The sequence below is a fragment of the Leptospiraceae bacterium genome (assembly GCA_015075105.1).
Lineage (GTDB): Bacteria > Spirochaetota > Leptospiria > Leptospirales > Leptospiraceae > JABWCC01.
The window spans coordinates 173,014-215,000 of sequence record JABTUZ010000002.1; the positions used below are offsets into that span (position 1 = coordinate 173,014).

The window sequence follows — 41,987 nt, forward strand, 5'->3', positions numbered from 1 at the left end:
AAAAGAAACTTTTTGAAGAAGTGTATATAATTCGGGAAGGAATTGTTTCGGTAGAAAACGAAAACCACAAATACGAGGATTTAACCAAGGGCGATTTTGTAGGTGAAATTTATAACTTTACAAAGAAAATTTCTTCTACCTACACATTTATTGCAAAGACTGACTTACAGGTTTATTCTATTTCACAGGAAGACCTGACAAATTATATCAAAAAGAATCCGGGTGTTTATATGAGAATGAACACTGCCTATTCCTGATAGTTTGCGAATATTAGTTTATGGGAAAGAATACGAAGAAAGAATCCGTGAAGGACTTTCCGGGTATTTGAGTAATTTTGTTTCTGATATAAAAGAGTTAGAGTCCATGCTCCAAAAAGAAAATTTTGATCTAATTGTGTTGAAATACAATGCAGCAACTCTAGACTTTCTTGACTCACTAAAAAAAAATTACGAAAAAATTCAATTTCCATTAATTCTTTCTATCTCCCAAAATAAGGAAAACAATTTAGATCGAATAGATGATTTCTTAACTGAAGATTTTACAGCAAAGGAGCTATCAAAAAGGCTTTCTATATTAGAAGAAAAAAGCAGTTACTTTCGTTTTCTTTCTGAATATAAAAATTCGAGTTTAGAAGAAATAGAAAAATTTTTAATTCTTAGTACTGTAGAAAAAGAGAAAGGTTCAAAGTCCAAAGCAGCTAAAATTCTTGGGATTAGCACAAGAACGATAGAGTTAAAATTCCACAAGTGGGGGATTACGTCAAGAGAAGACAAAGTTTAAGTGAGGTGAAAAACAATAAACAGTTCAATGTTTTATTTGACCTGAATAAATAGTTTCAAAATCTATTCTTTTAAAGAGGGACAAATGGAAAGAATCATTCAATTTACGGAAGAGCACAAGCAATTTAGAGAAATGGCGAGAAAATTTTTTGAAACAGAGGTGGCTCCTTTTCATGAACAGTGGGAAAAAGACGGAATTGTTCCGAGGAGTATTTGGAAAAAAGCCGGTGATAGTGGTTTACTCTGTCCCGATTTTCCGGAAGAATATGGAGGGAGTGGTGCTGACTTCCTTTACAATGTGATTGTAAACGAGGAATCGGCAAGAGTTGGGAATAGCGGATTTTTTATCTCACTGCATAACGATGTAATTGCACCCTATATTTCAGAATACGCAAATGGAGAGCAAAAGAAACGATGGATGCCTGGTTGTGCTTCGGGAGATAAGATATTGGCTGTGGCTATGACCGAACCAAACGCCGGATCTGATTTGAAAAGCATTCGAACTACTGCAGAAGAGAAGGGAGATTATTTTATTGTAAATGGTTCTAAAACTTTTATTAGCAATGGACAGCTTGCGGACTATGTAATTACAGCGGTGAAAACTTCTACTGATTCGATTAGCCTTGTAATGATAGAAGAAGGGATGAAGGGATTTGAGAGAGGAAGAAGATTAGAGAAAATCGGGCTGAAAGCACAAGATACATCTGAATTGCATTTCACTGATGTAAAAGTACCTAAGGAGAATTTAATCGGTAAAAAGGGACAGGGCTTTCGATACCTTATGACTAAACTCGCAAAGGAAAGATTGGTCGTGGCCATTAGTGCAGTAGAGGGAACTCAATTAGTTCAAAACTTAACTTTAAAATATATAAAAGAGCGTGAAGCCTTTGGAAAACAGATAGGTACTTTTCAGCATATCAAATTTAAAATGGCAGAAATGGCGACTGAGCTTGCAATGTGTAGAACATTTATTGATCAGACTATTCTTGCAATGATGAAGGGAGAATCTTTGACGACCGAAGCCTCTATGTGCAAGTGGTACTCTACAGAAATGCAGAAAAGACACACGGATGAGTGTTTGCAATTCTTTGGCGGTTATGGGTATATGTTGGAGTACCCTATCGCAAGAGCATTTTTAGATTCCAGAATCCAAACGATTTATGCAGGTACTACGGAGATTATGAAAGAAATCATCGGTAGAAGTTTGGGTCTTTAAAATTATTCTCCACGGGAAGGGTCAATCCCTTCCCAGTCTTCGGGCACGCCTTTTTCATCAAATAAAACAGATCTTTTTAAATAGTACTCGGCAGTCTTATCGTTTGAGTCTATATGCAAGACTTCATGGAAATTTAACTTAGCATTTTCAAAATCTTTTTTCATATAGAATTCTACTCCTGCTTCAAACTTGTCTTTAGTTTTTAGTTTTGTTTCCATGATTCTCTGCGATATACCATTGAGTACTTCATAAATTACTACTGGTTGGTTTTTGCCTTTGACTTTTACTCTACCAGAAATTCTAAACTGAAAATTATTTTTATTTTGAATTTTCTCATAAAAATCTTCACTAACAAGGATAGACACTCCAAATACTTTGGTCAGTCCTTCAATTCTGGACGCAAGATTTACCGCATCTGATATAACCGTAAAATCGTATCTTTTCTCTTCTCCTATTACACCCACCATTAGATTACCGGAATGGATTCCAATACCAATTCTCACGGACGGAAAACCTTTTGCCTTTCTTCTTTCATTGAAACTAAAGAGCTCGTTCATGGTTTCTACAGCAGCATGCAGAGCACCATCCGGGTCGTCAGGGAATAAAGCCATAATCCCGTCACCGATATATTTATCTATGTACCCTCCGTACTTTCGTATAATAGGCCCTGAAAATTTCAGATACGAATTGATAAAGTCAAAATTTTCTTTTGGAGACATGGATTCCGAGATTGTAGTAAAAGATCGAATGTCAGAAAAATAAACAGTCATTGTTTTTAAAGTTTGGTCACCGAGCCTAACGTCTGTTATGGCTTCTTTTTTTAGAATACTCAAAAATTCTTTTGGCACAAACTTACTGTTTGCCTCGTTTGTAAGTTTTAAATTTTCAGAAAGATTCTGAACCGCTTTGTATGCCTTAGAGAAAATCAAAGAAAGAATAAAGGACTGACTGAATTGAAAAATAAATAGTCCGATAGGAGCCAGATAAACAGTTTTTATGATCTCTTGAGTATTTAGTATATCGTTTATCACAGTAACGGACAAGACTAAGGCACCTGTCAGTACGGATAGAGCACCATCTCTGTTATGAATAATAGCCCTAACAATCGAAAACAATAAATAGATAATCATGAAAAGAATAAAGACTTCGTAATAAAATAAATAGTAAGTAAAATACGGCTTTGGAGAAACTATGTTTGCAAGAGCAAAAAGTAATCCTAATACGAGATTTAACAGGATTACTTTCAGATTTATTTCATTTGGGTAGAGAGTTCTTAGAAAACCACCAAATATCGGGACACTCAAATAGAAAGTCAGATAATCAATCCTGACTTGCCAGTCCCATGGAAAATTTGGATAGATCTGAGTGATCCAATTTTCTCCAGAAAACATGAGGCGAACTGCAATGATCAAACAATAGACTCCAAAAAAAACTGCTGCCTTGTCGTCTCTTCTCAACATAAACAAACCGAAATGATAAATCGCCATAATCAAAAGACTGCCAAAAAGAAAGCTGTCATAAAAAACGTCTATGTCTCTCAATTTTTGAATTTGATCGTATTTTCCGAGAATTATTTTTTCCCAGAATCCCCCGAGTCGATGAGAGTAGTTTGATATTTGAAAAATAAATTCAAGATTTCCGTCAGGTGGAATTTCAAAATTTATTATTTGAGTCAGGTATTGTGGTTTTGAGGAATCTTTAGAATCGCCTACTTTTCCGTTTGTGGCAACTAACTTTCCGTTTATCCAGAAATTGTATGACGTAGCTTGATGGGGAATTTTTAAGCCAAATAGCTGAGAAGAATATTTTGGATGGAAGTGAAGTTTTACCCTGTATGTTCCAAAACCGTCTCTACCGATTTTCTCTCCACCAATTTCAAAATCATTCCATGCCGAAGGAATAAGAGCGTAGTAAGGCTCAAGAGTATTTTTTTTAAAATCTTCCGGGTTTATTAATTTTTTCCAATAGAATTCAAAATCTCCCTCAATCTTATAATTCCCTTTTTCTGTAAAATTCCAGTTGGTAAGGTCAAGTAACCCTTTTTCTGCTTTTAGGTTTTCAGAGTATAAATTGAAAGAAAAAAAAAGTATAAAAATAAGCAATAGTCGCTTCATAATGGTTTACAGTGGATAATGAAATAAATTTAACAAGTAGTTTTTTTAATTTTGATTTTAAAAAAAGGGGGAAAATTTTACTTAGATAAAAGACTAAAAATTATGGCAATTCTCAGAGCTTTTAAGGGACTACGCCCGCCTAAAGAAATTATATTGCAATTGGTTTCTAAACCTTATGACGTTTTGAATTCCGAAGAAGCTCGTTTGGAAGCTCAAGGAAACGAGAAATCTCTTTATCATATCATCAAACCGGAGATAGATTTTCCGTCTGGAAAAGATGAGCACGATTTGGATGTTTACGACAAAGCAAAAGAAAACTTTGAAAAGTTTCGTAAATCAGGTTGGCTTGTTCAAGATAAAAAAGACCACCTCTATATTTATTCCCAGACTATGAATGGGAAAACCCAATATGGAATCGTTGGATGCGCCGGAGTTGAAGACTACCTGAATGGAATTATAAAAAAACACGAGCTGACCAGAAAAGATAAAGAAGAAGATCGCATGAATCATGTACGGGTTACGAATGCGAATATGGAGCCTGTGTTTTTTGCTTACCGACAAAATAACGATCTGGATTTGATTGTTGCAAATTTTGTGAAAGCTAATCCTCCGGTTTATGACTTTATTACATATGATGAAATTGGGCATCGATTTTGGGTGATAGAAGATGATACTATTATAAAAAATATTATTGGTTTGTTTGAACGTATTCCTTATACTTATGTTGCCGATGGACACCACAGAACAGCAGCCGCAGCCTTAGTGGGTTTAGAAAAAAGAAAAAACAATCCAAATCATACAGGGGATGAAGAATACAATTTTTTCCTTGCTGTACATTTTCCCGATTCGCAACTTTCCATTATTGATTATAACCGAGTCGTTAAGGATCTAAACGGTTATACTTCAGAACAAATCCTTAGCCTTTTAAAAGAAGATTTTATTGTTGAGAAAATGGGTGAAGAAATATATAAACCGGAAAAGTTCCATGAATTCAGCATGTACTTAGAAAATTTTTGGTATAGATTAATCGCAAAAGAAAATACATACAACGATTCTGACCCGATTCAATCGTTAGATGTAACAATACTTTCAAAATATATTTTAGACAAAGTTTTGGGAATTAAAGATTTACGAAGTGATACTCGGATAGACTTTGTTGGTGGAATACGCGGCTTAGAAGAGTTAAAAAAAAGAGTAGATAGCAAGGAAATGAAAATTGCTTTTGCACTGTATCCTGTGTCTATGCATCAACTTATGAATATTGCAGATTCCAATCAAATTATGCCGCCCAAGTCAACTTGGTTTGAACCTAAACTCCGAAGTGGATTAATTGTACATTTGTTGGAATAGAAAGAAGCGGAGAATTTTTCTCCGCTTTTGAAAAATCTATTTTGAAGTAACTTTAGTTTTTACTTCGTCAACTTTCTTATTCAAATCACCAATTAGGTTTTGAAATCCTTTTACGCCTTCTTCTGCATATTTTCTCAAATTAACCGAAAGTTCTCCATTGTCTTGAGCTCCTTTCGTTGCAAGAGTTTTAAACTCTGATTCAATCTTTGTAATGAGTTTTTCAGCTTCTGATTTTACTGTAGCAATAGCTCCAATTGTAAAGTTTAATGCATCTTTAATTTCTTTTTCCATGCTTGTCCTCGTTTTAATTTATTGTGCGGTGCACAAGACAATATTATGCACTGCACAAATTTTGTCTATTCTTTTTTTATTTTTTTGCAAGTAAAAATTTTTATTTTTCTTCCTTAGGCATTTTTGAGAAAATAAAAAGAGTCAAAAAGATCTATCCAAAAGACCGGAAATAAATGTAGAAACCCTTCAGAACAGAGTAAACTACATGAAAACAAAGCTTAGAAAAGCAAAGTTATGCACTTAATAAAAATTTTTCACGAATAGAAATCATTTCTTCCCAGCTTAAAGCGTCCTTTTTTTCTTCTGAGGCAGTCTTAAAAATTGGTTGAAGAAATTCTGCTTCCTTCTTGTGAATAATAACACCATTCTCCTTAAAAATCTGAATAATTGCAGCCTTCCCGGAGAGGCTTGTAAATTGAATTTTGTCTGTATCTTCTCTGCCAATAAGCCTGAAGTCTATCGCTCTATAAGCACCTTTCTTCATTGTGTTTGTTTTCGCTACTCCGTCTTGATGAATACCGCTTCGATGGCTTGTAATATCTTCTCCAATAATCGGAGCTTTTTCATGGATCGGAATATTCGACATTTTTGAGATAAGTTTAGCGACAGAATAAATTTTATCCATATTTAAACGAATATCCACACCAGAATTGAAAAGTGCACATGCAACTTCATAGGTATTTGTATTTCCTGCACGCTCTCCAAGTCCGTTCAAGGCTGTTTCAAGCTGAACTGCACCTGCAAAATAACTTTCTACAGTTGTAGCAGTAGCCATCCCCAAATCATTATGGGTATGAACAGATACGCGAACATGAGAAGGCATCGCATCCACTGCTTTTTTTACCAAGGATACAAAATCAGAAGGTCTGGTTCTTTCTACCGTGTTCGCCAAGTTTATTATCTCTGCACCTGCTTGGATTGCAGTGTGAAAAGCATCAATAGAAAAATTAAGCTCTGCTTCAGAATCACCAAAATGCTCCCCGGAAAATTGCACCAAAGCCTTGCCCTTGGAAACCTCTTTCGCATAACGCACTGCATTCTCTATATTTTTTAAGACTTCCTTTTCCTCTAATTCAAGAATATACTTTCTTGCAAAAGGACTGATTGGATAAACAATATGTAAGCACGGCTTTTTACAAAAACGAATTGCTTCCCACGATAGTTGAATTTCTTTTTCGAATGCACGAGAGAGACTGGAAATCTGAACTTCCGGTGGAGAGATTTTGGCAAGCGATTTACAAGAATCAAAATCTGTCTGACTTGCAGATGCAAAACCAACCTCCACGCCTTGGCTTCCTAATTCCAGTAGCGAACGAAATACAATTATCTTTTCTTCCTTTTGCCAAGGCTTTTTTAAGGCTTGATTTCCGTCTCGTAGGGTAACGTCCATAAAAAACGGGCTGGGAAATTTGCTCTCTTGTTTCATTCAAAGTCTCCTTCTCCACCCCTCTTCGGGTTTTGGATCAGGGACTCCTGAAAAACAAAAAACCCGCTGGAGGAAGGCGGGTTTTTATTTTACAAAAACATCGCTCTTCTTCTCAAGAAGTGAGAAGAAGGAGTAGATTGCATGCGAATTGATTGCTTTTGCAAATTTTCATATTAGTATGACTCTACAATCGGCAGAAAGGTTTTAGAATCAACCATTTTTTTATTTTTTTAGGATCATTTTTTTTGTACAAGATTGAATATTTTTTGCCCCGGTAAGCACCATCGTATTTTTCAACTCAGTCGAATATTTATTCAATAAAAATTTTACACCCGTCGATCCCCCACCGACTGCATAGATGGCAATCGGGCGACCCACCAGTACTCCATCTGCACCAAGTGCTAACATTTTGAAAGTATCCATTCCGCTCCTTACTCCACCATCTACTAAAACTGGAATTCTGCCGTTTATTACCTCACAAATGGAAGGCAAGACTCTTGCAGTTCCGGGCGTGTCGTCTAAAACTCTTCCACCGTGATTGGAAACTACAATGCAATCAGCTCCGGCATCTAATGCGTGCAAAGCGTCTTCCTTAGATAAAATCCCCTTCAATATAAAAGGGAGCTTGGTCATCTTTCTAATTTTTTCTAATTCGTTTGTGGTTCTCATAGGTGGATTTTGATTTTTCATAAGCATAGTTTTAAAGTTTATTGCATCTATATCCATTCCGACTGCAATTGCTTTTACTCTTTCTGCTTCTGAAAATCTTTCTTTTAAAAGTCCAATGTCTGACCTTGGTTTACAAATTAAAATTCCTTTCCCCTGAAATTTTTCTAAAGCTTTTATCATAATAGTATATTTTTCTAATGAAGCCCCGTCCCCGAGCCATCCAATACTTCCTGATTCAACAGCACCTCTAAGAATAGAGAATGCAAAATCTTCTTCCGTTACCGCAGAATTCATATTTGTAACAGCACCGGTCATTGGAGCAGTCATAATTGGTGATACGCATTTTTCACCAAAAAATTGAAATTCAGTGTCGGCTTCTATTCCTTCGCGAATATAAGTTGGCAGAATAGAATACTCTTTGAGCGCAAAAGAATTATCCTGAAAGGTAAACATATTTCCTATCCCGCCCATACCGGGAACGCCTGACGCACAATCCGTTCCATCGCATACTTTACAAACCCAACAAATTTCCCTTCCAAATCGGTTTCTTGCATTTTGCTGAATTTCTTTTTCTGTTAGAGAAAAGGAATCATCGCTCTCGAAAGATATTATTTCTTTTGCTTTTTGGAAAATCTCTTCTGCACTTTTTAGATCGTTGGCTGAAATAATTATATGCCCTGTCTTTTCAATGTTATTGGTTGGCTCCTTGATAATATCTCCGGGTTTATTCTGGATAAAAATTTCACACACTCCTTCTATCTTTTTTGCTTCTTCCACTCCCTTAATTGCAAGAAGTTTTCCTGAAGGAGCGAGGAGGGATCTTTCGATAGATACCTTTTTTAATACAGGTTCAAGATTATCCGGTGTCTCGCCAAGAGCCACAAGAATAGCAGCGCGATTCAAGTTGACTCCACTCGACAATGGATAAGTAAAAGCAGACATAAACCCTCCGGAAAGTCTTGCAGCAATCTCTCCAACTTTTACTCCTGTTTTTGTAACTTTAATATCTCCTTTTCCTGCACCTAATGTAATTCCAAGTGCTTTCATACCATTTCGCATAACGCTTTCAACTTCTTCTAATATAGAATTCGGAAGAGATGAAGGCATATTGTGTCCCATCTCTATAAAGTAGGGCTCTCTTTCAATGATCCTATCTGCAATTCCTGTCATATAAATATTTCCACCGAAAGAAAGCGCATCCACAGATAGTTCCGGCCCTTCCATATATTCTTCGAGAATCATTTCTCCGGTTGGGCAGAATTTTTTTGCGTGCTTAAAAGCCAATTGCAACTCTTCCCTATTGGTTACTTTGATCACTCCTCTTGCACCCATATTGTCTGCGGGTTTCATTACAAGAGGAAATGAAAGAAAGTCTAACGCATCTCTCGCATCCTGAATACTCCAAATAGGATAAAATCCGGGAATAGGGACGTTATGATCTTTGAGTCGCTTTCGCATTTTTATTTTATTGGAGGCAGCTTCAGCATCCACATAACGTATCCCGGGTAAGTTTAGAGAATTGGCAACTGCGGCAACAGTCATACTTGCATCTGTTCCTGCCGTAATAACTGCATGGATTCCGTGTTTTTCAGAAAATCTTTTTGCCTCACGCACCATTCCTTCTACATCTTTTGTACTCATTATGATCTGATAGTCAGAAATTTTAAACCCTAATGAGTCAGGGTTCATATCTGCGACTACGGTTTTTAAACCCATTGTCTTTGCAGTTTGAATTACAGGAACTTGAAGTAAGCCCCCGCCAATAATAAAAATCATTCTTCCGCGATGTTGAAAGCTCAAAATTCTATACCGATATTAATTTATTTTCTTGAGGGATTTTCTTTGGATTCCTGTCTTTTCAATGGTTCCTCCAAATAATATATAATCGCCCTCTAAAGGAAAGAATACAGCAGACTGTCCGGGAGTCACCCCTTTTACGTTTTCCAAGGGTGTTACACTACAACTATTTTCTTCAAAAGAAACAAGGCATTCTATAGGTTTATGCCTATAACGAATTTGAACTCGGCACCGCAACGAATGGTTTTTCATTTTAGGCTCCATTCCTTGAAAATTTATGGAGCCAACCCTGAAAGATTCAGAATACATTTCGGACTCTTCACCGAGAATTACAGTACCATCGTCTTCAATACTGATTACAAAAAGTGGGGTTGACCAAGATATTCCAAGCCCCTTTCTCTGCCCTATAGTAAAATTTTCTTTTCCAGAATGCTCGCCAATCACTTTCCCGTTGACTAATTTAAAATATCCTGATGTGAATTGTACATCTTTCTTTTTTAGAAATACTCGATAATCATTTTCCGGGATAAAGCAAATTTCTTGGGATTCCAATTTCTCAGCTACCGATAGATTGTACTTTCTTGCAATAGAGCGAACTTCTTCTTTTTGCATATTTCCAAGCGGAAAGATCGTATTTGCAAGATTATCCTGTGAAAGTCCATATAGATAATAGGCTTGGTTTTTTTTGGAATCTGCTCCAAAGGATACCGCATAACGTCCATTAACGGATTTGATTTTTGCATAATGACCTGTCGCAATCTTGGAAATTCCCAAGGCTTTGGCTTTTTGGAATAAAGCTCCAAATTTTACAAAAGTATTGCACTCTACACAGGGGTTTGGTGTCAGTCCGTCTTGGTAGTCATTGATAAATCGATCAATAACTCTTTTTTGGAATACTTCTTCCATCTTAACAATATAGAAAGGTATATTCAATCGCAACCCTACTGATCTCGCATCACTTACATCTTCAGGAGAACAACATGATTTTTTTTTGGGATTGCAAGCACCTGACTCATAGTCCCAAGTACGAATATTTACCCCGATTACCTCATACCCTTCTTCTAATAAAATTCCTGCAGCAACAGAGCTGTCAACGCCACCACTCATGGCAACAACTATCCTTTCTTTGTTTTTTTTAGTCATAGGTGCAGATTTTTTTTTTCTTTTTATAATAGATTTTTTTTTCGGAATAACTTATAACGATTTCATTTTTTTCTAACCAGTTCATACCAATTAGACCGGTTATATTTTCATTTTTTAGAGTGTTTAGATGAAAAGTATTTTTTCCTGTTAGAAATTCCGGGTTATTGAAACAATTCTCTTTTGAAAGGATGCACCCAATTTTAGCAATTCGAGTTTCAGTTGTTGAAATATTGCCCAAGGAATCAAAATATCGAGACCTTCGTCCGCTACGAAACTCCTTTTCTTCTGCTTCATTTTGCACAATGAAGGAAAGACCAGACCCTGTATCCAATAAAAAATTTTTCTTCTTCAACCCATCTATGTATGTATCAACTACAATATAATTTTCTATAAATCGAATGGGAGTTCCATTAAAACCATGATCTGATAAACTTATCAATCGATTCTTTTTTAGAAAATATATAGATTTAGGAAAATTCAAAACTAAATCAAATTCAGAAAGTAAATTATTCCCAATAATTCCATCAAATTGAAAGAACTCAGGAAATTGAGTCGCAATAAATTTTTTATTTTCAAAGATTATGCTTTCTTCTTGAAAAACATCTAAAAATATTTCAGAATATTTTATATCAGAATAAGAGTTTAATGATTTTAATTGCATTTGTAAAACTTGAGACTTTTCTAATTCAGGAAATTTATTTTTATTCAATAGAGATAGATTTGAGCCTGTATCAATTACAAATCGAAGTTTTCTTTTATTGGAATCTTTGAAAGGATGAGTGCCCACTTCGAGCACTATGGTTGGAAGTGAATCAATGGATGATATTGAAAAATAAAATCCATCATAATTTTTGTCTTTAAGAATTGAACTAAATGAAGCTCTACACTGGACTACGCAAATAAGACAAATTATCAAACCAATTTTTTTATACATTTGTGATTAGAACACCGGGTATAATCAATCACGCAATCTTTATATTCGATATTTGTCTTTTTGTCTTTTTCTCTATATTCTATAAAACAAGAATATGGAGCAAAGCTATACTCACCCCTAAATAATGCCCTGTCTTGAATTCTCTCAATAAAACTAACGCTCTGATCTCCGGACCAGTTTGAAATCTTTAATGCAACACTCATAGAAATCTCCCGATATTTTACTAATCGGTATTTCTAAAAATTTCTAAAGACAAACTGTTCTGTTTCTACCTCCGTGTTTTGCTTGATAGAGAGCCTTGTCTGCTCTTTCGATAAGCTCTTTGTTGTTTTTATCATTCGGATGAAACTCTGTAACCCCAACACTGATAGTTACCCTTAAATCTTCACCTGTATTTGGATTTTTGACAACTGTAGATTCTATCGCTTTACGAATTTTCTCTCCCATTTCAAACCCTTCTTCCATAGAGGCACCGGGCATTACTACGCAAAATTCTTCTCCACCGTAACGAGCAGGAATATCATTTTTTCTTGCGGACTCGATTAGTTTTTTTGCTACTTCAATAAGTACAACGTCTCCTGCCTGATGTCCATAGGTATCGTTGAACACCTTGAACTTATCAACGTCTGTGAAAAGTAGTGCTAACTTTGAATTTTTCTTTCTACATCTGTCCATTTCTTCTCTTAACTTGGATTGAAAATAATGGTGGATTTTTAACTGAGTCATCATGTCCACAGTTGCTAGTTCATACAATCTGGAATTTTCTACAGCAATTCCAGCAAGACCGGCTAAGGTTGATAGAAAATCTTTTTCTGATTCTTCAAAGTCACTCATACTCATTTTTTCGCCGAGCACGAGTAAACCATTTACCTTCCCTTTTGCACTAAGAGGAACCATAAGCTCTACACCATGATTCTTGAAATAATCAATTTCCGAGTTTGGGATAGAGTCATTTTCTTCTAATTTATTTAATGTGATCGCCTTGGGCCTTTGCTCAAAAAAATGAATTAAAGGAGAATCAATCATGATCTTTTTACTCTCATCTTCTTTTGAAAACTCAAATCCTTTATGACTTAAATCTAAAGTGAAATGATCTGCGTCCACATCCGGCGCGAGATAAATTGCCGCTTTAAGGGTTTGTAACTGAGCAAGACAAATATTTAAAATAGCGTCTATCAAATACTTATAATCTAATGTAGAATTTAATGCTTTACTTATATCGATAAGCTGCCTTTGATCATAAATTTTCTTCTCATACTGCTCAATTGCTGTTTCAATGCTATCTGATTGTTTCAAGACTTTTTTTCCCATATAAATTACTCCAATTTTTTTATAATATAGAGAAATACAATTAGATTTCTACCTTTTTTTTGTTAATTTAAAAAATGGCACACCTATAAAAAACCATTCTGCAAATACAAATATGCAAAAATTCAGATAAACTTGACTTTTCTAATCAACAAACTCGTCTGTTTTAGGGTTTTTACGCAAAGTTTAAATTTAGAAACATATTGACCTTTTAAGCAATTCTAATATTATGACATTTATATCGCACGGTAGAGCAGCTGGTAGCTCGTTGGGCTCATAACCCAGAGGTCACAGGTTCGAATCCTGTCCGTGCCAGAATTCAAGCCAATTTTCTTTTTTTCAATTTTAAAAATAATCAAACAAAGCCTTTATCTATTCGTTTGAAATGTAAGAAAACAATTTGTTTGACTACAAAACTATTTTACGAAAAATAAACAACATGAAAAAATACTTTTTATTGCAGGTTTGTATTTTTCTTCTTACAATTGTATTTCTAATACCTTCGCTGGACAATACATGGTTTGATAATTCTTTGAGTCTGCACGATTGGGATCAGCATTTTTTCTATCTTGAATCAGTTAGAAAAGCAATTGTAGATTTCAAAGAAATACCTTTTTGGAACCCTTATTATGTCGGTGGGATCCCGATATTAGAAAATCCTCAAGTGAAATTTTTTACACCTACCAATATAATCTCAATTTTTATAGGAAGCATTAAAGCTCTGAAGTTTTCGATAATTCTATACTATATCGTTGGAGCTTTAAGTTCGGTATTTCTATTTTATCGAGTTTGCCGTTTAGGATTTTACGGAACAATGTTTTCCTCTTCTTTGTTTTTATTTTGTGGATGGCACACTCAACATATTTACGCAGGTCACTCCCAATTCCAATCAGTTTTTATTCTACCTTTTATAACAGGAGCCGCTCTACTCTATATAAAAAACTCTGACAAAAAATATTTAGTCTTTGGCGCTTTAGGAATGGCTCTGATGCTGTCCGATGGAAATATTTATTTTTTTCTATTTGCCATTTTTATTTTAACCGTAACGATGGTTGGCACATTCATCCTAAATTTAGAAAGTCAGATTTTTCAAAAGGTTGTGCTTTTCATTGCATTATCTATTTTGTTTGGTGCGTATCGACTTATTCCAGAGACACATTTTTTTTTCAATAACGGTGCTTACTTTATGCCCGATAAAAATTATTTAAAGTTTATAGATATTTTTCAAATTTTTACAGGAGTAAGTCAACATCCATACCTTGCCCGAAATATAGAAAATCAACAATACTCATGGTGGGAGTATGGTGCATACATCGGATTATTCCCATTTATAAGTTTTATTTTGCTTTTAGTGTATTTTAAAAAAAAAGATATTCCAATACTATTTCTTGCTTTGTTTGTGATTTGTCTAATGATTGGAAATTTTCATTTTCTTTCGCCGGGAAACCTATTGTCTTATATTCCCGGTTTTACAAATATTCGATGCTCTGCACGATGGGGTATCGTGTTTATTCTAATATTCTCAATTCTTTGGGGGCAACTTATAAATAGATTTTATAACTATGTTTCAAAAAAAAATCACTATTCTCGATTCACATTTCTTTTATTACATTTATTTCTAATCATTGCATTCGGGTATTTTTATTCAGACTTAACTAAAAAAAATGCCAAAAACTTAAATAAAATTTTTTCGATTCCATGGGAGCAAATATACACAGAAAAGCAAAAAGAATTGACTACAGTTTCTGATCTGAAGTCTTATGGGGCTTCCTCGTCTCTTTTGAAAGGAATTTTTTCTAATCAGTCTATTCGAGACGGGTACGAAAATCTTTTCTCAAATAGAAATCTTCCATCTATAGGAGAAAAAATCTATCGAGGGGAATTTTATCTTTTAAATAAAAATGGAAATCTGAAACTTTTTAATCAAACAATGAACACATTAAAATTTTCGATTGAATTATTTAGTGAGGATACACTTGTCATAAATAGAAATTTTTCATCTCATTGGAAGGTTCACCCTGATCTACAAATTTTAAACTATAACGGTTTGATGAGTGTCAAACTTCCTAAAGGAAAACACTCGCTTGAATTCTATTTTTATAATTACTTCTTTTTATTAGGTCTCATAGTTACTTTTTTTTCGGCTTTTGCGGCTATCGTCCCCCGAATGTCCGAAGTTTGCCGATGGTACGCATTTTTTCGCAAGCAAAAATCGTGACAGAAGACAAATTTCCCGTAGGGCTCTACCCAGCCCTTGCAAGCGAAGCGATGCAAGAGGCTGGGGAAGCGGGAATCTGATGTTATCAGAAGCCCCTGGACTACTACTTAAAGTTTATTATTAATCGTTTTCCAAGAACATCTGCTACTTTTTCAAGAGTTGACAATCTGATACTTTCAGCATGATTTTCAAGTCTTGAAACAGCACTTTTTGTAGTTTTCAATTTAATCGCAAATTCTTCTTGGGTCATACCTTTTTTTGCTCTTAACATTTTGATTTTATTCTACATTCCCAAATATGTGTTCCTGATAATTTTTTAAAATATTTTGATGAAATCATATCGACATCTTCGATTAATTTGAAAACTGCAATAATTTTTTGAGTAATTTTATCATTTAAACTGTCTAAAAATATTTCTACAGGACTTGCATTATCATCTAAGCGTTAAAAAATGATAGTTCGCTTTATTGCTAACAATGTCAATTATAATATTTTTTCATTTTAAAGAATTTTCATGGGTTTCTGATAACGTTTCCGGGAGAAGCGACATTTTGCCATAGCGCAGCGGAGGCATTTAACAGAACAAATTATCTGATAGAGGAAAACAAATTATTTTCATTAGCCTGTTTGAATTTATTCAGCCTATCAGTTGCATTATTATAATAATTTTCATCTAATTCTATGCCAATATAATCTCTTTCAAGAGAAGATGCGGCTATTATTGTCGTACCACTTCCACAAAAAGGATCTAGTACAATTTGGTTTTCTTTAGTTGTCAATTCGATAAGAGCTTGCATAAGTTTTAATGGTTTTTGAGTTGGATGCAAACCAGTATCTGAACCATTTGAACTAATATTAATTATGTTATTGGGATTTATGTTATATTTTAGAAATGCTTTTTCATTATAAGCACCGACTTCATTTTCTAACATGTTGTCAGCTATTGTGCCACCAATTTGATATGGTTTCGTAAACCAAAGTATTGGTTCATAGGTAGGTCTTAAATTTCCAACTTTCCAACCATCCCATTTTTCTGCTGAATCATTATCTCCACGTTTTTCATATACAACGCTTAGTCTCTGTGCTCGGTGAGCAGCTTTTTCTTTTGACCATGCCAGCATATCTTTATAGGTAAAACCGGTATCTTCAAATGCGCAAATGCATCTATGAGCAAGACGCCTACCGGCAAAAACAATAGCTGACCCTCCAGGTTTGAGAACTCGCAACCAATCTCCTACCCAAGTCAGACACCATTCATAATATTGTTTGGGTATTTGTCGATCTGCTTCAGACCAACCATTTAGAGGTTTGCCTCGTTTCTTAAAAATTGCGCCTGCTTTTTCTTGAGCAGGACTCGACCCTAAAAAGGCAGAATTTGTATTATCATGTAAAACATCCCAATCGTCTGCTCCAATACCATAAGGAATATCACTTAATATCAAATGAATACTATCAGATTCGATATTTTTAACTACATTAACACAATTCCCATGGATAATTTTATTTATATAGTTTGAATTTTGATTCATATATTAATCTCTCAAAGTTTCGATATACTTCTTGATTGCATTTATCTTTTCTTTTAATTTCAAAGCGATAATGATATATGTTCCCAACTCAATAAACATACATTGCCATCAAGTGCTTGGCCGTATATTTGACTGTTACTTTTCGGGTATTGAAAATACGGGCAAACTAAAACTGAATAGTCATGGTCTCCTTTCCAATCTACCATTGATTTTACTTTAAAGTCTTTTTGATTTTTTGCTGTTCTGCTTAAACGAAAGGCCTTAGCGTCACCGACAAGAGAGTATCCATGTATTGAGCTTTTTCCTACAACGTCGGCACAATTTGCTCTTTCTTTGTTGACTGTAGCTTGAATACCCAATTCTTGTAAAGATTTAGCCAGTAAAATATCCGTAGCTTTTGAATATAACTTTTCTTCAGAAGAATCATGATCGATGTCCTCTGGAATCGTACCAATTTCTTTTATTAAGAGGATTAATTTATTTCTTTTCAAAGAAAATACTTTCTTCTGAATTAAGTCTCCAGAATGTTCAAATGAATTATCATCATTTTTTTTTGATTCTTTTTTTATCAAATTCTTTAGCTCAATAAAATTCATAATTACACCTTTGATTTATTTTTACTAAGTCCGCCACGGATGGCGGGCATTGTCAACAAGTTCGCGAGCCAATGACATATAACTTATATTTAATGTCCCCTGAAAAATTTTCAATTCGGGACATAGTTTTTTTACTACTTCTCTAAGATTTTTTGCTTTTTTGTCGGTCGTTTGTGTCGTTTTAGTCTATTGTAGCGAGTTGCTTTTCTCTTGGAGAGGTAAGCTCCCCCCGCAATCGTGGTCACCGGGGTGGGAACTCCATTCTCGAAGAATCTGCTGGGGAGAATTATGTCCCATTCGGCAAGGTCAAGCACCAACAAAAGAGTAAAAAGAGCGGTCTTTGTGGTGCCAAGCCAATCTGCAAGAATCCCCAATTCAATCCAGTCCTCGTTATTTGGGGTAAAATTCTTCTTCTGCAAATTCTGTCCGACTTCTTGATAGGCCTTTTTTACCCTCTCCATCTTCTCAAAAGTCCCCCAAAGAATCACATTTCTATATCTATTCAAAAGAGCGTGCAAATACTTTCTTCTTGAAAAACCCGTCGTTCTTTTATTAAACTCGTCCATGTATTTTGCCGGAACAAGCAAGCTCGATTGTGTTTCTATATATTTTTCTGGGTTCATAAATTTCTCCTTAAAGTAAAATTTTCTGCTCTCCTTTATAAGGTAAAAAAAGTTTGCTTTAGAAAAAAAAATTTTGCAATTTTTGGAAAATTTTTTTAGCTTTTACAGAAAAAGTCTTAAAATTACACTAAATGTGTAATCCACCTAAAACGATGGAGTTCCCACATTTTTGCATAAAAGGTGAACAATTGGTATAAAACATGCACTTTATTAAAAAGAGTGGAGTTCCCACATTTTCGCACGAAAAGTGTAAAATCTGTACTAAAAGCAAAATACTAAAAATTATTCTAAAAATCAATTTACCCCAATAGAATAAACTGTAAAACCTAGTCTTTTCATAACATCTTTTTTGTATTGATTTCTACCATCAAAAATAAGAGGAGATTTCATTAGCTTCTTAATTTTTTCAAAATCAGGTTCTCGAAATTCTCTCCATTCTGTTAGTAAAAGCATTGCATCTGCACCGTCTAACGCATTATAAGGATGATCGCAATATTTTACTTTTCCTTCAAAATACATTTTAGAAGTTTCATGGGCAGCAGGATCAAACACCTGTAAGATTGCTCCCTCTTTGTGAAGAGATTCAATCAAAGGAATAGAAGGAGCTTCGCGCATATCGTCCGTCCCCGGCTTAAAGGCTAATCCCCAAATCCCAAAAGTCTTACCTTTTAAAGATTCATTTCCGAAATGTTTTTTGATCTTATCGAATATTCGAATCTTTTGTCTTTCATTGACTTCTTCAACGCTTTGAATAATTTGAAGAGGAGAGCCGACATCTTTTGAGGTTTTCAAAAGTGCTCTAACGTCCTTTGGAAAGCACGAACCTCCGTACCCTATACCTGCATACAAAAATTTTCTTCCGATACGAGAATCTGTTCCCATTCCCATTCGCACGTCTTCATAATTTGCACCTACTACATCGCATAGATTTGCAATTTCATTTGCGAATGAAATTTTTGTAGCAAGAAAAGCGTTGCAAGCATACTTTGTAAGCTCTGCCGATTTCACTCCCATCAACAATATAGGGTTTCCATTCAATACAAATGGTTCATACAATTCTTTCATCAGCTTGCCGGCTTTTTCGGAATCTGCTCCGATAACTACTCTTTCAGGACGCATAAAATCTTCTATAGCTGCACCTTCTTTTAAAAACTCAGGATTCGATACTACATCGAAAGGATGATTTGTTTCTTGGCTAATGACAGCTTTGACTTTCTCGGCAGTTCCAACTGGCACTGTAGATTTATCTACGATAATCTTGTAGCCGTTCATATACTTTCCGATTTCTTTTCCTACTGAAAGCACCATGGAAAGGTCGGCTTCCCCTTCTGCACCTGTAGGAGTTCCGACAGCAATAAAAATTATATTTGAATTTTCTACACCTTCTTGAATCGAAGTAGTAAATTTTAATCTTTCTTCTTTTTGATTTTTTATTACAAGTTCTGAAAGTCCCGGTTCAAAAATAGGGATAATTCCATTTTTTAAATTGGCTATTTTTTTTTCATCTTTGTCCACGCAAATAATATTATTTCCGTACTCAGCAAAACATGCACCTGCAACAAGACCGACATAACCACTACCAATTACACATACTTTCATAAATCCCTCACTAACAAAATTTAATACTGTAAATTTATTTTCAGAGTCTTAAAATGTCAGAAAAAAATATTTTTCCTTAATAGAAACTACTTTTTCAAAATAGACAAACGAGTGGGCAAGTAAGAAACTCCGTCAAATTTCGGAATACTTGTTCTTTCTATTTCAAAATTGAAAACTCCATCTTCCCAAAGATAGCAATGCAGAGAATGATTGTCTCCTTCGTGAAACGCAATCCCCAAAGAATATTTTCCGGGAGCTAAATTTATTGGAAATTCAAACTCAACAGAAATTTCAGAATTTTTTTCTAAGTTAGTCAGGTCTCCTTTCAAATGGTTGGTATTGATTCCAAAAGCTCGAATATTCTTAGAATCATCAATATGAAAACCGATAGTTAAATCAGGAATATTTTTATTTATTTTTAAAGCAATATTGAGCTTAACCAAGTTTCCAACTGTTAATATTTTGGGATTTTTCAAACCATCTGACTCAATAGAAACAGAATAATTTTTGATCCATTCCGATGAATCAAATTCCTTTTCAATATTTCCAAAGGAATGCTTGGCTATAATCTGCATATATTTTTGAATTGCAGCGTTAGAATTCCCGTCGAAAACTAAAGAGCCTTTTTCCAATACCAAAATCCTATCAGACAAACTTTTTAATAAATTTATATCATGGCTTACGATTAAAATAGAAGTTCCTTTTTTTTTAAACTCATCAAATCGACTCAAACACTTTTGTTGAAACGTAGCGTCTCCTACTGCAAGCGCTTCATCGACCAATAAAATGTCTGGCCTTATTGCGGTAGCCAAAGAAAATCCGAGTCTCATAATCATTCCGGTTGAGTAATTTTTTAGAGGCACATTTTTAAATTCAGACACGCCAGCAAAAGAAAAAATTTCGTCGATTAGAGTTAGCAATTCTAATGAAGAATATCCTATCACTATTCCATTATAATAAATATTTTCTACTCCGGATAATTCAGGATTGAACCCCACTCCGAGTTCTAAAATCGACCTTACATTCCCTACAATAGAAATTTCTCCCAAATGATAATCTGAAACACCGGTTAAAATCTTGAGTAGAGTCGATTTCCCTGCGCCATTTCTACCAATAACTCCTACAATCTCTCCTTTCCCTATTTCAAATGAAATCGAATTTAACGCTTGAAAAGAAACTCCTCCACCCAAAAATCCAAAACTTAAAGCACTGACAATTCTATCTAAGGAGTTGGAAAAACCGATATAGTTTTTTGTGAGGCTCTTTACTTTAATCAAAGGTGATCCAATACAATTTTATGAAATTTTCCCTTAGATAAAATTTGAACTCCAAGAAAAATTATAAGAAAGGGCAGAAAGCCAAGTACATTGAACTGTAAAGAATGATTTTCTAAAACTATATTTTTAAATAAATCCAAAGGTACATTCAATGGATTCAAAGAATTTATTTTTTCCAATATTTGAGAATTTCTCGAATCATACATTATCGGAAGAGTCCAAAAGAATCCAATGGACGTTAATCGCACTATTGGTGTAATATCTTTTAATATAATATTTACTCTTGCCAAATAGGATAGTGCAAGTTGAACAAATTTTCCAAAAGAAAAAATATACACAAAGCTCAGTAAAAATAGACTTACGTTTAAGACAGAAAGATAAGCAAGCAGTATAAAGATCGGAATAGAAGTAATCGCAAAATGAATCAACATTTGATAAAAAGGTATATTCAAAAATATTTCTAATCCGAGTGAAGACCTTTTTATTAGATTCCTGTTTTCGCTTAGAATTGTAGTTCCTTTTATAAACATTTCTTGCAGGGGAAGCCAAAATAACAATCCACACAAAAGATTTGGATAAATTTTATTTGAAGAAGAGTTTTGAAAAATAAATATTACAAAAGTATAGACAACCACAAGACTTAGATTTTGTGCAAGCATCCAAAAAACACCAAGAAAACTTCCTGCGTATTGCAAGGCATAGTCTCGTTTTACTAAAGTGAAGGTAAGTCCTAATTCTTTATAAAAATCTTTTAACTTTTTTATCATGTTCTTCTAAGATGAAATATTTAAAAGATTTCTATTTTTTGTAGTCAAGTTAATTTCTATCAGATTTTTCTTGATAGTTTTATCTAAAATTTTAATTATGTAACTTTGGATTTACTGACTATGAACGAAACTTTAGAAATTTTTAGTGATTATGTCTTATTGGAAAAAATCGCAGAATCCCATAGGTCATTCGTCTATCGCGCAAAACAGAAAAATAAATCTCAGACAGTAATTTTAAAAATCTTAAAAAGAAAATTCAATTCTCTATCAGATATCGCAAGATTGAAACAAGAAACAAAATTAGTTCAAAATATTCGACATGAAGGAATCATCCAAAATCATGGAATCGTACAACACGAGGATTTGATTGCTATCGTTATCGAAGACACTGAAGGTGACTCTTTAAAAAATTTTTTAAAACGAGGCTCTATTGAAATTTCTGATTTTTTCCCTATAGCAATTCAACTTGCTGGTACGTTATCATCCATCCACAGTCAAAACATAATCCACAAAGACATCAAACCACAGAACATCATTGTAAAAGAAAAAAATAAAAAGATCGTTTCCGCAAAGATTACCGATTTTGGAATTTCTGTTATTTTAAATGATGAGATCAGAGAGATCTATCACCCAAAAACTATCGAAGGAACTTTGCCCTATATCTCTCCTGAACAAACGGGTAGAATGAATCTTTCTATAGATTATAGAACCGATTTGTATTCACTGGGAGTAACTTTCTACGAGATTTTATCCGGACGACTGCCTTTTATTTCCAATGAGCCTTTAGATCTGATTTATTCACATATTGCAAAAGAATTTGAAGACCTTCATATTTTAAATCCCTCTATCCCTATTACAATTTCAAAAATTATTCAAAAACTAATGGCTAAATCTCCAGAGGATAGGTACCAAAGTGCTTACGGATTAAAGTGTGAATTGGAATACACTTATGAGCAATTTGCAAACAAAAAAAATATTTCAGATTTTCAGGTAGGGAGCCTCGATATATCAGATCGATTTGTCTTGCCACAAAAAATTTTCGGAAGAGAAAAAGAGGTTACCAATCTATTGAATTGTTATGAAAAAGTTTTAGAGGGAGAGACAAGGATCATGCTTGTTTCCGGTCTTCCGGGGATCGGGAAATCTCGGATAGTAAATGAAGTTCATAAACCTATCGTTAAGAGTCATGGTTTTTTTATTTCAGGAAAATACGAGAAGCTAAGAAAAGATGTACCCTTTAGCTCCATTATTCAAGCGTTTCAAAATTTAATTCGTCAAATTTTATCTGAGAGTGAAATTAGAATTGAAGAATGGAAAACAAAAATACTGAATTCTATCGGGAGCAACGTAGAAATAATAATAAAAGTAATTCCAGAATTAGAATTGATTGTTGGAAAACATCCTCAAGCAGCTGAACTGAATTCCGAAGAATCGCAAAACCGATTCAATTATACTTTTGTAAATTTTGTAAAAGTTTTTTCCAGAAAAGAAAATCCTCTGACTCTATTTTTAGACGATTTGCAGTGGGCAGATCAACCCAGTCTGCAACTTTTAAAAATTTTGACTCAAGAACAAAGCCTCAAATATTTCTTTTTAATTATTTCTTATAGAGACAATGAAGTTCCCGATTCTCATCCATTCAATATATTGATTGATAATTTTAAGAAAGAAAACATTCTTATCGAGCATATACACCTAAACTCTTTGAATTCAGATATGGTAACAAAATTCTTAGAGCATTTGATTGGAAATGATACAAAATACATAAAAGATATCGGAAACATCCTATTTGAAAAAACAAGAGGAAATCCATTTTTCCTTAATCAATTTATTAAATCAATGTACGAAGAAAAAATTGTGTATTTTTCTGAAAAAGACGGGTGGGTTTGGGATTATAAAAGAATTCTATCTAAGGAGGTAACCGAGAATGTAGTTGATCTTATGGCCGAGAAAATTTTAAAGCTCTCCACTCCACTTCAAGAACTTTTCAAGATTTGTGCTTGCATAGGGAATAGATTTAATTTAGAACAATTGATTCCGGTTTATGAAAAAACGTACGAAGAAACTCTTGACATATTGAATGAAGCAATCGAAGAAGGGCTCATTTACACAAATGAAGATACCTACAGATTTTTACACGATAGAATACAAGAAGCAGCATATTCTCTCTTAAAAGAAGAAGAAAAAAATCGAATTCACAAAAAAATCGGACAATTAAGTTTACTCACGTATTCCGAAGAAGAAATCAAAGAAAAAATATTTTACATCGCCGATCAGTTAAATCAGGTAGCGAGAGAAAGATATATTTCAGAAGAAAGAGCAGAAATTATAAAAATCAATCTTATCGCAGGTAAAAGAGCCTTAGGCTCTGCAGCCTACCAAAGTGCCTTGCATTATCTGCTCAATGCAAAAGCCCTAATAGACTGGGAAATAAATCCTTGGATAAACCAATACCAACTAACGTACGATATTTTCATTCATACAGCCGAAGCCTCCTATCTCTGTCAAAAGTATGAAGAGATGGATAATCTATTAGAAGTGATTTTAAAAAAATCTGTTTCTATTGCAGATAAAATACAAGTGTATGAGATAAAAATTAAAATGCTCATTGCAACCCATGATTTGAAAGGGGCAGTCGAAACCGGATTGAACATACTTAAACAATTAAAGATTCGATTCCCAAAAAAGCCGAAACAAATACACGCTCTATTTGCTTTAATCCATGCAAAGTTTCAGCTCTCTCTCAAAAAAAATAATATTCAGGTTATAAAAACAATGAATGATCTGAAAATTTTATCTGCAATTAGAATTATTTCCAGCATCAACTCTGCTGCATACTGGGCAAATCCCGATTTATTGCCTCTGCTAATTTTGAAAGTCGTCAATCTATCTCTGCAAAAAGGCAATTCACAATACTCTCCTTATAATTATGCCGGATTAGGCTTGATTCTATCTTCATTAAATTTTTTTCAATTTGCAGAAAAAATCGGACTATCAGCAATTTCCTTGGCAGAGAAATTTAATGCGGTTGGGCAAAAACCTAGAACCTATTTTGTTTATAACACTTTTATTCGTCCTTGGGTTAACCACATACGATCTAGTTTAATTCCTTTATCAGAATCCTATCTAAACGCACTTCATGTAGGAGATATAGAATTTGCATCCCATTCTGCTTTTGTATATAGCTATTATTATTTTCTTTCAGGAAACCCTTTGGATGATACAAAGAAAGAAGTTGAAAAATACGCAGGCGCATCTGTCAATTTAAAACAAAAAGCCGATTACCAAGTCCTTGCCAACTATCAACAAATTATTTCCATACTGTTCGGGGAGGAGGCATTCACAGGGAAGGTGGAAGGAAAATATTTTAATGAAGACTCTATGCTTAAAAGTTATATTTCACAAAATGACAGGACGAGTCTTTTTCATTTGTATTTGAATGGTCTAACATTAAATTTTTTGTTTGGAGATATACAAAAAGCAATTTCTTATGGAAACAAAAATCAGAAAACTCTTGATGGTGGATTAAGTGTTTTTGCTTTAATCGTGTTTTACTTTTATGATTCACTTTCCAGATTAGCACTCTTACAAAAAGATAATTTTAGCTACTTTGAAAAATTAAAACAAACAAGAATTATAAAAAAAAATCTCTCCAAGATTCGTTCTTGCGAAAAAATAAATCCGGAAAATTTTTCTAACAAGGTATCTTTAATTGAAGCAGAGATTGCACAAATGGCAGGCAATGTGGGTAAAGCAATCTTTCTATATGAGAAAGCAATTCAAGATTCACGAAAGAATTTATTTCTTCAAGATGAGGCGTTAGCTTACGAGCTTGCAGGAAAATTTTATTTGAAATTCAATTTAAAAGACAATGCCAAAATGTGTCTCTCTCAATCCAGAATTTGTTACAATAAATGGGGAGCATTCGGTTTATTGAAAAATTTTGATTCTATATATTCAAATACTCTTCCAAAGTATGACAAAGACTCTATCGGAATAGCCAGTATAGATTCTATTCAGTCGCAATCGCTTTCCATAGATTTAGATTTTTCTACGATTATGAAATTTTCTCACGTACTTTCCAGTGAAATAGAGCTAAATGTACTCTTAGAAAAAATTATAGCAATCTCTATGGAAAACGCCGGAGCACAAAAAGGGCATTTAATTCTCGAGAAAAATGGAAAACTCTACATAGAAGCCTCTGCGTATTCTAAAAAAAATTCAAGCGAATTAAAATCAGTGCTACTGGAAGAATTCACAGATATACCAAAAACAATTGTCAACTATGTCTGGAAGACTAAGGAAAGCGTAATTTTACCAAATGCCAAAGAATCAGAAATGTTTGTACAAGATCCGTATATTGCACTTCACAAGTTACGTTCTGTTTTATGTATTCCTATATTGTACAAAAGGAGTATGTCAGGAATTTTGTACTTAGAAAATAATTTATCTACAAATACCTTTACAAAAGAAAGAATAGAATTGCTTTCTGTTTTATCTACTCAAGCAGCAATTTCTATTGATAATGCAAGGCTCATCGCCAAAAGACAAGATTCTGCAAAGCTTGAAAAAGAAATGGAAATCACTTCCAATATTCAACTCTCCCTATTGCCTGAAAATCCAAACAGTGAAGGGTATGAAATCAGCTCTTATATGAAACCATCAGAATCCGTAGGGGGAGACTATTACGATATTATTCATGGAAATGAAAAAGACTGGCTTGTTATAGGAGATGTTTCTGGGCATGGAATTCTGTCTGGTCTTGTAATGATGATGGTGCAAACTTCTATTCATTTATTGTTGTCTAAAAAAGAAAATTACACTCCCGCAGATATTTTAAAAAATTTAATCCTCGGTATAGAAGATAATATTCAAAAAATATCCAAAAATGAATACAAATACATGACTATCACTGTGATGAATTTTGACAAGACAGGAGTGTTTCATTTTTCAGGACACCATCAAGATATTTTAATCTATCGCAAAATGACAAAAACAGTTGAACGATTAGAGACAGAAGGAATTTGGATTGGTCTTGGAAAATTGGCGCAAGACAAGGTAGGACTCATCCCAAACAAAGAATTTTTTATGAATTCGGGAGACACTCTATTGGTTTATACAGATGGGATCACTGAAGGAGTCTATAAAGATGGCAGAGAATTTGGAGTAGAAGGACTCGAGAAGATACTACAAAATCATGGAGATAAATTTCCTGATGAAATCCATAGTATTCTTCTTAAAAAAATTGATGAGATACAAATCTCAGACGATATTAGTTTTTTAGTCCTCAAAAAAACTTAACTCATAGAGTATTCATTTTTTCATACTAATGATTAAAACCATTGAATACCAAAATCTTTTCTTGCTTAGAAAATTTTACTGACCGATCTAAATAAATTTTTGCCTGAACATCATCATTATTTACGTTTAAGATTTTCTTAAAAATATTTATTGCATCCGAATATTCACCATTCTGAAAACTCTGCACACCATGCTCAAAACTTCTTTGCATGATGCACTTCATACTAAATATTTCCGGAGGGTCTCCGTCAAAGATTTCAAAAATTGCGACCGGCTCTTTTTTGCCTTTCACATAAACTTGATCTAACATTCTATACTTAAATTTTGAAGGATCAGGGAGTCGAAATAAAGTCTGTTCTGAAATCAACATAGTGGTCTCAAACTGCTTAGTCAAACCTTCAATCCGAGATGCAAGATTGACTGCGTCTGAAATCACTGTAGCGTCCATTCTTTCGTTTTCTCCAATAGTCCCAACAATCACTCTACCAGTATTGATACCAATTCCAATTCTTAATTCGGGAAGGCCTTTCACTTTTCTACGAGCATTGTACAAAAATAAGTTTTGCTTCATCTGAATTCCTGCGTGGATAGCATCTTCAGGGCTATCTGGAAAAATTGCCATGATCGCATCACCAATATACTTATCTATAAAACCGTTGTTTTCTCGAATAACGGGCCCTGTTCTTTTCATAAGTGCATTTAAAAATTCAAAATTTTCTGTAGGACTCATCGTCTCGGACAATGTCGTAAAAGAGCGTATGTCTGAAAACAACACAGTAATTTCAGCCTCAGATGCATCGCCGAGAGAAACTTCAGTTACAGATTTTTTCCCGATTAGACTGAATTTTTCTTGTGGAATAAATCTTGCATAAGAATTGGCCAAAGCCTCTTTGTGAGCGGCTGCCTCTTTTTGTGCATGTTCTTTTTCGTCTTTCATAAGATTCCACTTGCCAGCGAGTGCAAAACTAAGGATTAAAAAATCTCCGATATTTCCGATCTGCATTATGTAGTTCGTAAATATATTATGGGGAAGCCAGCCAATGGATTTTGCGGCGTAGATCAACCCTCCAAGTAAAAATGAAGCAAAAGCCAATAGATACAATCGAGCAGGCTTAAACCCTTTTTGTAAAGAGCGGATCCCTGCAACGATTATAAATGGAAAAGAAACAATTGCAAATATTGGGAGTAGTCTTGAAATCAATCTAATGTCAGGAAATAAAAATATTGTAAATAAAAAGAAAGTCCAAAGCGAAAAAAAACCAAGAATGATTTTATTTAAAATTGGGGTGAGTCGATGCAATTCTAAAAACTTTGTAGAAAATATAGAAAAACTTGCAACTGCAAAAAACCAAAATACTAAAATAGAATACCTAGAAAATTTTGGAAAATTTCCCCAGATAAACTCATGCCCTTGTCCCATTACAGACGCTGTAAATCCTGCCGCCCCAATGATAAACGCACTATAGTATAAATAGGTAATATCTTTTATGCTAACAAAAAGAAATAAGTGGTACAAGCACATGATGATACACATACCATAATAAAAACCCCATAGTGCACTCTCCTGATTCAAATTTTCCGTAAAGGATTCTGATTTCCAGATTGCAAGCGGGATAAGCATAGAAGAAATTGTTTGTAGCCTCATAAAAATTTTGATAGACTCTCCTTTTTGCATCTGCAACCGAAACACATTATTTTTCTGTTTGATTTGCTTATTTGAAAATGGATAAATCCTACCTGATTGAAATTCATCTATATTCCGATTTTTTACTATAAATACTTTTATATCGTCCATAGGAGCGTAGCTATGCTCTAAATACCAAGTATCAAAGTCTGATTCATTCTTAACAGAAAATTTAGCCCAAACATTAGATTTCACATATCCAAATCCGGGAGAGTCTGATGCACTTTTTTGAAAATGAAAATCTGGCTTTTCAGAATAAATTTCTTTAAAAGAAATTAAGCCGGTTTTGTCTTCATAAAGTTCTATATTTTTCCCAATTTGTATTTTAGAATCAATATTTTTTAAAATAATCTCCTCCGCCAAAAGACCTTGGTTCGCAAATAATAATGCAATGCACAAGCTATATATTGGTTTCCAACTCATAATACTTTTTCTCCGTTTACAATCATTGAATACATTGCCTATAAACATATATATTTTATTTTGACTTGTAAATAGGACATCTTGCCCTACACCTCAATTATTGATGGTATTTTCTGATTGCCTCAGTTTTTTGTTTACCCTTAATTTTTGATAAATGTTTTCAGTGTGTCGCCTAACGGTATGAGGACTAATATTTAATTCATCTGCAATGTCCCTATAATTAAAGCCTAGTGAGATTAAATTTAAAATTTCTTTTTGTCTTTCCGACAAATTTTCATCTAAAGGATTAATAAAAATACTTGTTTTTGTAATTTGCTTATTCTCCGTAAGACCATTCATTCTTTTATATTCCCTATTTCATAATTTGAAATTGATAGCATAGGATAGTTGTTTCAAGAAAGTCGAGTCATTTTTTTTCCAACTATTGCATTCACATTTTCAATTTCAATTTCAAAAAACCCCGATATTTATTGAGGTTTTTGTCATCATAACAAAAAAAACTATTGTATTTTAGCGGTTTTTGCTATACCATGCATGTATGAAAATTTCAGATAATTCCATATTTTATTTAATTGTTCATCCCTTTAGAAATTGGAAAAATCGACAGGATGTAAATTTTATTTTAGCAGCTACAAACTATAAAAACTGGATCGTTTCTGAAATTTTTCTGATATTTATGTTTGCCATAATTTCATTTCTTCCAAAGTTAAATAATGCTATTGGTCTAACGTTTTGGGTTGCAATTTTTGGAACAATTCCCGTATTCATCGGCGGGATACTTACATCATATTTGTTGAAGAAACAAGGAAGGTTAAGCGAAGTTAATTTTTTACTTTTAACGATTTCTAATATATTACTTTATGGAAATATCGGAGTTGCAATGATTGCAAGTGAAAAAGGAACTTTACTGTTTGGCTCTTTACTTTTATTTGTCGGTGTTTATCATTCGTATTTTCATCAAGTAAATATTCGAGAGCCATTTTTAGCTTTGGGAATGCTTTTAGTTTTTTGCTTTTGCTTTTATCATATAAAAAATACCGAAGATCGCTCTATTCTATTAGTAATGTGCAGTATAACAATTACTGCAATGCTGATTTCTGGGAAAACAGGAAAAGATCATTTTGATAATATAAAAAAACAAAACGAACTTCGTGCTCTTATGGATGCCCAAATTATCGAGAGCAAAACTTCTGAATTGGTAAAACTATCCGGAGCCTTTATCAGGATTCTTGGAAATAACCATGACGCTGGAAATTCTATTTCAGCTATGCGATTTATCTTGGATGATCTATATCATTCAATGAAAAAGAAGAAAATTCAAATACAAGTAATTAAAAAAATTTCAACCCTCCAAAATTGCCTAAAGAGTATTGAAACAACATGGGAAGATATTAAAAATGCAGGACAAAAAGATATTGGTAAAATGGAAGTGATTGAGACAGATCAGGTAGTAAAAGAAATTTTTCGATTAATGAAATTACGATTTCCAAACATAAAATTTATTCTGCCAACAACTCAAATGCCCTCTGTATTTGTTAATGGAGGTAATTCAAACTTATATAGAATTTTTGAAAATATAGTCTTAAATGCTTGTCAGGGAGATGGAAAAATCAAAGCAAAACAAATTGTACTAAACTACTCAGTCTTAGAAAAGAATCGGATTGCTTTGATTTTACAAGATGACGGTCCAGGCTTTCAAAAAGAAATTTTAGCCTCTCCTCTTAGCGAATTAAAATCTTCCAAGAAAGATGGGTCAGGTTTGGGTCTTTACACTGCTTATCTCCTTGCAACCGCAAGCGGGGGAACTATTATCAGAGAAAATAACAATACCGGAGCTAAGGTTAGCTTAATTCTAAATTTAGCGACATTTTTATGAGAAAGAAAATACGTAATGAGAAATTAAAAATTGTGATTATTGACGACCACCCCGCTATTTTAGAAGGGGTATCGTCATTATTAAAAAATGACTCGAATTTAGAAATTGTCGGACTTTCACAATCTATAGAATCAGGACTAAAAGAAATCCTGAAAAATAAACCTAGTTTGATTATTACAGATATATCTATTCAAACCAATTTAGAAGGAATCGAATTTATTAAAGCACTCAGAAAGAGATTCTCAAAAATAAAAATCTTGGCTTACTCGATGCACATTGAGCCTGTTATTGTAGAGAAGGCAATTCAAGCCGGTGCCAACGGATTTATTTCTAAGCAAGAATGCACTCAAAATATCCTACAAGCCATAAGTGAAATTCGTAACGGAAAATTTTATATAAGCGAGAGAATTTCTAAAACTATGGCTGTCAACAGTCTTAATAAAAATGATAAAAACTCAGACACAAATATTTGGAAACTATCCGCAAGAGAGTTGGAAATATTTTCCTATATCGGGGAAGGAGTTTCAACTCAAGGTATTTCAAAAAATTTGTGTTTATCAGTAAGCACAATCGAATCTCATAGAGCAAATATCAAAAAAAAACTTCAATTCCGCACAAATTCAGAATTAGTAAAAAATGCAGTTATCTGGAGGACTGCATTTTAAGTGGGATCTCCAATTCGGAGGACTGATGCTTGAAGTCTGAGGTCAGAAATAATGGAGTTAGTATCTTTTCTAAATAGTTTTATTTTTAGTGGAGTTTTTAATATTACGCTTTTAGTGCAGGTTTTGCACTTTTCGTGCAAAAATGTGGGATCTCCATCGTTTTCAAGAAATTACACATTTAGTGCAGATTTTGCTCTTTTCGTGCAGAAATGTGGGAACTCCATCGTTTTCAAGAAATTACGCCTTTAGTGCAGATTTTGCACTTTTCGTGCAAAAATGTGGGAACTCCACTTTTTTAGGGGGTTACACATTTAGTGCAGATTTAGACTTTTTCTGTAAAAATTTTTTCTCTATGTAACAATAGAGGCAAAGGGCAGGTGATAGGAGGTATAAAGTTTTAATTCAAGGAGAAAAATCTAAAAATTGAAAAACCTCACTAAAAAAGTGGAGTTCCCACTAAATAGACGAATTCAATTTATGTCGCTTGTAAAAAACACAAAAATACAAATCGTTGAAGAAAATCCCAAATAACTCAAAAGAAAGCCAAGTTATTATATAAAATCCAAACTAACTTTTCAAAAATTTTTGCAGTAGCCCGAAAAACATACATATAAATCCTGTAAAAAAAGTTTTAAACTTAGGCTTTTAGATTAATTCTAAAAATAGGTAGCTATGACTCTTAGAGAGAAAGAAATTATCCTTTTGAAGAGGATTAAAGGCGGCGACCAAAGTGCTTATATTGAGTTAGTAACTCCATTCAGGGAGAGACTATTCCGCAAAGCTGTTTCGATGGTCAAAGACGAGGATGATGCAGAAGATATAGTTCAGGAAGCTATGATTTCCGGTTATAGATCGATTGATAAATTCAGAGCCGAAGCCGGGGTATATACTTGGCTTTATAGAATCGTTGTAAATAAATCTAAAGATCTTTTGTCAAAAAAGAAGCGTGAAAAAGAGAAGCCGATAGATGAAAATGAGAATCAATTTATAGATGATCGAATTGGTTATGAAAAAAAATTAGAACTCTCTGATGAGTCAACCTATCTAATAACTAAAATCAATCAACTTGAAGAAATTTACAAGCAGGTGATTGAGTTGAGGTATTTTGAAGAAATGTCGTATTCTGAAATTGCACAAGTAATCGGAGTAAACGTGGGGACTGTCAAGAGCAGGCTATTCAAAGCGAAAGAGTTTCTGAAACATTTAATTCTTCAGGACGAAAAAGGAGAAGGTTACTTTGCATCTTAAAGATATTTATAATTGTTTGAAGACCAGAATTTTATACTTCTTAACAGGAGATGATGAAAAATACCACAGAAAATTAGAATGCAGTCTGATCCGATGTTTATCGGAAATCAGAAAACAAGAAATTTCTGAAGTTCAGTTGTCAGGAGATTTTAATCAAAAATTAATCCAGAAACTACAAGCTGAAAAAGTAAACGTCTCAAAAAAACAAATTTCTGAAAGTATTTTTGATTTTGTATTAACCAATAGAGCTTTTCAGTATTCCTTATCTGGGGTTTTACTTATTACGATTGTAGTCATTATTTCAGGAAACAGGAATATTGTAAGTGATTCTTCGACTTCAGGAGTATTACTGAAAAATACTGAATATCTAAATAAACCTTCTGCCTCTTTTCATCTCCACTCTGAAGAAGAAAGAATTTTATTGGATGAGTTTGATAAAAACCCTAACGATTTAGAGACTTTACTCAAGCTTGAGACATACTATACATCCATCGGTAAAGAAGAGCTTGCTGCAAGAATTCGATATAGAACAGAAAAAATTTCCGGAAAAAAGTATTAGTCCGAAAATAATTTGAGAGATTCGCTTTCTCTTTTTTCATACTCTTTCTGAATATTTAGAATTGAGTCAGGTTGAATTTCCGGGAAAATTCTTTTATCCAATTGGCTTACTCTTAAAAGTCCTCTTGTTGAACTGGAAATATAAATTAACTTGCAGGATTTTAGTTCGTTCTGGGAAAACTTTCCTTCAATAATTTTTATGCCTATAGATTCTGCGGCTTTTAATATTTCACTTCGAGTTACTCCACCTAAAATACAAGAATCCAAAGAAGGAGTTTTTATTCTGTCTTTTTCATCGATCCAAAACAAATTACAAAAAGACCCTTCAGTCACGATTCCATCTTTACGGAGTAAAACTGCCTCATCGAAACCATTTTCTTTTGCTTCTTTGTAGCTAAAAATTGAAGGAAAGTTTCCTGTCACTTTTACAAAGTCCGGTAAAAAAACCTCATTTGTTTTTCTAAATGATGATACCATTAATTGAATAGATGTATTTGTATGTAAGATCGGAGATGCAGAAAGAACAGTAGTGACTGAATTTGATTTCAGATCCGGTAAACTCCAAACCCCTGGACTTAAAGTTAGTCTCATTCTACCATTTTTAATTTGATTTGAATGAATTAGCTCTTTTGTTTGACTTTTTATTTTTTCAGTAAAATCATTTTCTATTCTAATTTGAAAATATTCAATAGACTTCCGCATTCTTTCTACGTGCTCATTAAAAAATGCAACCCTTGAATCTTTAATAAAAAATGTTTCATAAATCGCAAAGCCGTAAGTAAATCCAGAATCTACAGCAGATATGAATGCAGATTCCGACTGCAATTTCTTTCCGTTAATAATTAAAAAATCGCTCATATAAAATTCGGGCTAACTATTCAACTTGACTTTCCTTGTCTTTTAGGCTTAAGTCTCTTAATCAATTTATTTCTAAAAATTTCCCAATTATAATTAAACTGCAAATTTTTTAATTCCTCATCTGCGCTATAGCTTATAAAATCCAATATCTCAAACTTATCCATTCCAATTTCTTGAGCAATATCATCTAACGTCCGATCCATCTTTCTTGAATCTTTTTCAGATAAAGACAAATTTGTAGAAATTTTTAACTCGAATTCAGATAAATTCATTTCTTTTTGATAACCATCAACGTCATGTCGTCACTAAGATCACCCGATGCAAATTCAGAAATTTCCTCAAACAAAGAATCAATTCTATTGTTTATTGAATCAGTATTTTCTTTTTCAATAAATTTGTAAATTCTCTCTCCATAGTATTTGTTGTTTTTATTTTTTTGTTCAAAGATTCCGTCTGTAAATAAAAATAACAGATCTCCAGTTTTTAGTTGAAATTTTTCAGACTCTTGATTTCTTTCATCATCAGGAAATCCAATATATGTTCCGACTGTTTCAATAATTTCGATTTTTTTTGAATTATACTGTAATAAAATAGGATTGGGGTGGAGTCCATAATGCTCAATATTTCCTTCTTTATCTGCCTTCATTACTAAAATTGTAGCGTATTGCTCAATCTTATTTTTTTCATTTGAATAAAAAATCATTTTTTTTCCAATTAATTTCTTGTTTATGTTCTCAACGACTTCTTTAGGTGTTTTACAAACATTGATATAGAAATTCATATAATTTAAAATATTCGCACTGAAAAGATGAGAGTTCAAATCATTTCCGCAAGAATCTCCAATTGCAAACCAATAATTTCCGTCTTTATCTATTGCATGATTAAAAAAATCTCCCCCAAGAACATGTAATGATTTTGACTGAGCAAGTATCTCATAATTTGAATCAGAGAAATTGGAGGGAAATAAAATTTGATTAATTTCTTCTGTTGAATAATTTTTTGAAGTTAAGGCAAACCTTTCAAGTTTTTGAAAACGAGCTTTTAAATATGAGTTGTATTCATCTACAGCAAACAATACTATACCCAAAGCACCTACAAGTAGTTTACATGACCATAGATTAACCCAATCCAAATATTGAAAAGACAGGATAAAAAATAGCAAAGTTAAAGACTTTAATAAAAAATAAATTTTATGAGTTTTTAAAAATAAAAAGTATCCTTCTATAGAATTTATAATAGAAGCAAGATTTTCTTGAAACAATCTATTTCACTTTACGCGATGGTATGCGTGGGACTGAAAATCTTTAGATGTGTAAATTTTTCTGGAAAGAAAAAAATATTCATCTTCCATGTATGCGAATCTTACTCCATCAATTACCCCAAATTTTTTTTCTGTGTAGCCTGATTCATACTGCATAGGGATTATTGTTTCTGATTTTTTATCATAGTGATACAAAAGCGAATGTGGAAAATCTTTAAATACAATTTCAGATTCATTGTCTTGGTTAACTTCTGCTTTTTCTAATGTATTTAAAATCACCCAATTCCCCTTAATTTTGTAGTTTCCTCGACCGATAATTTTTTTAAGATTTTTACTGTCTCCAAAGTAATCAACTCTTAAATATATTTTTTCAAATTTTCCTGAATTGTTGTCAAATACGATCCATTCCCTCCATTCATTTTTATGAAAACGAGAATTTATCGCAGACTTGGGATTGGTGTGCCTTTCAAAACTTCCATTGATAATTGCATCACGGGAGAACTCTCTATCAGGTAAATTCCGAATCCATTCCCTGTTAGAACAAAATATTCCTGATAGCACCCAAAAAAAAATGAAAACTTTTAGCACAAGTTTTGTAAACAAATCAGATTCCTTATATTTTATATCGGTAATTTTGAGCTATTGCAAAGTCTCCGTTGAAGTTTTCCAAAGAATAGATGAATTTAACTGCATTTATTCTAAAATTTGCAAATAATTTTTGGCAGAAGAAAACTAAAATTGAAAATAAATAAAATCTCCTCCACCGTCACCAAAAAGACCAAGCAATAACAGCATAATAAATGAAATAAAAATCAGTAAAATTTCTTTTACTTGAGTATTGATCTTTTGTAAAATATTTCTCGATTGAAAATAATTTAATAAAAAAGTAGTTCCGATATAGAGTATAATTTCTTCCAAACGAACTGAATTCAAGCTATATGTTAGCTGAAAGAGCGATTTGAAATAGCTCAAACAAAGCTCTAAAGAATTTTCTTGAGATATTCCTGTTCTAAAAAATATTCCAGAAATCGCAAAAGCAAAATATACAACTCCTGTTTTGAATACCGAAGCAAGTTTAGACTTAGGCTCGGCTGGAATACCAAATTTCTCTAATATCCTTTCTAACCAAAGCATTAAACCGGAAAAAAATCCCCAAAGTAAATAGGTTAAATTTGCACCATGCCAAAGTCCACCTAGAGTCATAGTCACAAGCATATTAAAAGAAGAACGAAAGCTCCCCATTCTACTTCCACCGAGCGGAATATACAAATAATCTCGAAGCCACGTAGAGAGCGTTATGTGCCATCGCGTCCAAAACTCTCGAAACGATGAAGAAAGAAACGGCCCTCTAAAATTTTCAGGAATTTGAAATCCAAGTAGTTTCGCTAATCCTCTGGCTATATCTGTATAACCACTAAAATCACAATATACTTGAGAAATAAATCCAAAACAGCCAACCAATAAAGACAAGGAATCAAACTTTTCCGGATTGGCAAATAGAGGATTGATAATAGGACTTATGTTGTCGGCTAAAACAACTTTTTTAAAAAGTCCTCCAAGTATTAAGAAAAGACCTTCCTTCATCGAATCTTTTGTGATTTTTGGAGAATTTAGCTGAGGAAGAAAATCCTCTGTTCTCATAATTGGTCCCGCAATTAGTTGAGGAAAAAAAAGTATAAATAAAAAATATTCCTGAAATGATATTTTTTTTATTAATCTCCCCCTATGAATGTCAATTTGAAGTGCAAGAAGTTGAAAAGTATAAAAACTTATCGCAAGAGGAAGAATAATATTCACAGAAGAAGATACTTCTTTAAAAAATACGTTATGCGAAATCCTAAAAAATATATCTGAAAAGAAATAAAAATACTTAAATACGGAAAGATTTACTAAATTCAAAATCACAATAAGTTTGATTAAAGTATTTGTGGATTCTCTTTTTTCTTTTTTTTCATGGAGTTTTTCAGAAAAATAAAAATTAATTACTATAATGAGAAAAAAATGAAAAGCTACAAGTAAGCTAAAATAAGCATAAAAAATAATTGATGAAAGTACTAAAATTCTTTTCTTGTTCTGAATTTCTACATTCCAATAAACTACATAGGTAATAATAAAAAGGATTAAAAAAGGAATGGAATTAAAAAGCATTTTACTACGGATTCCAGAGGTACATAAATTTGAATGACGTATCCATTCCAATAAATTTATTTATGAAGTTATCATTTGATGTGATTACTTCTTTTACTTGATATATATTTTTGATAATTTTTCTTTCAGTTGAATACACAACAATTCTTGGATTATTGTTTCCGGGAGACTTTCTATAATTTTTTCTTGCCATTACATCAGAAATAAACTCATCAAAATACCCGACTTTATCAATGAGACCATTTTTCAATGCCTGCTCTGCCGTAAAAATTCTACCATCAGCCAATGTTTTTAAAATATCTTCCTGAATGCTGGGTCTCCCCTCTTTTACAATATGAAAAAATCTATTGTAAAGACTGTCGATCACAGATTGTAAAATCTTTTTTTGTTCTGCTGTCATTTCACGAGTAGATGAACCAATACTTTTATTCGCTCCAGATGTAAAAGACTGATCTTTTACTCCAATTTTCTCTAACCCTTCTTTTATGTTAAACCCTTGCATGATTACACCGATGGATCCGGTAACAGTAGTAGGGTGGGCACAAATAAAATCAGAAGCCATCGCAATGTAATAGGCTCCACTTGCGGAAGTATCCATAAAGACAGAAACTACCGGAAGATTTGTTCTCTTTTTAAATTTTTTTATCTCATTAAATAAAATATCGCTCGCAGTTACCGTTCCCCCGGGAGAATTAATTTTTAGAATCACCCCTTTAACAGTATTGTCAAATTCAACTTTTTTTAGTTGCTCTTTAATCTTAGAAACAATAGAATCATTTTTTATTCCAAAAAAATTCTCATTTGTCTTTTCGCTTATAACTCCCTCAATTGGGATGATTACTATTTTGTCGGTATCTCTCCCCGCCAAAACAAACTCTTGAAGATGAAGGGTTTGTCCGCCACCATCAAAAACCGTTATACAGTTTTGAAATATAAATAACAACATAGTCAAAAAAAATATTCTAATAATCATGGCTTGTCCTTGTTTATGGCATAGTCTTTTGCAATTTGGTCTAATTTATCTTTTTGCTCAATCATTTTTACTTCTAACTCTTTCGCATAACGTTGAATTCCTTTTTCATCTAATCCTTTAGGTATATAGATCGGCTCTGTATAATCAATCCACTGTGTTGAACCAAACTTTGGAAATTTATGTTTATCCCAACTGCGAGCCTCATAATGTCTATCAAAAGAAGGACAGACGGCTACAATGGGAGCGCCAGTCATAGAAGCAATCTGAATCACACCGGGCTGAACTTGGTAAATTGGACCTCGTGGCCCATCGGGTGTAAATATAGGAACAAATCCATTTTTTATTTTTTTTATAATAGCTTTCAAAGCACTCGCTCCACCTTTACTGGAAGAGCCTCGAACCGACACCATTCCAAACCTAAGAAAAGTTTGGTTGATAAGCTCTCCATCTTTAGAATAAGACACAAGAGGAGTTAGCGGTCTTTTCATTTTTTTCTGAAGTGTAGTATTTACCGGATAGAGTAGAGTAAGTATAAAAGAGTGATAACCGGCTAAAATAAATGGCTTTTTTTCTTCGATAATCTTTTTTGATTCAGGGTGAATAGTCTCTTTCAGTCTAATAAAAAAATACCAGAAACGGACAATAAAACTTACTAAAAAACTGGCTAAAATAAATTTCATAAAAGTACTTATCACCTAAAATCTAAAAGCCTTGAATTTTTTCCATACAAATTCTTGCAATTCAGTGAATTAAAAATCCAATGGACACAAAATATTTTCTTTATGATAAAAGAAATCAATACTGGTTGCTCATATTTTGCTCTAAATTTACAAGAAGGTGGGCAGTGGATGAAACTCGGTTTGAAGTCCCCTTTCAGTAATGAAGCGATTGATGTAATAAAAGGATACGATAAATCAAAAGACTTTTTTATATCGGGGTGTTTTTTTATGTTCCCTTTTGTGAATAGGTCTGAGTATCAAAATTTCCAATTTCAAAATTCAATCTATGATTTTTCAAATGCAAAAAAAGATAGTAATAATTTTCCGATCCACGGACTTATTTGCGATACTCCCAGAAAGATTTTTGAGGAAAGAAGTGAAGACACTACAAAAATAAATATTACTTCGGAAAACCCTTTAGATACCAATTTGTATCCTTTGGTTGTAGAAACATACGAACTAAGTGAATCTAAATTAACGATTACAACTATGTTCAAAAACACTTCTTTACAAATCCAATATTTTGCATTTGGGTATCATCCTTATTTTTGCTTAGGTGACTCTGTGGATGACTGTTACATAGAAACAAATCTTGCAATGAATTATCCATTAAATGAGAAATTGCTTCCCGACAATCAATCCAAACCGGAAAAACTATCTTTGCAATCGAGTACAAATTCTTTAAAAGGTATCTCTTGGGACAATACTCTGGCTTATGATAAGAAAGAAATGAATCCTTTTTTATCAATTATAAACAAAAACAAAAATCTCCAATTAATGATTCACGCTCCAAAAAAATTTACAAAAGATTCGATCAACTATAATTTTTTTCAACTCTACACACCTCCAGATAGAAAATCGATTGCTGTGGAACCGTTAAGCTCTACAGGAAATTCCTTTTTCTACAAAAAAGCCTCTCTTATAAAAATGTTACCTAATGAAACAAAAACTGCTGTTTTTGGAATTACCTTGAATAAATACCCAACTTCTAAATAAAAAATGAACTCAGAAAAAATCACATCTACCGAAAAAGACTCGCACTATAATTCTTTATTGTGTAATTTGGTTACTAAACCGACAATTAAGGCAGTATTATAAAATTATTTAGGATATTAGCCTTATATGGGAACTTCAGTATTAGTAAATACAACTTTAAAAGATTACTCAATGCCTAACGCAAAAAAATTATACAATCAAGCCCTTGCCTGTGAAGAAGCCGGTGACATAGAAGATGCAATTCAATTCTACAAATCTTCTATAGAGCTTGACCCTTCCTTTGTAAAAAGCTATCAAAATTTAGGTTCGCTATATTCAAGACTGGGGAATAGGAAGGACGCATACAATTTATTTTTAAAAGCATCCGATATCTCTCCAAGTTCTGAGACTTTCTTTAATCTTGCTGTAGAAGAATACAAAACTGATAATATTGAAAATGCAATTCTTCATTTAAAAAAATCTCTTGAATTTGATAAACGATATATCAATGCCCATCTTTTGCTTGCCAATGCTTATGAGAGATCTGGAAAAGAAGAAAAAACTGAAATCTACTTGCAGAATTCTTACAAAATCAATCCTAAAAATAAAGTAGTTCTATCTGCTCTTATTTTCTTCTACTACGAAAGAAATCGATACGATGAAACACTCAAAATCATAGATGAATATTCTACACATTTCCCAGAAGATACAAGATTTTTAATTTTGAAATCTGATATACTTTCAAAAACAGGAAGTTATACGAAATCGATACAAGCGTTAGGCGATTTAGTAAATAAAAATACAGACTTCACTAAACAAATTAATGAAACCAAACAAGACAGTGAAACTAAGAAGCAATTTGAAAAAATTCAGAAAAAGAAAAAAAATAAACTGAGTGAATTCAAATCAAAAATAGAACTGAATAAAGAAAATCCCGAAGACTTTTCAGGACCGGATTCACAGGATGCTTTAGACCTTTCCCTTTTGCATTTATTCAATGGAGAACCTGAAAAAGCTATGAAATATTTAATCTATGCACAAAAAATTCAAAATGAGTCCAAGAATACATAAACACCTTATCTATTTTTTTGTTTTTCAATTTACTGCATTTTGTGTTTTACCAAGAAAAGTAATTCCTGCTCTTGAAACCGATACATATTTTATTCCTTTAACTAAAATTGGAATTCTCGAAGAAAGTAAACCTGCAAAAGAAAGAAATAATTCTCAAAGAATATTGGACACAGAAAATAATTCCGATTTGAACACGTTAAACGACAGAGCTATTTTCTTCATTCGTGACGCAAGGATCAAAGAAGCTGAAAATATTTTTTTATCTTTAATAGAAAAAGAGCCATCTAAAATAGTTCCTCTAATAAACCTAATCAGACTGTATTATATTTTAGATGAGTACGATGTTATTCGAGAGGTTTTTTTATTGTATTTTGATAAGAATAAGAACTTAAAAGACCAAGCCGATGCAATTTTAAATGAATTGAAAAATCGCAATCGTCTGGAAGAAAGAGTAATTCTTCTTGATGCATTGACATCGAAATCAGGGTGGGAAATAAAAGCACCAGAAGAGCTTGGGATTTATTTTTATGAGCAAGGAAATTATAGAAATGCAATAATTTATTTTGAAAAAATTTTAGCCTCTTACCCATT

Annotated in this window: 37 protein-coding genes and 1 tRNA gene (2 of these 38 only partly in view); 14 read left to right on the top strand and 24 right to left on the bottom strand. The window is 33.2% G+C overall.

Annotation, left to right across the window (positions count from 1 at the left end):
• The 3 genes from HS129_10775 to HS129_10785 form a co-directional block, all read left to right on the top strand.
• Nucleotides 1–257, top strand: partial view of a cAMP/cGMP-dependent 3',5'-cyclic-AMP/GMP phosphodiesterase gene (locus tag HS129_10775; GenBank protein MBE7412523.1) — the final stretch only. It extends 1,891 nt beyond the left edge of the window; only the last 257 of its 2,148 coding nucleotides appear in the window; the start codon falls outside the window, past its left edge; its stop codon occupies nt 255–257.
• Nucleotides 258–261: 4 nt separating this feature from the next.
• Nucleotides 262–780: a hypothetical protein gene (locus HS129_10780; protein ID MBE7412524.1), complete on the top strand. Its 519-nt coding sequence runs from the start codon at nt 262–264 to the stop codon at nt 778–780.
• Nucleotides 781–864: 84 nt separating this feature from the next.
• A complete protein-coding gene (locus HS129_10785) occupies nt 865–1,995 on the top strand; it encodes an acyl-CoA dehydrogenase family protein (GenBank protein ID MBE7412525.1) in 1,131 nt (376 codons plus the stop codon).
• 2 nt (nt 1,996–1,997) lie between these two features.
• Here the strand turns inward: HS129_10785 and HS129_10790 are convergent, their stop codons facing one another.
• Nucleotides 1,998–4,109 carry an adenylate/guanylate cyclase domain-containing protein gene (locus tag HS129_10790; protein MBE7412526.1) on the bottom strand — a complete coding sequence of 704 codons (2,112 nt, stop codon included), beginning with the start codon at nt 4,107–4,109 and terminating at the stop codon, nt 1,998–2,000.
• A 102-nt stretch (nt 4,110–4,211) separates the two neighbouring features.
• Between HS129_10790 and HS129_10795 the strand changes: the two genes are divergently transcribed.
• Nucleotides 4,212–5,459 carry a DUF1015 domain-containing protein gene (locus tag HS129_10795; protein ID MBE7412527.1) on the top strand — a complete coding sequence of 416 codons (1,248 nt, stop codon included), beginning with the start codon at nt 4,212–4,214 and terminating at the stop codon, nt 5,457–5,459.
• A 36-nt stretch (nt 5,460–5,495) separates the two neighbouring features.
• Here the strand turns inward: HS129_10795 and HS129_10800 are convergent, their stop codons facing one another.
• From HS129_10800 to HS129_10830, 7 genes are all read right to left on the bottom strand, one after another.
• Nucleotides 5,496–5,750, bottom strand: a complete 255-nt coding sequence (locus HS129_10800) for a hypothetical protein (protein ID MBE7412528.1) — start codon at nt 5,748–5,750, stop codon at nt 5,496–5,498.
• A 232-nt stretch (nt 5,751–5,982) separates the two neighbouring features.
• On the bottom strand, nt 5,983–7,176 hold the full coding sequence (locus HS129_10805; protein MBE7412529.1) for a 2-isopropylmalate synthase: 1,194 nt from the start codon (nt 7,174–7,176) through the stop codon (nt 5,983–5,985).
• A gap of 222 nt (nt 7,177–7,398) precedes the next feature.
• Nucleotides 7,399–9,645, bottom strand: a complete 2,247-nt coding sequence (locus tag HS129_10810) for an alpha-hydroxy-acid oxidizing protein (GenBank protein ID MBE7412530.1) — start codon at nt 9,643–9,645, stop codon at nt 7,399–7,401.
• Nucleotides 9,646–9,660: 15 nt separating this feature from the next.
• Nucleotides 9,661–10,785: a tRNA 2-thiouridine(34) synthase MnmA gene (gene mnmA, locus HS129_10815; GenBank protein ID MBE7412531.1), complete on the bottom strand. Its 1,125-nt coding sequence runs from the start codon at nt 10,783–10,785 to the stop codon at nt 9,661–9,663.
• Nucleotides 10,778–11,719, bottom strand: a complete 942-nt coding sequence (locus HS129_10820; protein ID MBE7412532.1) for a hypothetical protein — start codon at nt 11,717–11,719, stop codon at nt 10,778–10,780. Before HS129_10820 ends, mnmA begins: the two co-directional genes overlap by 8 nt.
• Complete coding sequence (locus tag HS129_10825; protein MBE7412533.1) at nt 11,698–11,922, bottom strand: hypothetical protein; 225 nt, start codon at nt 11,920–11,922, stop codon at nt 11,698–11,700. The genes HS129_10820 and HS129_10825 overlap by 22 nt, the downstream gene beginning before the upstream one ends.
• A gap of 43 nt (nt 11,923–11,965) precedes the next feature.
• Nucleotides 11,966–13,030: a sensor domain-containing diguanylate cyclase gene (locus HS129_10830; GenBank protein ID MBE7412534.1), complete on the bottom strand. Its 1,065-nt coding sequence runs from the start codon at nt 13,028–13,030 to the stop codon at nt 11,966–11,968.
• A gap of 239 nt (nt 13,031–13,269) precedes the next feature.
• Here HS129_10830 and HS129_10835 point away from each other — a divergent pair.
• Both HS129_10835 and HS129_10840 read left to right on the top strand, forming a co-directional pair.
• Nucleotides 13,270–13,342: transfer RNA gene (locus HS129_10835), tRNA-Met, on the top strand.
• 85 nt (nt 13,343–13,427) lie between these two features.
• The gene (locus HS129_10840) at nt 13,428–15,245 is read left to right on the top strand and encodes a hypothetical protein (GenBank protein MBE7412535.1); all 1,818 of its coding nucleotides are present in this window, start codon (nt 13,428–13,430) and stop codon (nt 15,243–15,245) included.
• Nucleotides 15,246–15,348: 103 nt separating this feature from the next.
• Here HS129_10840 and HS129_10845 read toward each other — a convergent pair whose 3' ends face one another.
• The 7 genes from HS129_10845 to HS129_10875 form a co-directional block, all read right to left on the bottom strand.
• Nucleotides 15,349–15,516 (bottom strand): helix-turn-helix transcriptional regulator, encoded by a 168-nt coding sequence (locus HS129_10845; protein MBE7412536.1) that lies wholly within the window; start codon nt 15,514–15,516, stop codon nt 15,349–15,351.
• Between the two features lie 316 nt (nt 15,517–15,832).
• A complete protein-coding gene (locus HS129_10850) occupies nt 15,833–16,774 on the bottom strand; it encodes a site-specific DNA-methyltransferase (protein MBE7412537.1) in 942 nt (313 codons plus the stop codon).
• Nucleotides 16,775–16,833: 59 nt separating this feature from the next.
• Nucleotides 16,834–17,370, bottom strand: coding sequence for a HindIII family type II restriction endonuclease (locus tag HS129_10855; protein MBE7412538.1), 537 nt, complete (start codon nt 17,368–17,370; stop codon nt 16,834–16,836).
• A 134-nt stretch (nt 17,371–17,504) separates the two neighbouring features.
• Complete coding sequence (locus tag HS129_10860; protein MBE7412539.1) at nt 17,505–17,993, bottom strand: DUF1564 family protein; 489 nt, start codon at nt 17,991–17,993, stop codon at nt 17,505–17,507.
• Nucleotides 17,994–18,287: 294 nt separating this feature from the next.
• Entirely contained in the window at nt 18,288–19,592 is a 1,305-nt protein-coding gene (locus tag HS129_10865; protein MBE7412540.1) for a UDP-glucose/GDP-mannose dehydrogenase family protein, read from the bottom strand.
• 86 nt (nt 19,593–19,678) lie between these two features.
• The gene (locus tag HS129_10870; GenBank protein MBE7412541.1) at nt 19,679–20,869 is read right to left on the bottom strand and encodes an ABC transporter ATP-binding protein; all 1,191 of its coding nucleotides are present in this window, start codon (nt 20,867–20,869) and stop codon (nt 19,679–19,681) included.
• A complete protein-coding gene (locus HS129_10875; protein MBE7412542.1) occupies nt 20,866–21,636 on the bottom strand; it encodes an ABC transporter permease in 771 nt (256 codons plus the stop codon). Before HS129_10875 ends, HS129_10870 begins: the two co-directional genes overlap by 4 nt.
• Nucleotides 21,637–21,756: 120 nt before the next feature.
• Here HS129_10875 and HS129_10880 point away from each other — a divergent pair, with 120 nt between their 5' ends.
• Entirely contained in the window at nt 21,757–26,937 is a 5,181-nt protein-coding gene (locus tag HS129_10880; protein ID MBE7412543.1) for an AAA family ATPase, read from the top strand.
• A 25-nt stretch (nt 26,938–26,962) separates the two neighbouring features.
• Here the strand turns inward: HS129_10880 and HS129_10885 are convergent, their stop codons facing one another.
• Both HS129_10885 and HS129_10890 read right to left on the bottom strand, forming a co-directional pair.
• On the bottom strand, nt 26,963–29,044 hold the full coding sequence (locus HS129_10885) for a hypothetical protein (protein MBE7412544.1): 2,082 nt from the start codon (nt 29,042–29,044) through the stop codon (nt 26,963–26,965).
• Nucleotides 29,045–29,137: 93 nt separating this feature from the next.
• Nucleotides 29,138–29,383, bottom strand: coding sequence for a response regulator transcription factor (locus tag HS129_10890; GenBank protein ID MBE7412545.1), 246 nt, complete (start codon nt 29,381–29,383; stop codon nt 29,138–29,140).
• Between the two features lie 199 nt (nt 29,384–29,582).
• Here HS129_10890 and HS129_10895 point away from each other — a divergent pair, with 199 nt between their 5' ends.
• From HS129_10895 to HS129_10910, 4 genes are all read left to right on the top strand, one after another.
• The gene (locus HS129_10895) at nt 29,583–30,920 is read left to right on the top strand and encodes a hypothetical protein (GenBank protein ID MBE7412546.1); all 1,338 of its coding nucleotides are present in this window, start codon (nt 29,583–29,585) and stop codon (nt 30,918–30,920) included.
• Nucleotides 30,917–31,585 carry a response regulator transcription factor gene (locus HS129_10900; GenBank protein ID MBE7412547.1) on the top strand — a complete coding sequence of 223 codons (669 nt, stop codon included), beginning with the start codon at nt 30,917–30,919 and terminating at the stop codon, nt 31,583–31,585. Before HS129_10895 ends, HS129_10900 begins: the two co-directional genes overlap by 4 nt.
• Before the next feature lie 672 nt (nt 31,586–32,257).
• Nucleotides 32,258–32,833 carry a sigma-70 family RNA polymerase sigma factor gene (locus tag HS129_10905; protein MBE7412548.1) on the top strand — a complete coding sequence of 192 codons (576 nt, stop codon included), beginning with the start codon at nt 32,258–32,260 and terminating at the stop codon, nt 32,831–32,833.
• Nucleotides 32,823–33,392: a hypothetical protein gene (locus HS129_10910; GenBank protein ID MBE7412549.1), complete on the top strand. Its 570-nt coding sequence runs from the start codon at nt 32,823–32,825 to the stop codon at nt 33,390–33,392. The genes HS129_10905 and HS129_10910 overlap by 11 nt, the downstream gene beginning before the upstream one ends.
• Here the strand turns inward: HS129_10910 and HS129_10915 are convergent.
• From HS129_10915 to HS129_10945, 7 genes are all read right to left on the bottom strand, one after another.
• The gene (locus HS129_10915) at nt 33,389–34,249 is read right to left on the bottom strand and encodes an aminotransferase class IV (GenBank protein MBE7412550.1); all 861 of its coding nucleotides are present in this window, start codon (nt 34,247–34,249) and stop codon (nt 33,389–33,391) included. The two genes, HS129_10910 and HS129_10915, sit on opposite strands and share 4 nt — an antisense overlap.
• A 20-nt stretch (nt 34,250–34,269) precedes the next feature.
• Nucleotides 34,270–34,521 (bottom strand): hypothetical protein, encoded by a 252-nt coding sequence (locus tag HS129_10920; GenBank protein ID MBE7412551.1) that lies wholly within the window; start codon nt 34,519–34,521, stop codon nt 34,270–34,272.
• Nucleotides 34,518–35,510, bottom strand: a complete 993-nt coding sequence (locus HS129_10925) for a serine/threonine-protein phosphatase (GenBank protein MBE7412552.1) — start codon at nt 35,508–35,510, stop codon at nt 34,518–34,520. Before HS129_10925 ends, HS129_10920 begins: the two co-directional genes overlap by 4 nt.
• Nucleotides 35,511–35,516: 6 nt before the next feature.
• Nucleotides 35,517–36,113: a hypothetical protein gene (locus HS129_10930; GenBank protein MBE7412553.1), complete on the bottom strand. Its 597-nt coding sequence runs from the start codon at nt 36,111–36,113 to the stop codon at nt 35,517–35,519.
• A 129-nt stretch (nt 36,114–36,242) separates the two neighbouring features.
• Nucleotides 36,243–37,658, bottom strand: coding sequence for an MBOAT family protein (locus HS129_10935; protein MBE7412554.1), 1,416 nt, complete (start codon nt 37,656–37,658; stop codon nt 36,243–36,245).
• A 4-nt stretch (nt 37,659–37,662) separates the two neighbouring features.
• Nucleotides 37,663–38,631, bottom strand: coding sequence for a signal peptide peptidase SppA (gene sppA / locus HS129_10940; GenBank protein MBE7412555.1), 969 nt, complete (start codon nt 38,629–38,631; stop codon nt 37,663–37,665).
• Nucleotides 38,628–39,119 (bottom strand): lysophospholipid acyltransferase family protein, encoded by a 492-nt coding sequence (locus tag HS129_10945; protein MBE7412556.1) that lies wholly within the window; start codon nt 39,117–39,119, stop codon nt 38,628–38,630. The genes sppA and HS129_10945 overlap by 4 nt, the downstream gene beginning before the upstream one ends.
• Before the next feature lie 294 nt (nt 39,120–39,413).
• Between HS129_10945 and HS129_10950 the strand changes: the two genes are divergently transcribed.
• From HS129_10950 to HS129_10960, 3 genes are all read left to right on the top strand, one after another.
• Nucleotides 39,414–40,346: an aldose 1-epimerase gene (locus tag HS129_10950; protein ID MBE7412557.1), complete on the top strand. Its 933-nt coding sequence runs from the start codon at nt 39,414–39,416 to the stop codon at nt 40,344–40,346.
• Between the two features lie 126 nt (nt 40,347–40,472).
• The gene (locus HS129_10955) at nt 40,473–41,396 is read left to right on the top strand and encodes a tetratricopeptide repeat protein (GenBank protein ID MBE7412558.1); all 924 of its coding nucleotides are present in this window, start codon (nt 40,473–40,475) and stop codon (nt 41,394–41,396) included.
• Nucleotides 41,377–41,987 carry the 5' portion of a CDC27 family protein gene (locus HS129_10960; GenBank protein ID MBE7412559.1) on the top strand. 394 nt of this gene lie beyond the right edge of the window, so 611 of the gene's 1,005 nt are visible here — the first part of the coding sequence; its start codon is at nt 41,377–41,379; the stop codon falls past the right edge of the window. Before HS129_10955 ends, HS129_10960 begins: the two co-directional genes overlap by 20 nt.

What these genes read in the sequence shown, in the direction of transcription:
- HS129_10820 (MBE7412532.1), bottom strand. Translation starts at nt 11,719, where the DNA reads ATGTATAAAAAAATTGGTTTGATAATTTGTCTTATTTGCGTAGTCCAG.
- HS129_10845 (MBE7412536.1), bottom strand. Translation starts at nt 15,516, where the DNA reads ATGTTAAGAGCAAAAAAAGGTATGACCCAAGAAGAATTTGCGATTAAA.
- HS129_10950 (MBE7412557.1), top strand. Translation starts at nt 39,414, where the DNA reads ATGATAAAAGAAATCAATACTGGTTGCTCATATTTTGCTCTAAATTTA.
- HS129_10945 (MBE7412556.1), bottom strand. Translation starts at nt 39,119, where the DNA reads ATGAAAAGACCGCTAACTCCTCTTGTGTCTTATTCTAAAGATGGAGAG.
- sppA (MBE7412555.1), bottom strand. Translation starts at nt 38,631, where the DNA reads ATGATTATTAGAATATTTTTTTTGACTATGTTGTTATTTATATTTCAA.
- HS129_10885 (MBE7412544.1), bottom strand. Translation starts at nt 29,044, where the DNA reads ATGAGTTGGAAACCAATATATAGCTTGTGCATTGCATTATTATTTGCG.
- HS129_10795 (MBE7412527.1), top strand. Translation starts at nt 4,212, where the DNA reads ATGGCAATTCTCAGAGCTTTTAAGGGACTACGCCCGCCTAAAGAAATT.
- HS129_10900 (MBE7412547.1), top strand. Translation starts at nt 30,917, where the DNA reads ATGAGAAAGAAAATACGTAATGAGAAATTAAAAATTGTGATTATTGAC.
- HS129_10860 (MBE7412539.1), bottom strand. Translation starts at nt 17,993, where the DNA reads ATGAACCCAGAAAAATATATAGAAACACAATCGAGCTTGCTTGTTCCG.
- HS129_10790 (MBE7412526.1), bottom strand. Translation starts at nt 4,109, where the DNA reads ATGAAGCGACTATTGCTTATTTTTATACTTTTTTTTTCTTTCAATTTA.
- HS129_10905 (MBE7412548.1), top strand. Translation starts at nt 32,258, where the DNA reads ATGACTCTTAGAGAGAAAGAAATTATCCTTTTGAAGAGGATTAAAGGC.
- HS129_10915 (MBE7412550.1), bottom strand. Translation starts at nt 34,249, where the DNA reads ATGAGCGATTTTTTAATTATTAACGGAAAGAAATTGCAGTCGGAATCT.
- HS129_10880 (MBE7412543.1), top strand. Translation starts at nt 21,757, where the DNA reads ATGAACGAAACTTTAGAAATTTTTAGTGATTATGTCTTATTGGAAAAA.
- HS129_10955 (MBE7412558.1), top strand. Translation starts at nt 40,473, where the DNA reads ATGGGAACTTCAGTATTAGTAAATACAACTTTAAAAGATTACTCAATG.
- HS129_10875 (MBE7412542.1), bottom strand. Translation starts at nt 21,636, where the DNA reads ATGATAAAAAAGTTAAAAGATTTTTATAAAGAATTAGGACTTACCTTC.
- HS129_10895 (MBE7412546.1), top strand. Translation starts at nt 29,583, where the DNA reads ATGAAAATTTCAGATAATTCCATATTTTATTTAATTGTTCATCCCTTT.
- HS129_10865 (MBE7412540.1), bottom strand. Translation starts at nt 19,592, where the DNA reads ATGAAAGTATGTGTAATTGGTAGTGGTTATGTCGGTCTTGTTGCAGGT.
- HS129_10805 (MBE7412529.1), bottom strand. Translation starts at nt 7,176, where the DNA reads ATGAAACAAGAGAGCAAATTTCCCAGCCCGTTTTTTATGGACGTTACC.
- HS129_10855 (MBE7412538.1), bottom strand. Translation starts at nt 17,370, where the DNA reads ATGAATTTTATTGAGCTAAAGAATTTGATAAAAAAAGAATCAAAAAAA.
- HS129_10850 (MBE7412537.1), bottom strand. Translation starts at nt 16,774, where the DNA reads ATGAATCAAAATTCAAACTATATAAATAAAATTATCCATGGGAATTGT.
- HS129_10935 (MBE7412554.1), bottom strand. Translation starts at nt 37,658, where the DNA reads ATGCTTTTTAATTCCATTCCTTTTTTAATCCTTTTTATTATTACCTAT.
- HS129_10800 (MBE7412528.1), bottom strand. Translation starts at nt 5,750, where the DNA reads ATGGAAAAAGAAATTAAAGATGCATTAAACTTTACAATTGGAGCTATT.
- HS129_10830 (MBE7412534.1), bottom strand. Translation starts at nt 13,030, where the DNA reads ATGGGAAAAAAAGTCTTGAAACAATCAGATAGCATTGAAACAGCAATT.
- HS129_10825 (MBE7412533.1), bottom strand. Translation starts at nt 11,922, where the DNA reads ATGAGTGTTGCATTAAAGATTTCAAACTGGTCCGGAGATCAGAGCGTT.
- HS129_10890 (MBE7412545.1), bottom strand. Translation starts at nt 29,383, where the DNA reads ATGAATGGTCTTACGGAGAATAAGCAAATTACAAAAACAAGTATTTTT.
- HS129_10920 (MBE7412551.1), bottom strand. Translation starts at nt 34,521, where the DNA reads ATGAATTTATCTGAATTCGAGTTAAAAATTTCTACAAATTTGTCTTTA.
- HS129_10785 (MBE7412525.1), top strand. Translation starts at nt 865, where the DNA reads ATGGAAAGAATCATTCAATTTACGGAAGAGCACAAGCAATTTAGAGAA.
- mnmA (MBE7412531.1), bottom strand. Translation starts at nt 10,785, where the DNA reads ATGACTAAAAAAAACAAAGAAAGGATAGTTGTTGCCATGAGTGGTGGC.